The following is a 57,671-nucleotide window of genomic DNA, read 5'->3' as shown; positions in this document are numbered from 1 at the left end:
CAGTTTTTCCTAAAAATAACATGATTTTCACCTACGAATCTCCAACATTGGATAAGATCATCTATTGGTTTTTAAGAAAGAGCATCAATCTTTACGGTGAAACATTAATCAAAACTTTAGGCAAAGAGAAAAAAGGAAATCCTAATTTTAAAAGCGGTGTAGCGTTCCTGAAAGAATTCTGGAAGTCGAAAGGAATTAATCCCAATATGATTAATTTTGCTGATGGAAGCGGACTTTCCCCACAGAATTACGTAGCCGCAAGAGCCGAAGTACAGGCACTGATTTATGCTAAAAAACAGCCCTGGTTCGAATCTTATTATGATGGTTTCCCGACTCAGGATAACGGAATGAAAATGAAAAGCGGAACCATGAGAGACACTAAATCTTTTGCAGGATTTCATACTTCGAAAGAAGGAAAAAAATATGTGTTTTCAATTATCATCAATAATTATCAGGGAAGCGGAAGCACAGAGCTGCAGAAAATCCTGAGTGTTTTAAAATAATCTGCTTTGAGAAAATCAATATTTGCCAGACTGAATAACTGGATCATTTTTGTCCTGATGACGATCGTTGTTCTGACCATTGTGATCGCCTCCACCATTCTCATCAATTTTCTCCGTAAGGAAGAGATTAAAAGGGTTGATATTTTGGTAACTGCACTTAAATTTCAGCAGGAAATTAGTCCTAGTTTAGATTTACAGGAGCTTATTCTTACAATTAATGCTTCTAATAATACAATTCCATTTATTGTAACTGACAAAAATAAAGAGCCAATATTAGAATTAGGTTTCTATCGAAATATTCCTGAAGATATAATAAAAAATCCCAAAGATTTAAGAAGTTTAATGGCAAGTATGGAAAAAAAATATAAACCTATTGAACTCAAGATTGCAAATGGAAATAAACAATTTGTTTATTATGATAATTCAAAATTGTTAAATTATCTTCAGTATTCACCTTATTTGCTGGGCTTATTTCTTTTAAGTTATTTCCTGTTTTCGTTTTGGTTTTTCAGGACCATCAAGAAAACAGATGAAGGTTATCTATGGGCGGGACTTGCCAAAGAAACGGCACACCAGATCGGAACACCTTTATCTTCCATGATCGGATGGATGGAAATCATGAAGCTGGATGATCCCGAATCTGAAGGCATTCATGAAATAGAAAAGGATATTGACCGTTTAAAAACCATTTCAGAAAGGTTTTCGAAGATCGGTTCGGTTCCTGAGTTAAATGACAAGGATTTTAATGCTACCATTCAGGAGAATTATGATTATCTGAAAACAAGGATTTCCAGGAAAATTAATTTCGGACTGCATCTGCCGAACTATACGATTTCTGTACCCCACAATAAGATCCTGATGAGCTGGGTGATTGAAAATCTGGTGAAAAATGCTGTTGACGCGATGAAAGGAGAAGGTTCGCTTTCCATTTCGGTAATCGAAAGAAATAAAAATATTATCGTGGAGGTTCAGGATACCGGAAGCGGCATGATGAAACAGCAGGCTCTGAATGCCTTCAAACCCGGCTATTCTACCAAAAAACGCGGATGGGGATTAGGGTTGTCTCTTGCAAGAAGAGTTGTACAGGAATATCATAATGGTGATATCAGGATTGCCCAGACAGAAGTCGGGAAGGGAACGACTTTTAGGATTACAATTAAAAAATAATAGAGAAAATCTTTGTATAAGATTGTATTGTCAAATCAAAATTATTTTTACAATAAATAAGGCTGTACTAATAATACAGCCTGGAAGTTCTCTTAAAGATAACAAGATTCAATCATCTGGCCTAAAATATTAAATGTTTCAAATGAGCCATCAGAATAAATTCTTTGTATAAATCTGCCTGGTCTGCATGGATTTCCTGCGTATCCATCAAAAGCCGTTGTTCTTACTAAAGTTCTCTTTCCTGCACCTTCGGTTAATCCGCCTTTAATTTCTTGCATTTGATTTTTTAAAATTTTTTTCATTATTGTTAGATTTTTTAATTAACGTTCAAATATAATTTTTTTCACTAACACATAAAAAATTTTATAATAATTTATAATTTGCTATTAATTTACTGTAATTATGTTAATATTATTAATTTTATTTATATTGAATTTTCTATTTCATGATTTTATTAATGCTAACTAAATTATAAGGTAATATTTTTAATTTATTATATATTTTTTCTCCGCTTTTCTTGAAAAGCGGAGAAAAAATCCCCGCTTTAATTATTTGATTTTACTGATATTACTTCTTTCCCGTAAGCCACTGATCCTGAAGTTTCTTTTCTTCCGGCGTCGGGTTAGCTTTAAACTGTAAATTTTCTATGGTCATTTTATCAAGAACCGCTTTACCTTTAAGATCAATCTTTTCAGATTTCCCGCCGTTGTCCCTAAGAACCGTTACCGTTACATTCTGGCCTTCTTTAATCGTTTTGGAATAATTAATGAAATCCTGAACGTTTTGAATGTTGATGGTTTTTCCATCCAAAGCCAGGATCTTATCGGTAATTTTGAAGCCAATGCTTTTTGCAAAAGGTGAAAGTGCAGAGCTTTCATCAAACACGAAAGTATTTGTTTTTTCGTCATATCCTGTCTGGTTCGGATCTTTAATAAACCAGAAAATCGGCGGCGTTTCCTGCTTCTTCAGTTCAACACCCACCATATTAAGGTATTGTGCATAAGGTGTCGGCTGGCTTCCTGCAATATATTTATTATAAAAATCTCTTACCTGAGGATATCCTGTTACGGCAACCAGTTCATCAATAAGCTTATCATCTTTGAATGGCTTATTTTCACCGAATCGTTGAGACAGTTTCCTGATCATATCCCTGTATCCCATTTCACCGTTAGAAAGTTTTCTGAGCTCGATATCCAGACACATGGCAAGAAGTGCTCCTTTTTCATAAACATTTCTGTACTGGTCCTTGTATTCGTCCAGAAGAACATTTTTACTCATCAACGTGAAAGGCATGGTGTCGTTGTAGTTCTTTGAGTTGGTGATTTTTTCATTCATTCTCTGAAGGAATTCATCTCTGGTAATAAGCCCTTCCTGGATCTGGAAAAGGTTGGCGAAATATTCCGTTCCGCCTTCATACATCCAGAGATGCTGAGACATTTTCGGATCTGCGTAATCAAAGTAATGGATTTCTTCAGAATGCGTTTTCAATGGATTTACGGTATGAAAAAACTCATGCGAAACGACGTCGGTAATGGTTTTGTCGATTGCTTCTTTCGGCATCATTTCAGGAAGCACAACACTGGTCGATTCATGATGTTCCAGCGCACCGAATCCTTTGATCTGAGGTCCGTCTCCACCCGCAAGATACAGCATGATTGCGTATTTTTTATTGGTATTCATGTCACCCAGGAATTTCTTTTGGGCAACCACCATTTTTTCAAGATTATCTTTAAAATCTGCAGCTTTATATTTTCCGGAAGGGGAGTACACTCCCAATACCAGATCCATACCTCCTGCATTGAAGGTGATATAATCAGGTTTGGTGTACATTAATGGTGAATCGGTAACTTTTGCATAATTGGCCAGCGTAAAGGTATCTGTAGCATCCGATTGGTCCTGGTCTACCAAAGCCGTTGTCCCATAAAAATCTGCAGGCTTCTGAATCACCAGCTGATAAGGAACATCCTGCATATTGTCGATGTATCCGACAAATCCGTGGGTGTTGATGAGGTAAATCTTCCCTGCTTCAATGTCCGTTCCGGATGGCGAAAAAACAGCCTTGTGCTTTGAAGTATCCATTTCATCATCGAAACTATCGTTTACAAGATAGGTGACTTTGGATAGATTCTGTGCATTCTTTAGAGCATAGGTATTGTCATTGACTTTTGTAAATGCAATTTCTTTTCCTTTGTTGTCTAAAAATTTAATGCCTTCCACAAATCTTCCGTAATCATCTACAGAATAGGTTCCGGGCACCGTTTTTGGAAAGTGAAACTTCACATCTCTGGATTTCATCTTCGGAAATTCCATGGTTACGGCTACTTTATCGTCTTTTACGTTCACTAGATCGATTGTAGTTTTAATCGACTGGGCATTCACCAGAAACGTAGTTAAAACGCCTAAGCTAAGTGCTATTTTTTTCATTGAGTTTAAAATTATAGTTAAATAGTTGTTGAAAATCTGTATTTGTTACACCGCGTCTGTTAAATTTTTTATAAAAAAAAGACAAATTCTTTATTAAAAGATTTGTCCTTTGCTGTGTTTTATTATTGTACTTTTTTATACCTGATATAATAATTTTTATTGAATTGTACCGGATTTCCTTTCTTCATTTTTATGGTTTGCCATTGTTCCGTAGGATTAATGGTAATATCACTGTCGATTCTTATAGGCAAACTGAAATTTTTAACCACATTAGTATACCTGAACTTCAGCTCTTCTCCTTTTTGTTCATATTCAAGAACAGGAACTTTTACAGACCTCAGATATTGGTTGAATACGCTTGAAAAATCAATTCCCGATTTTTTTGAAATATAATTTTCAATCTGTTGTGTGGTTACCGTCTGATGATAAAAATCTTTGTTGATTCCTCTTAAAATCTCCCTGAACTTTTCATCATTATTGATTACCTGGCGAATGGTGTGAAGCATACTTGCTCCTTTAGAATACATGTCGCCGCTTCCCTCATTCCTAACGCCGTATTTTCCAATGATTGGCGTATCATTGCTGATGGTTTTATGGATTCCCTGCATGTACAGGTCCGCCGATTTTTTATCCATAAACTTTTCTGTGAAGAGAACCTCGGAATACATGGTAAACCCTTCGTGTACCCACATGTCTGCCTGATCTTTTGCCGTGATATTGTTGGCAAACCACTCATGGCCGCTTTCGTGGATAATGATGTAATCCCAGTTTAGCCCGACACCGGTTCCTGAAAGATCATTTCCGAGATATCCGTTTGTATATCCGTTTCCGTAGGCTACATTACTCTGGTGCTCCATACCGAGATAAGGCGACTCTACAAGTTTGTAAGAATCCTCATAAAAAGGATACGGACCAAACCAGTATTCAAACGCAGAAAGCATCGGTTTTACCTGCTGAAACTGTTTTTTAGCTTTATCAAGATTATAATCGATTACCCAGTAATCAAGATCCAGCTTGCCTTTTTCTCCATTGAAAGTATCTTTAAAATTGACATATTTTCCGATGTTGGGAATAATGGAATACGCATTGATCGGATTTTTAACTTCCCATGTATAAGCGGTTTTATCACCTTCCTGTTTTTTACTGATGAGCCTTCCGTTTCCAACACCAACCAGATCTTTCGGCGTAATGATTTTCATAACAATCCCGTTTTCGGGTTCATCACTCCAGATATCTTTGGTAGGAAGCCATATTGAAGCTCCGATGCCTTCATCGGCAACACTCATCCACGGATTTCCTTTTTCGTCTTTGGTAAATATCCATCCTCCGTCCCACGGCGCATTTCTCGCGATTCTCGGATTTCCTGAATAGGTAATATCAACCGTATATTTTTCTCCCTTTTTAAATGCTTTATCAGATTTAATCCAGATAAAATCGCCTTCCTGTTTATACTCTGCCATGGGAAAGCTTGCTTGCACTTTATCAGCTTTCATCGGCTGCTGAAGATCTATCTGAAACGTAGGATTTTTAATATCTTTAGTGATTTCAAAGCTGATTTTATTATAGCCCTTTATGCTTTTCGCTTCAAAATCCGGTTCCACGGAAAGGTCGTACTTCTTTACATCCCAGAAATTTCTGAATGCCGTATCTGAACCTTTCAAAGTGTCCTGTTTCGTAAAAGTTTTACCTGTCTCGAAAAACTGGCCGAAAACCAATCCTGAAGCAAATAAAAGCGTATATGAAAGTTTTTTCATCTAAATTAAATTAATAAGACTAAAATAAAGAATAAATTAATTCTGGCATCTGTTTCAATAGCAAATCTGTTAATATGACGGAAAAAATTAAGTTTTGTTACATTCTTTATAAGTGTCATTTTGTAATCAATTACCCTATCGTGAGATTCCCCTCCTTTGGAGGGGTGGCAAAAATTCAAAAATTTTTGACGGGTGTCAAAAAACATTAATCTAAAAAAGGCTTGTGATCAATATTTTTAAAACTAATTCTATTCCCGACAAAAATCCTAGCCGTGATTGCAGCGAAAATCCTTTTTGAAAAAAAGATTGCAGCGGAAAGCGCGAAAAAGCTCCTAAAAAAATCTAATAAAAAAATCCCGCAGAAAGCTCCGCGGGAATATGTTTTAATGTCTTTAAAATTAATTCTTAACAGCCGGCAGATTACCTGCCGCTTTCTGTACCTTTTTGTAGGTATAGGCACACATCACAATACTGAATTCGTAAAGCAGTAACAATGGCAATGCTGCCATCATCATACTTAAAACATCTGCCGGAGTGATAATCGCGGCTACTACCATGATCAGGACAATGGCATGGCGACGGTATGTTTTCATAAAAACCGGGGTTAATATTCCTATGGTTGTAAGGAAATAAATAAGAATCGGGAAAAGGAAAATAACTCCCATTCCGAGAACAACCTGTAAAAATAAAGTTGTATAGTCACTTAAATCGTAAAGCGGAATAATGATATCTGAAATTTTAAAAATAACTCCGAAATTAACGGCAAACGGAAGAATCAGGAAATATCCGCATAATACTCCCGTCATAAACAAAATCCATACGGAATTGATGATGAAAATAGAGTTTTTTCTTTCATTAGGATGAAGGGCCGGGCTGATAAACCTCCACAGTTCCCAAACAATGTATGGAAAAGCCAGAACAATACCGCCAAATATGGATACCGCCATCATAACATTAAACTGCTGGTATAATTTGCTGGCACGTACCGGGAAATCTTTAGGAAGGTGAATGCTGTCTTCACCCAAAATCATTCTTGAGAAGTGATTGACCATTTCAAAGGTGGCAAAATCGTTTCTGGTGGGACCGAAAAAAATATGATCCATGATCCAGTTGATGTTAAATCCGATAATGACTGCCGCAATGATGATGGCAAGAATCGAACGGATGAGGTGACCTCTTAATTCTCCAATATGTCCAAGGAAAGACATGTCTTTTTCACTCACAGGATGCTATTTTTAAGGTTTCAAATGTATGAAAAAAGTTTCGGTATTATATAACGTTAAATCTTTCAGCTTAATTAATTCCTTCGTCCAGCAGCTTATGAAGATCAATAATCCCGAAATACTTTCCGTTTTCCGTCACAACAAGCTGTCCGATATTGTTTTCTTTTAAAATTTTCATGGCTTCTTTTGCCAAAGCTGTTCTTTCAATGGTTTTCGGCTTGGCAGACATAATATCTTTGGCCAGTACTTTTGAAATATCATCGCCTTTCAAAAGCATTCTTCTCAAATCTCCGTCGGTAATTACTCCGATAATCTCATCGTTATTGGTAACAACAGTAATTCCGTGACGGGAACCGCTGATGGAGATAATAACGTCTTTTACGGTATCATGTTCCGTTACCTGCGGTTTTTGCGAAGACAAAAAATCATCCACTTTCGAGATCAGGTTTTTCCCAAGGCTTCCGCCGGGATGAAATTTAGCAAAATCATTAGCCTTAAAATCATTCATTTCCATTAAAGCAATGGCCAGAGCGTCTCCCAAAGCCATCTGTAAAGTGGTGGAACTTGTCGGGGCCAGTTTATTGGGACAGGCTTCCATATCGACATGCGTGTCCAGTATAATTTCTGAAAACTCTGCAAGCTTGCTTGTTTTATTTCCGGTCATCCCGATCAGTGCCGAAGAATATTCTTTAAGATAAGGAACGAGGTTTACAATTTCAGGAGAATTTCCGGAGTTGGAAATGCACAACACCACATCCTGTTTCTGGATCACTCCAAGATCTCCGTGGATGGCTTCTGAAGCGTGCAAAAACTGGGAAGGTGTTCCCGTGGAATTCAGGGTTGCAACGATTTTGTTGCCTACATGGGCAGATTTCCCGATTCCTACCACGATTAATTTACCTTTGGCAGAATGGACAATCTCCACAGCACGGGCAAAATCATCATTTAATCGGTGGCGGAGCTTTTCAAGTTCTGAAATTTCTATTTCTAAAGTGCTTTTCGCTATTGAGATAATGTCGGATCTTTCCATTTTACGTATATGAAGCATATAAAAATCAATTAAAAAAGCGTTATTTCTAAAAGAATTTTTATTATAAATATAATTTTTTATAAATTCGTTCGCTTTTATTTTAAGCGAAAAATTCATAACTTTGGATTAGATGCAAATTTAGCAATAAAATTAGATGAGCGCAAAAAAAGCCAATTTATCAGGCGAATTGAAAAAATATTTCGGATTTTCTACTTTTAAAGGGCAGCAGGAACAAATTATTGAAAACCTTCTGAACGGAAAAGATATATTTGTTTTAATGCCTACCGGAGGTGGAAAATCCTTATGCTACCAGCTTCCGGCACTTATTTCCGAAGGTACGGCCATTGTGGTGTCACCTTTGATAGCATTAATGAAAAATCAGGTGGATGCTGTGAACGGACTTTCATCTGATAGCGGAGTAGCCCATGTTTTGAATTCATCTTTAAACAAAACACAGACCAAACAGGTTTTTGACGATATAAAAAACGGAAAAACAAAACTTCTTTATGTGGCGCCGGAATCTCTTATCAAAGAAGATTATCTGGATTTTCTGAAGGAAGTGAAAATATCATTTTTCGCCATAGATGAGGCTCACTGTATTTCAGAATGGGGTCACGATTTCAGACCCGAATACAGAAATCTCAAATCCATTATCGATAAAATTGCCGATGTCCCGGTAATAGCCCTTACGGCAACTGCCACCCCAAAAGTTCAGGATGACATCCAGAAAACACTGGGAATGACGAATGCTCTGGTCTTTAAAGAGAGTTTCAACAGACCGAACCTCTATTATGAAGTACGTCCGAAAGTAAATGTAGATAAGGAAATTGTAAAATTTATCAATCAGAATAAAGGAAAGTCGGGAATCGTTTATTGCCTTAGCAGAAGAAAAGTGGAAGAGTTTGCCCAGCTTCTTCAGGTAAATGGTATCAACGCCTTACCGTATCACGCAGGTCTTGACCAGAAAGTGCGGGTAGCCAATCAGGACAAGTTTCTGATGGAAGAGGTTGATGTGATTGTCGCTACCATTGCATTCGGGATGGGAATTGATAAACCGGATGTACGTTTTGTCATTCATTATGATTTCCCGAAATCGCTGGAAAGCTATTATCAGGAAACGGGAAGGGCAGGACGTGACGGCGGAGAAGGCTACTGTCTTGCGTTTTACGATCCGAAAGACATTGAAAAACTTGAAAAATTCCTGGCTCAGAAACCTGTGTCGGAAAGAGAAATCGGGTTACAGCTTCTTAATGAAGTAGTAGGCTATGCCGAAACGTCCATGAGCAGGAGACAATATATTTTATACTATTTCGGGGAAAATTTTGATCCGGTAAATGGAGATGGCGCTAAAATGTGTGATAATTCCTCAAACCCTCCAAAATTGAAAGATGCTACAAATGATCTTAAAAGAGTCCTGCAGCTGATAAAAGATACGGGTGAGAAGTTTAAAGCAAAAGATCTGATTTCCATTATTGCCGGCAAGGAAACGGCTGTTACAAAATCCTATAAGCTGGAACAAAGCTCTTATTTCGGTTTTGGAAAAGAGGAAAAAGATAATCACTGGAAAACAATTTTAAGACAGGCAACGGTTCAGAATTTTTTACAGAAAGATATTGAAACTTATGGTGTTTTAAAGATTGCTGAAAAGGGTAAACTGGTTTTAGACGGAAAGCTGGAACATTCTTTCCTTATCGCCGAAGACAGGGAGTTTGACCTTACGCAGACAAAAGCCGAAAGTGATCAGGTTCAGATGCAGTCTGCCGGAGGATTGGACCAGAATTTATTCAATCAGTTAAAAGAACTAAGGAAAAAAGTTGCCAAAAAGCACGGAATTCCGCCGTATACAGTTTTTATGGACCCGAGTCTGGAAGATATGACGGTGCAATATCCCATAACGGTTGAAGAGATTGCCAAAATCTACGGTGTTGGTGAAGGAAAAGCTAAAAAATACGGTAAAGAATTTGCGGATTTTATCAGTAAATATGTAGAGGATAATAACATCGAACGTACTCAGGATATGGTGCTCAAACAGGTGGCTAATAAATCCAGCCATAAAGTTTTTATCATTCAGAGTACTGATAAAAAGATTGATCTTGAAGACATTGCAAGAGCCAAAAATCTTTCGATGGACGAATTGCTGAAGGAAATGGAACGCATCGTTTATCAGGGAACCAAACTTAATATCGATTATTATATTGAAGATAATTTTGATGAAGATATTGTAGACGGTTTCATGGAGTTCATGAACGAATCTGAAAGCGACAGCATGAAAGTGCTGCTGGATGAATTCGGGGATGAACTTTCGGATGAAGAGGTGAGAATGTTGAGAATAAAATTCATCAGCGATGTTGCCAACTAAATGAAAGATGTATTAAAATATCTTTTGTATATTATAATTTTCTTGATGGGATGTTATTTACTTTTACTTCTTTTTGGAGTATTTATAGACTGGTATCTTCAAGGAAAAAAATAAAAAAGAAACTCTTCACATGAGGAGTTTCTTTTTTTTAGAGACAAGTATTAATATAAAATTAAAATCTTTTTTTACATTAAAATCATTAATTATAGATTAGGATCAAGGGTTAAGAAAACTTTTTACTAATTTTACAGTGATGAAAAAGATTTCTGTCATATTTATTCTGCCGGATCTTGAAACCGGAGGCGCAGAAAGGATTGTTACCACAATTGCGAATCATCTTTCCAGAGATCGTTTCGAGCCTAAGATTTTGCTGTTACGCAAACAGGGAGGATATCTGAAATTTCTCAATAGAGATGTAGAAATCATTGACATTAATACTGAAAAAATCAGGCATTCATTAAAACCTATTCTGCGGGAAATATACCGCAGAAAACCCGATATTGTCTTTTCCGGATTTGGAGAGGTAAATGCGTATTTATCATTGTTTATCAAGCTTTTTCCGAAAACGAAATTTATCGCAAGGGAAACGAATGTGGTCACCCGGCACGTCACCAGAAAGGAAATCAAATTCTTCTATAATTTCTATAATAATTACGATAAGATTATTGCGCAGAGTGATGATATGATGCGGGATCTTATTAGAAATTTCAGCATAAAATCGAGCAAGATTGTTAAAATCAATAATCCTGTAGATTTTGATTTTATTGAATCAAAGCTTGCTTCCGCACAAAAGCCTGAGAGCTTTAAATTAAACTACAAAAACGTAGTAGCTATCGGGAATTTATCGGCAAGAAAAGGTTTTGATAATCTGCTGAAAGTTTTTTCCAGGCTGAAAAATGAAAATATTCTGCTTCACATTCTGGGAGACGGAAAAGACCGCGAAATGTTGCATCAGATGAAGGATTTCCTTGGCCTTGAACACGTCATCTTCCACGGCAGACAAGAAAATCCATATGAATTCCTGAAATATGCGGACCTTTTTATTCTCTCTTCGCGCTACGAAGGATTTCCTAACGTTTTGCTTGAAGCAGGGGCTTGCGGAACCTATTCGCTGGCCAATAATTGTCCGGGTGGCATTAACGAAATCATACAAAACGAAACTAATGGTGAAGTTTCCGATATAGAAAATTATGAAGATTTTTCACAGAAAATTTTAAAAATTCTTCATGAAAATCATGATGAAGATCTGATTAAAAGCTCTATCAAATCCAGGTTTTCTAAAAATATTATTCTGGATGCCTATGAAAAGGTACTGTTGAGCATGGTGAAATGATTCTGTTGTATTGTTCTTATGCAGTTTATTTTATACTTTTGATGCCTTTAATTTTATCCAAACTATAATAATTCCTCATGAATAAAATCCAGAGAATAGGATGCGCCTGCGAAAAACCCACATCAAATTATACGGAATACAGAAGTTCGGAATTAGGAATTGACCATACGAACGGAAGACATGCGGAAGTAAGCATTCAGCAGTGTAAGCTTTGCCAGAGAATATGGATTCATTACCTGGTTGAATTTGAACATTACTCCAAATCAGGAAGATGGTACAGGGGAATTGTTTCTAAAAAAAACAGGCCACAGATTACCCCCGAAAATGCTGTAGAATATCTGGAAAGTCTTGAATGGTATGTGTATGGAGGTTCTTATTTTGATTCCACAGGAGAATTTGGACAGGGAAAATTGAGCGTCGATTTATAATATCCTTAGATACTTATGAATTTATATGAATAAGTTTGAAGAGCTGAAACGTTACAGATTTATTAAAAAATTGCGATCAAACGCTATTGCTATCATAACAAATCAAATTGAGATTCATTCCGGATATTTTAAAATGCATTATCTTATTGGAAGAATAAATGATATCCAACCATTAGATATTGATTTAAATATTTTTGAGAAGTTCTATAACGAAATTCAATTTTATCCTGTCGGTGAAGAAAGAAAACTTTACAATATGGAATATCTTAAGAAACTTGATTCAAAATTAGAATTAGTAGATACAAAATATAAAAATTTGCTTGATGAAAAATGTAAAGAAATCATTGAGAAATTTAAAGATATTAAAGATTTTTGCTGAAAAGGTTTTTAACTTCGCTTTCTTCCAGAAAATTTGACAAATCTCACTTTCCCACCTGATAATTAATCGTTAAATTTGTAAGCATAAGAAAGTTAATAATAAACAAATTCATAAAATAACATGAGTCAATTCGATGTTACCGTAATCGGTTCCGGTCCTGGTGGTTATGTTGCTGCAATCCGTGCTGCACAATTAGGTTTCACAACAGCAATTATTGAAAAATACCCTACTTTGGGAGGAACTTGTCTTAACGTGGGTTGTATTCCGTCGAAAGCGCTTTTAGACAGCTCAGAGCATTTTGAGAATGCAAAACACAATTTTGCCGGCCACGGAATCATTATCAACGAACCTCAGGCTGATATCGCAAGAATGATCGAGCGTAAAAATGAGGTCATCAAACAAAATACAGACGGAATCAGCTATCTGATGAATAAAAACAAAATCACTGTTTTTGAAGGAGTCGGAAGCTTCGAATCTGCAACCCAGATCAAAGTAACGAAGAATGACGGTTCTACAGAAATGATCGAATCTAAATATACCATTATTGCTACAGGTTCCAAGCCATCTTCTTTGCCTTTCATCACGATTGATAAAGAAAGAGTAATTACTTCCACGGAAGCGTTAAACCTTAAAGAAATTCCTAAACATCTTGTGGTAATCGGAGGTGGAGTAATTGGTCTTGAATTAGGTTCGGTTTATTTGAGATTGGGCGCCCAGGTTACTGTTGTTGAATTTATGGATAAAATCATTCCAGGAATGGACGGCGCTTTAAGCAAGGAATTGACGAAAGTTCTTAAAAAGCAGGGAATGAAATTCATGCTTTCTACAGCAGTTTCTGCAGTGGAAAGAAATGGAGATACGGTAAAAATCACAGCCAAAGATAAAAAAGGAGAAGAAGTAACAGTTGAAGGAGATTATTGTCTGGTTTCTGTAGGAAGAAGACCGTATACAGACGGACTCGGACTGGAAAAAGCAGGTGTTGAGCTTGACGAAAGAGGAAGAGTGAAAGTAAACGACCATCTACAGACAAATGTTGCCAACATTTACGCGATCGGAGACGTTATAAAAGGAGCGATGCTTGCTCACAAGGCTGAAGAGGAGGGAGTTTTTGTAGCTGAAACATTAGCAGGACAAAAGCCTCACATTAATTATAACTTAATTCCGGGAGTGGTTTATACATGGCCGGAAGTTGCAGGAGTCGGTAAAACTGAAGAGCAGCTTAAAGAAGAAGGTGTTGCTTATAAAGTTGGATCTTTCCCGATGAGAGCTTTAGGAAGAAGCCGCGCAAGTGGTGATGTTGATGGTCTGGTTAAGATCATTGCAGACGAAAAAACGGATGAAGTTTTAGGAATGCATATCGTAGGAGCGAGAGCTGCCGATCTTATCGCAGAGGGTGTTATTGCAATGGAATTCCGGGCAAGCGCTGAAGATATCGCCAGAAGTTCTCACGCACACCCTACCTATGCAGAGGCCATTAAAGAAGCGGCATTGGATGCTACGGCAAAAAGACCGATTCACATGTAATGTTGAATTAAAAAAAATTCAATCATTTAAAAATATTTGTAAATTAGGAGAGGCATAAGCCTCTTCTTTTTTTATGAAAAGGTATTTTTAAATACAAGTGTTATGAAAAGTATATGTATAAGTGTTTTGCTTCTCTTCGCAGTCACTTCATTGGCGCAGGAAGCAGGAAAAGCAGGTGAGCTCCTGAAGAATGAAGCTTCCAAAACTGAAATTGGATCTGTAAATAATAAAAAATCCGGTGTAAACGGCAAAAATAATCCAGGTTTCAGAAACCAGGGAAATAGTGGTTTCAGAACAAATAGTCCGCAATACCGCTGGAATCAGGAATATGGGTACTCCGAAGTTTTTCTCAGAATTCCCGAACAGGGATTTTTCAGTGTGGAAATAGGCGATCAGTTTATCTCCAATAATTCAGGGAAATTCCGGTTTTTTGATCTGCCGGCAGGAAGAATTCCCATTTCAATCTATGAAAGCGGCTATTTATTGTACAGAACTACGCTGAATGTAAGAAACAACAGCAGACTGGTTCTTGATTTTTTTACCAATGAAGGTTTATTTTTGCTGGATTCTTATCCTGTTCAGTCTTACGGCTTCAACAGCTGGAATGATATCTGGAACAATCCGTACGGAAACAGCGGAAATATAAACTATCCTAATGTGATGGACAATCAGACATTTCAGCAGTTTATGGATACAATGAAGGATAGAGCCTGGTTTGATGATAAAAAACTGGCATTTATCAATCAGCAGGGCAGACATGCGATGTTTACCTCGGAGCAAATCAGTATGTTGGTAAAAGATCTTAGTTTTGATAAAAATAAACTGGCTTTGGCCAAATCATTATTTCCGAAATGTGTGAATAAGCAAAAGTATTTTATTGTTGGAGAAGCATTGGATTTTGAAAGCAGCAGAAAGGAACTGATGGATTATATTTCTAAATTATAAAACATTTGATTCAAATATCAGTTCAACTAAAAGAGGGAAGTTTTTCCTCTTTTTTTTGTCCATTTTTCATTTTTGCAAGTTCGGCTTATATTTCCGTACCTTTACCCACTAATTTTATGATCAATGCAACTCGGAAAAACTCAGGCTTTAAAAATTTCAGATAAAAATAATTCAGGATGGATCTTAACGGATGAATCTGGCGAAAAGGCTTTTTTGCCGAAGATTTTCATTCAGGAAGATAAAGAAATAGATGATGAAATTGAAGTCTTTGTATATCAGGATGACAACAAACTGAAGGCAACTACGGAAATTCCATTGGCGGAAGTGGGAGAGTTTGCCGTAATGAGCTGTGTTCAGAGCCTTCCGAGTGGTGCTTTTATGGATTGGGGGATTATCAAAGATCTTTTTATTCCATACAAACAGCAGAAAACAAAAATTGTAGAAGGTAAAAGATATCTTGTACACATATATGTTGATGAAGACCTGGAACTCATCACCGGAACCACAAAATTTAAAAGAAATCCGCAATATCAGGAGCTGCCATTCAAAAAAGGAGATAAAGTAGATCTTATCATGATGAATGAAAGCGAGTTGGGCTGGAATGTGGTTATCAATAAAAAATACATAGGTCTTATTTACGGTTCTGATGTTTTCAAAAAACTGTATCCTTTATCCGAAGAAACCGGTTATATCAAAGCCATACGTGAAGACGGTAAGATCGATGTTTCACTCCAGCCGGAAGGTTTTGAAAATATTGATGAGTTTAAAAAGAAAATTCTGGATAAACTGGAAGAAAATTACGGTCTCCTATACGTTTCCGATCAGTCGTCTCCTGAAGAGATCAAAGATGAGCTCCAGATGAGTAAGAAGAATTTTAAAAAAGCCATTGGCGGACTTTATAAAGATAAAGTTATTGATATCCTTGACGATAAAATCAAATTATTATAAAACAAAAAAGAGCAGAATTTTCTGCTCTTTTTTGTTACTCTCTATTCTTCACCATCAGCCAGCCGGTATAGACTCTGCCGTCGGAAACTTTAATTGTGTACCAGTAATTTCCTGTAGAAATCGGGCTTCCGTTGAGCTTGCCATCCCATTCCAGAGGTTTTTTAAGGATCACTTCCCTGAAAACCGGTAATCCTCTTCTGTCATACACGCTTACCTCAGTTCCCGGATAATTTTCCAGTCCTGCGACCTTCCATTTATCATTGTATCCATCACCATTCGGAGTAAAAGCATTCGGAATATTGAAAATCGAAAAAGGTTTTTGTCCAATAAAACAGCCTTCTTTGGTTCGCACATAAACAATATATTCGCCGATATTTAAATTGGTGAAAATATTTGAAGTCTGCCACGTAAAATTATCCAGGGAATATTCAAAATTACCGGCAGCAGAAAGCGTAACTGTTGCGGATCCATTATTAACCGTTACAGCCGTAATTTCCGGCAATGTAATATAATTCACCTGAATCTGGTCGGAACTCTGGCATCCGAAGTTATTGCTTACCGTAACCGAATAATTTCCGGCAGCAGAAACCGTAATGGTTTGGGTAGTGTCTCCGGTATTCCATAAATAGGTGGCAAATCCGTTTCCTGCATCCAGTGTTACGGTTTTGCCTTTACAGAACTCAATTTTTTCAGGAAGCTCCAGTACGGGTTTTGGGTTTAAGGTAAGGCTTAGTCTTACTACGGCAAAACATCCGTCTGCTGTGGTAACTTTTACATGAATTACTGTAGAACCTACATTCAGAAGATAATTGGTTGGATTGATAATAGGATTTCCAATATTATCGGTATAAGTAAAAGTATATATTCCGGGATTGGCTATAATATTAGACTGATACGAAGTAAGGTCTACCATCATTGAATTTGCCGTTGAACTGTTGCACGCTGTTGCAGAATAATCATTGGCAGGAACATTATTGGTTGAGAGTGTTACCGAAACTCCAAATTTCTCAGATTCACAATTATTTAAAGTCTGTGTTACAAAATACGTCACACCGTGAACCAAAGGAGTCGTTACAGGTAATACATTTCCTGCGGCATCGTAAAATATTAACGAAGTACCGGAAACAATTAAATTAGATAATTTTGGATTTGAAGAAGCACAGAAGTCCTGAGCCGGGTTTCCTGTTGGCTTGGGAGTTTCGTTAATGGTTACCAGAACAGCTGTCTTATTACTTTCGCAGCCGTTGACAGTTTGTGAAGCGTAGTATGTTTGTCCGTTTACAAGTGCTGTGGTGGTGGTTAAGATATTTCCTGCTGCATCATACCATTTGATATTCTGTCCTGTAATCTGGATATTTGAAAGTGCAGGATGATTGCTTGCACAGAAAGTTTGCTGCGGATTTGCAGTAGTTGGCAAGGCTGGTGCAGTTACGATTACATCTTGATTTTGTGATGAAATATTTCCGTTTCCATCATCATAATTCCAGTGAATTACATATGTTCCGGGAAGGGAGTAGGAAAGTGGATCTGTTGTTGTGGCAGTAATGATTCCGGCGCAATTGTCTGTTGCCGTAGGAATTGCTGAAATTACCGTATGGCAGTCTCCTGTGATGGTTGGAAGCGCTGAAGCATTTGGGACCGGCGATGTTGGGTCGCCTACAATTACGTTTACGGTGAAAATTCCATCACAAGCTCCGGAACCGGTAATCTCACAAGTATACGTTCCTGAATTAATCGCTGTCGCACTTGGTATTGTAGGATTTTGTAGTGTTGATGTAAATCCGTTTGGCCCTGACCATTGATAAGTTGTCCCGCCCATTGCATTTAGTTGGACGGCAGAATTCATGCAGACCGGAGAGTTGGAAGTCACTATACCAGAGGATGTACAATCCTGAAACTTTGCAATAAATATATCATTTGAAGGATGTCCTCCCTGTTGCTGAAATGTTCCGGGGGTAGCAATTCCTGTAGTGTTATTACTTGACATTCCTGTAAAATAAATATAACCCTCGTTATCTTTTGTAACAGTTCCTAGCTGTGTTCCTCCGTTTCCTCCATAAAAAGTTCCCCATTGCTTTACATTATTGGAATCATATTTTACCATAAAAGTTTTTAGGGAAGGTCCCGTATCTTCCATATACGCATTAGGTGTAGCGATTCCTGCCTGGTGAATATGATCAGATAATCCCGAGAAAAATACATTTCCCGTAGTATCAATGTGGGCTGTTAATTGAACTGAATATAAAATAGGCAGATTAATTTTTACAATAGTATTTGTATTCAGATCTACTCTCCATATTCCGGCCGGCCCGTAAACCGGACCGCTAAAATTAGGAAACTCACCTGCTAATATTAGAGTATTGTTTACAATTCTTGCTTCCCAAACATATTCCTGAATTGAATTTCCAAAATAGCTGGATCGTAGCAAAGTGCCTGCGCTTTTCGAAAACTTTAGATATAATCCGTCAGTTACACCCCCGAATGTAGTTTGAAAAGCGTTGATCATAGGAATATTAGGAGAACGGGTTGCCCCAATAACTTCAAGCTCGCTTCCTGTAGAAGAAAATATATTATAAATAGAAGTAGAGTGGTCGGTTGCACCGAAGAATGTAGATCGGAGTGTATTACCGGTTGACGCATCCAGGGTAATAATGTAACCGTCAGTATATCCATTTGGGCTAAGTTTTGTTGGCTGTGGAGCGTTTAAAGTTGGAAAATCAGGACTCATTGTCTGCCCCCCAAGAAAAACCTGATTATTATTGTATGAAATAGTATACATTTCATCAACAGAGTTTCCAATAAAATTTTTTTGATAAATCAGCGCGCCATTAGCATTAAATTTAGTTATTACAACATCTTGATTGCTTGCTAGCCTGTAAACTGTACCTGCCGCATAAATATTATAATTTTCATCGAATGCAACATCGTTAAACGAATCATCTTTTATAGTTCCATAATAAGTACTCCATAATCTTTGTCCGGTTTTTGTAATTTTCATTAAGAAAGCATCAAACGCAGCAAGAATATTTTGTTGATAAGCTCCTGAAGTTGAAATATTAGTAGGGCTTGCTGTTGTTCCGTAAAGATATCCTGTATTTTGAGAATCTGTTTTAATTCTTCCGTAATCTTCACCAAAGCCACCTGCATAGCTTCCCCAGATTCTCGTAGGAACTGGATCAATGACGATAGTTTTATCTGAAATATCAAAAGGACTGTTAAAACCGAAAGTCTGATCTCCAAAATCCTTAAAGGAAACATCAATATTTTCTTTTTCATTCCCCGAAATCCAGCTGCTTGGAATGTTTTCGTACATTTCTCCAAAACGGACTTTCATTAATAGTTTACTATCTTTAATAGATGTTGAAGCACCTGTAAATTTCATTTTAATATCGGAAATTTTTCCTCCCGGATTTATGATGAAATTATATTCAACAGGTTTTAAAGTATCATTTGGCTTAAAAAAAACTAAATCAATATTCGGATAAATATTTTTATATAAAACTTTTTTAAAGCAATGAACATTTGTTACGCCTTTTGGTTGATTGGGAATATTGTAATAATTGTTATAATCAGAGGACTTTCCTTCTGCAATAATTTTTACATTCTTATTTGAATTTACCAATTCAATATCTACCCGATGAAATTGATTTTCATATAAGAACTCATCACTAAAATATTTTTTTGCACCAAGTGACTGGTCTTTGTCAAATTTTGAAGAATTTGGATTTGTAGTCTTTATCGTTTCATATACATCGTACGAAAATCCGTTGGATCGCAGCTGTACATTCAGTCCCGCAGAATGAAAAAGGTATTTTACATTGGGATTTGCATTTCCATCCTGGTCAACAATCTGACCCTTGTTTTCATAAAAGAAATAATCTTGGTTTTGATAATTTTTCTTCTGAGAGAAAAAGAGCGTACAATAGAGAAAAGCAATAAGAAACGGTATTCTTTGCATTGGTTACTAATTTTCCGGCAAATATAATAAAATCAATACCTCTTAAAGATTAAAAATGTTTAATACGATTCTATTATGTTAAAACCTGATGCATATCATAATTATTTTCTTTAATTATTTTGTTTAACAATTTTGTCAAAACATTTGATTGATTTATATTTGCACAAATTTGTTTAACAAAAATGTCAAATCAAACAAAAAAAGACCAAACACAGGAATTAATCAAAGAAACTGCAAAGAATTTATTTTTTGTGAAAGGGAAGTTTGATGCCACCACACAGGAGATTGCTGATGAGGCCGGGGTCAACAGAACGCTGATCAATTATTATTTTCGATCAAGAGATAATCTGATCCAGATCATTTTTGATGAAGCGCAGAAAGTAGAACACGAAAAATCTGAAATCATTATGAATTCTGATTTACCGTTTAAGGAAAAGATTGGCCAGTTCATCGAAGGAAGTTTGTCTACCAGTCTTCAGTATCCATATTTGGAAACCTATATCGTTTCACAAATCAACAAAGGAAACTGCCATAAAAAAGATATTGAAGAAGATGAATTAAAAAAACTGTATCAGGAAGTAGAAGCAGAAATGGAGCTGGGAAATATTGAAAAAATGGCACCCATTCAGTTTGTCTTGAATATGATTTCCCTATTGGTTTTTCCAAGTGCCGTAAGACCTTTATTAATGGAAAATCTAATGATAGATGAAGTGACATTCGATAAAATTATTTCAGAACGGAAAGACATCATTTTAAATATATTATTTAAAAATTAAAAATGTTAAAGTATTTTAAAAAATGAATCGTCTTTTAGAAATAAAAACTACAGCAACAGCAATTACATTAAAAAAATAAACGAAGTATAAAATTATGAAAAGAAAACGAATAACTGCACTAAAGCTTAAAATAGGAATAGCGGCTGCATTTATGATTTTCGGCTTTTCATCACTATCTGCACAGCAGCAGGTTTCCCTTCAGGAGGCCATTAAACAGGCGCTCCAAAATAAGACGGAAGCTAAAAAAGCTGCTTTACAGGTGAAAAAAGCTGAATACAAAATTGATGAGGCCAGAGCCGGAGCCCTTCCGCAGATCAGTGCCAACATCAGTAATACTTTTAATCCGATTCTTCAGAAATCTGTGCTTCCCGGAGAAATTATCGGGATGCCCGGACAGCTTGTTCCCGTTACTTTCGGAACAAAATGGCAGTCGGTAAATTCAGTGTCGCTGTATCAGAATATATTTGATCAAAGGGTTTTTACAGGGTTAAAAGCGGCTAAATCTACCAGAGAATTTTATCTGCTTAATTCTGAACTTACCAATGAACAGATTATCGAAAATGTAGCGACTGCCTATTACCAGGTATTTGTTCAGGAAGAAAACCTTAAAACCGTAGAAGCCAGCTATGCCAATACGGAAAGAGTGAGAAATGTTATTAAAAGTCTGGTAGATAACGGACTGGCAAAATCCATTGATCTTGACCGTACCAACGTTCAGCTTACGAATATCGGTTCAAACAGACAACAGCTTGTAAATGCTGTTGAAGTTTCAAAAAATGCACTGAAATTCTATATGGGAATCCCGATCAGTACACCTATTGAACTGGAAGAAAAAACCATCGAGCCGAATACTGCATTATTAGATACCGCTGCCAATTTGGAAACCCGTTCAGAGATTAAAGTATTGAACAAACAGAAAGAACTTTTACAATACAACAAAAAAGCTACTGAAGCTTTACTGTATCCAACGGTTGGCCTGCAGGCAAACTACGGATGGCAGGGACTGGGTAATAAGTTTCCGTATTTTACGGGAAGCGCCCAGGGAACAAACTGGAGTGATTATGCGTCTATAGGTTTAGCGATTAAAATCCCGATTTTCTCAGGCGGATCGACAAGAGCGCAGATTCAGCAGGCTGAAATTGATATTCAGGATCTTGATCAGGATATTAACAATACCAGAGAAAGTCTCGACCTTGATTATAAAAATGCCATCAGTAATATGGAAAATGCGATCATTAATATCGAAAGCATGAAGGATAACGTTGGTCTTGCCGAAAGAGTTCAGAAAGATACACAATCCAATTATCAATATGGTCTTGCCACACTTACCGAAGTGCTGGATGCTGAAAATGCCCTTACTCAGGCTAAGCAGAATTATGCAAATGCTTTATTGGATTATAAACAGGCTGAAATTAAATTAATCAAAGCAAAAGGACAATTAAACACATTACAAAACCCATAATAAACTACAATGAAAAAAACTCTAATATATATTATCGTGGCAGCTGTACTGGTCGGTCTAGCGGCGTACAAAATTGCAGGAAATAAAGAAAAGCAGACTCAGGAAGTAAAAGAAGTAGCCAAGCAGGTAGACAAAATCAATGTGAATGTGGTTACGGTTTCCAGAGAAAATATAGATACGGATTATTCTGCCAACGGAACATTCATTCCAAAGCAGGAATCCAACCAGTCTTCTGAAATCTCCGGAAGAATTGTAAGTGTTCTGGTTAAAGAAGGGTCAAGAGTAGGTGCCGGCCAGGTTTTGGCGACTATTAAAAAAGATGCCATCGAAGTAGACGTTACCCAGGCTCAGAACAACTTGCAGAATGCTATTATTGATAATCAGCGTTACGAAAATGCTTTCAAAACAGGAGGGGTGACAAAGCAGCAGCTTGACAATTCAAGATTACAGCTTAAAAATGCGCAGGCGGCAGTTCGTGCGCAGGGGGTAAAAATAAACGATACCAGCGTTCGCGCAGGAATCAGCGGTACCATCAACAAGAAAATGGTGGAACCGGGAATGGTAGTCGCACCGGGAACTGCTTTATTTGAAATTGTGAATATCAATTCATTAAAGCTTTCAGTTTTAGTTGACGAAAGCCAGATCGGGAAAATTCAGATCGGGCAGGAGGTTCCTATTAAAGTAAATGTTCTTCCTGAAGATTCTTTTGTGGGAAGAATTACATTCATTGCTCCCAAAAGTGATGCTTCTTTAAATTTCCCTGTTGAAATTGAAGTTCAGAACAAAGGAAACCTGAAAGCCGGGATGTATGCTACAGCAACATTTAAAACCAACCATGGCGCGGAAACTCAGAACATGCTTACGGTTCCTGCAGAAGCTTTTGTAAATGGTGTAAGTTCAGGACAGTTATTTGTTGTTCAAAATGGTGTTGCAAAATTGATTAAAGTAACCGTTGGGAAAGTGTACGGAGATAAAGTTCAGGTGCTAAGTGGACTGAATGGAGGCGAACAGGTGGTAACCAGCGGACAGATCAATCTGGATAACGGGTCTAAAGTAAATATCGTAAAGTAGAAGATCTATGAAGTTAGCAGAAATATCGATTAAAAGACCATCGTTGGTGATCGTATTATTTACGATCCTTACGTTGGGTGGTATCCTGAGTTATACACTCATGGGATACGAATTGATTCCGAAGTTTGAAACCAATATGGTAACAATTTCTACGGTATATCCGGGGGCTTCACCCGCAGAGGTGGAAACATCGGTTACCCGAAAGATCGAAGACGCCGTTGGTTCTTTGGAAAACGTGAAAAAAGTAGAGTCTTCTTCCTATGAAAGCTTATCCGTAATCATGGTACAGCTGAATGACGGAGCAGATGTGGATTATGCTTTAAATGATGCTCAGAGAAAAGTAAATGCGATCTTGGCAGACCTTCCGGATGATGTGGATGCCCCGTCCCTGAATAAATTCTCACTCGATGATTTACCGATCATCACGATGAGTATTTCATCAGATAAATTAAACAGCAAAGATCTGTACGACCTTTTAGATAAAAAAATAGAACCGATTTTCTCCCGTGTAAACGGCGTGGCACAGGTAGATCTTGTAGGGGGACAGGAAAGAGAAATTCAGGTGAATCTTGATGAGAAGAAGCTGCAGGGGTATGGGCTGTCAATTGGCGATGTTCAGCAGGCAATTTTATCTTCAAACCTTGATTTTCCTACAGGGAGTCTGAAAACAAGAACCTCAAAATCTACCATCAGGTTATCAGGAAAATATAAATCGGTAGAAGAAATGAACAATCTTGTGGTTTCCAATAAAAATGGAGCACAGGTTCGTTTATCTGATATTGCAACGGTTTTTGACTCCCAGAAAGATGTTGAAAAAGTAGCAAGGTTCAATCAGTTTCCTACTATTTTGATGCAGGTGAAAAAACAGTCGGATGCAAATGCGGTTTCCGTTTCGGAAAGTGTTCAGAAAACTATTGAAACCGTACAGGAAGCATACAAAGCTCAGGGAATTAAAGTAAAAGTTGTAAATGATACAACAGATTTTACCCTGGAATCTGCCAACCACGTTATCTTCGACTTGTTCCTTGCGATTATCCTTGTGGCTATTGTGATGTTATTATTCCTTCACAGTATCAGAAATGCATTTATCGTAATGGTATCAATCCCGGCTTCCCTTATAGCAACGTTCATTGGAATGAATCTTATGGGTTATACACTGAACTTAATGAGTTTATTAGGGCTCTCGCTCGTAGTAGGTATTCTTGTGGATGACGCGATTGTTGTACTGGAAAATATTTACCGTCACATGGAGATGGGGAAAAGTAAAATCCGTGCAGCATACGACGGAGCTTCGGAGATTGGATTTACGGTTGCGGCAATTACCTTGGTAATCGTGGTAGTATTCCTTCCGATTGCGATGAGCTCCGGTTTGGTGGCCAATATTCTGGCACAGTTCTGTGTTACGGTAGTAATTGCGACATTGTTGTCATTGCTGGCTTCGTTTACCATTATTCCTTGGCTTTCTTCAAGATTCGGTAAGCTGGAACATTTAACCGGAAAAAACTGGTTTGAAAAATTCATCCTTTGGTTTGAAGGAATGATCGACCGATTTACCCACTGGATCACAGGAATTCTGGAATGGTGTCTGAAAACAACCCTGAGAAGAATTTCTACAGTTGTAATAACATTCGTTGTTTTAATTGCTTCTTTCATGTTGGTGGCATTCGGATTTATCGGAGGTGAATTCTTCCCGCCGATCGACAGAGGACAGTTCCTTGTTCAGATGGAATTATCAAAAGATGCAACTGTTGAAAAAACAAATCAGCTGACATTGGATGTTGAAAAGTTTTTAAGAAATGACAAAGACGTTGTAGACCTTATCACCACGGTAGGGCAGCAGTCAACCGGTTTCGGTGGGGCTCAGGCTACAACTTACCAGTCTGAGGTTCAGGTAAACTTGACCGACAAGTCTGAACGTTCTGAAAGCACAAATATCAAAGCGGCAAAAATAAAAAGAGCGTTAGAAGAGAGATTTACCGGAGTTGAATTTAAAACCGCTCCAATCGGAATCATGGGTGCTGAAAATGCGCCGATCGAAATGGTGGTAACCGCACCGGATAACGCAACCGCTGTAAAGGAAGCAACAAGAATCCTGGAATTACTGAAAAAAGTTCCCGGGGCTGTAGATGCTGAATTATCTACCGATACAGGAAACCCTGAAGTACAGGTAAATATAGACAGAGATAAAATGGCTTCTTTAGGATTAAATCTTTCCAGTGTAGGACAAACGATGCAGACTGCATTCAACGGAAATACAGATGGGAAATTCAGAGCCGGAGAATATGAATATGATATTAACATTCGTTTCGGAGATGCCAACAGACAATCTATTGATGATGTTAAAAACTTAATGTTTACCAATCCGCAGGGACAGCAGATTCGTTTAAGTCAGTTTGCTGAAGTTAAAATGGGTTCAGGACCAAGCTTGCTGGAACGTAGAGATAAGGCACCTTCTGTAAAAGTAAGAGCCAAAGCTGTAGGTAGACCGGTAGGAGATGTGGCCAATGAATGGGCTAAACAATTCATGGATGGCAAAAACAAACCTGTAGGTGTAGATTATATCTGGAGCGGAGACATGGAAAACCAGCAGGAAGGTTTCGGTACTTTAGGAATTGCTTTACTGGCAGCTATCGTATTGGTGTACCTGGTGATGGTTTCTTTATATGACAGTTTCGTGTATCCGTTTGTGGTATTATTCTCCATTCCTTTGGCAATGATCGGAGTAATGGTGATTCTTGCACTTACTGCCAATTCATTAAACATCTTTACCATGTTGGGGATGATCATGTTGATTGGTTTGGTTGCAAAGAATGCGATCCTGATCGTCGACTTTACCAATGCGAGAAAAGCTGCAGGAGCCAACACCCATGATGCTTTGGTACAGGCTAATCACGCCCGTCTTCGTCCGATTTTGATGACAACAATTGCGATGATCTTCGGGATGTTACCGATCGCATTGGCTACAGGAGCCGGAGCAGAGATGAACAAAGGTCTTGCCTGGGTAGTTATCGGTGGTTTAACATCATCTCTATTCCTTACCTTGATTATTGTACCGGTGGTTTACTCTTTATTTGATTCCATCCTGAGAAGAATGGGCAAACATGAAAAAGTGGATTATGAAGCTGAAATGAAAGCCGATTATGATCACAGAGAACTGAGTGAAGACGGTTATACCCCGAAACATTTAGACTAATATAACAACAACCTTAATTAACCTTAAAAGTGCATCAGAAATGGTGCGCTTTTTTTCATTGCGATGAGCAAGAAGCAATTTTAAATGATAACATCAATGCTCAATTGCTGAGTATAAACTGAAAGTTTACGAACATAGTTCAGCCTTTGCGGACAAAAATATTTTTGATAATTTTAAAAAACTTTGCAATTCTTTGCGTTAAGATTAATCCAACAAAAAAGCTTCCGGGAATCCCGAAAGCTTTATATTTATATTAAATCGTAAGATTTAATCTGCCATTACTTCACCTGCCTTTCGGTACACGAAGCTGCCATAGATATGTCTTCTTGCGAAACGGCTTGGCGAATCTGCGTTCACCATTTTAATGTAGGTATTTCTAGGAACACCCAGGTATTCATAAATATTACCGTTAAGATGCTGAATGGTTAGTATGGATTTTTCCAGATAGAAATCCTGAATATTGGAAGTCGTGGTAGTCTCCGTATATTCTTCCTTGTATTTTTCCTGAGTTTCCGGATTAATGCTCACCAGGAAATGATAGGCTTCAATCACCGATTTACTTTTTTCTTCCGCCTCCAGTTTACCGGCTTCATCATTGATGAATTTGTCAGGATGTGTATCCTTCATCGTATTCCTGTAAATGGTTTTCAGTTCTCTCAGTGTCACATTTTTATCAACTTCAAGAAGCTTTCTGTATTCGCCTAATTTTTTCATTATGGTTGGATCCTTTTTTCGGGATGCAAAATTAAACTATTTAATTGGAATATAACTTATTCATTATTAATTTGTTTTAATAAAATAATATTAAATTTTTATTAATTTAAAATGCAGTTATTTACCAGATTACTTCAAACATTCAGCAATGCCAACGACACCTTGATTGACTCGTGAATATGTTTGTCCAATATTTCTGAATTATTTAATGGATAATAAAATTCTTTCGGATTAACAAAAACATTATTGTATTTGGTCCTTTGGCTCCCTCCGTCTACATCAATAGACAATAATCCGTGGCCATTTTTACGCTGTACAGTCGTTAAGCCTTTAGAGGTTACTTTAGATTCCACACAGCCGATCAGGGCACCTCTTCCTAGCACATCAAAGCAGAGGGCAGTATAAATTCCATTACGAACCAGCTGTCCGGGAGGAAGAATACATGCATAAAGAACATTGGGAAGATTCACAATGCCCCGGGAAACTTTTATGGTAAGCGGAATATTATTGATTTCCTGATATTGCTGTTGTAAATGTATTTTTAATCTATTCAGAGCATCTCCGATTGAAATCATTTCAGGATCATTGGTTCTTAAAAGCATATTTTTCTGCACAGGATGCAGCTGTCTGAATTCGCAGATAGCATTAAAGTAATTGGTCAGTTCTGTAGAATACATTATTCCTCAATTACTCCGTTTTCTGGAAAATATGTGTCACTTTAGAATCCTTAATGAAATCCTGTAACGGCATATCCTTCACTGCATTTTTATTGGTGAGTTCAACATAATATACCATTGTATTGGGAAACTTGGGATCTTTACACAGTATTTTGAAACGTTTTACCTTTTCATCATTACTTAAGAAAACAAGCTCGGAAGCATTATAGAACCTTATATTGTTTACATCAAAAGCATCTTTCCAGTTTTTCTGTAGCCTGGCGAATCTCTTCTGGGTTCTGTCGCTGTCTTCATTTTCAAACTTATCAACCTGGAAATCGGTTAAAAGTTGAGGGTAAACCAGTCCTTCCTGAAGAATGGCTTTCGTAATTTTATCAGATTTATCGTAAAAAATAACCTTATTATCAAACTGTACCTGATTATCTTTCATCACAAGGTTTCCCGAAAACTTTTTGTAATTTTTCTTTTTATAATCGTTTTTAAAATGTTCGATAGCAGTCTTATCTTTTGGTCCTGGCTTTTCTGTTTTCTGGGCAAAAACAAATGCTGATAAAAGTAAGGTGAGGCTGACTGTGTATAATAATTTCATGATGTTTTACTAATTTTTAGTTAAGATTTAAAGAATATTTTTAAGTCTTAGATATTGCAGCAGCATAATGGTTTTGGCATCTTTAATCGCTCCGGTATCAATCATTTGCAAAGCTTCCTCAAAAGAAAGTTCCAGCACTTCAATATCTTCACCTTCATCATCAAGTCCGCCGCCATCATTTATTTTCATATCCTTCGAATATTCGGCGATAAAAAAGTGAAGAATTTCTGTGACGGCACCCGGTGACATATACGTTTCGAAAATCTTCTCAACGTGAGAAATTTTGTAGCCGGTTTCTTCTTCGGTTTCCCTTTTAATACAATCTTCCGGATTATCATCGTCCAGAAGTCCGGCACAGACTTCAATCATCATTCCTGTTTCATTTCCGTTTAGAAAGGAAGGCAATCTGAACTGTTGGGTGAGGATTACATTTTCCGTGCTTTTGTCATACAATAAAATGGCTGCACCATTTCCCCGATCATAGGCTTCACGGCTTTGCTGCTGAAAGCTGCCGTCTTTTTTCTGAATGCTGAATGTTACCTTCTTTAAGGTGTACCAGTTGTCTGATAATATTTCCGTCTTTTCTATCTGAACGTTTGTATTGTGCATAGATTGTATAATCTTGTTAATTATTTTTTAATAAATGTTCCAATGCTTTTTTTAAATCGGGGAACTTAAATTGAAAACCTGCATTCTGAATCTTCTCCGCGGAAGCTCTTGAGCCTTCCAGCAGCGCATCTGCAAGTTCGCCAAAAATCAGTTTTAAAACAAATCCGGGAATATTAGGCATGAAAAGCGGTTTCTTTAAAACCTCAGCAATTTTTTTGGTTAAATTCTCATTAGTGGTATGCTGCGGTGAAACGGCATTAAAAGCTCCATCCATGGTGTCATTTTTCAGTGCAAATTCATAAATGGCACAAATGTCTTCAATATGAATCCAGGGCATATATTGCTTCCCGGTTCCGAGAGGAGCGCCGATTCCCATTCGGATAGGAGGTAGCATTTTCTTCAAAGCACCATCTTTTTCAGAGAGCACAACTGCAGTGCGGATTTTCACCACCCTTTCGGCAAGATTCTGTTCTTTAAACTGATCGGCAGCACGTTCCCATAAGACTACGACTTCACTTAAAAAATCATTTCCGGGCTGGTTATTTTCAGTAAAAATTACATCGGTAGTTTTTGTCCCGTAATAATTGATTCCAGAAGCAGAAATAAAAGATTTCAGCTTGATTTTTTTCTCCTGAAGCGTTTTCAAAATCAGATCGGCAGAATCAACCCTGCTGGAAATCAGTTCTTTTTTTCGTTCGTCGGTCCATCGTTTTTCAGAAATATTGGCTCCTGCCAGATGAATGATGTGCGAAACTCCTTCAAATGCCGCAACATCAATCGTTTTATTTTTAATATTCCATTCGAATTCATTACTGTGCTTTTTCTTTCTTGTTAAAAAGCGAACGGTAAAATCTTTTTCAAGTTTTTTGGAAAGTTCATGGGCAATAAGTCCGCCGGCCCCGGTAATGAGAATAATATCTTTCATGAATAACTGCGTTTACTGTTATGATTGGTTTTTAACGATTAAAACAAAATCATCATCCAGAAGTTTATAGCCATAATCATATATAAATTTGTACTCTGATCCATTTTTATAGACCTTCAGATTAGTAAAATAATCAAAATCAAAACCCAAGCCATCCAATTTTGAACGGGTGACTTTTGTTTTCCCGTCCGTATTCACCTCAGCAAGGATTCTGTAATTTTTGCGAAGTTTATTATTAACATTACGCATGAGATTGTTGGAATCCTTATTCTGCTTGTTGTTGTAGGCGTTTCGACAGGCGTCATTGCAAAATTTTTTGTCGGATCTTCCGATGATTTTTTCGTCACATTCAAGACAATTCATAATTTTTATTTTTTCAATTTGTGTGGATGTGCATGTTTTTTCTTTAATAGTTTCTTAAACCTGCTGTGTGCTGGATAGCTTCTGTTGGATGTTATATTATTGAAAAAAAGTGCCATAAGTAATAAAATAATACACCCGGAAAGAACCGGTGATAACACATACCAGAATCCCAGTTCAGGGATTTTTCCTGTGGAGCTTACTGCAATCAGTGCGGTAGCGCCACCGGGAGGGTGAAGGGTTTTGGTATATTGCATTAAAACAATTGAAAAAGCAACGGCAAGGGGAGCTGAAAGCCAGATAATATCAGGAACAATCTTATAAACAGTAACGCCAACCAAAGCTGAAATCACATGTCCTCCTACCAAATTCCTCGGTTGCGCCAGCGGACTCTGAATTGCGCCGTAAATCAAAACACTTGAAGCACCGAAAGATCCGATCAGAAAAATATTCTCTGTAGCGGATACTGAATGCGACTGGATAAAAGCAATAATCCCGATTCCGAAAAATGCGCCCAGAAAAGACCAGAAATGTTCTTTATAATCAACAAGTGTTTCCCTGTAAATCACGTATTTTGATACTCTGAATGTCCTTTTAATTGCTTTTTTCATATATACTCAAAGGTATGGAAATTATCCGTTTTCAAACGGATAAAAAGAATGATATTTTACATTATTCGTTTTCAAACGACTACAAACGAATTTAAATAGTTTTGTACCGGTTTGAGTTTCAGCTTTCCCTAATCTTTGCAACAGAGATCTGAGAAAACAGTGAACGTCTCGGATCTGAATATTAATCTAAAATAAACAACAAAATTATGTCACTAAGAAACAAAGTAACATTGATTGGTTACACAGGAAAGGAAGTAGAAATGGTAAACTTCGAAAACGGAAACAGCAAAGCCGTTGTATCTCTTGCAACAAGTGATTATTACACGAATGCGAAAGGCGAAAAAGTAGAAGAAACACAATGGCACAATCTCATTGCTTTTGGTAAAACCGCTGAAATTTTCCAGAAATATGTTACGAAAGGAAAAGAAATTGCCATAGAAGGAAAACTTACCTACAGATCATATGATGATAAGGACGGCGTAAAACGCTATATCACGGAAGTTAGGGTAGATGAGATTCTGCTTCTGGGAGGTAAATAACAGTAAAAAACACAGGCGATGAAAGTAAAAGTTTTTAAAGTCCGGCTGGATCAGGAGTTTTTACATCATGATCAGCACATGCTGGATGAATTTCTCGGAAAACATCAAATTGTAAAAGTGGAGACGGCTTTTGTAAACGATGAAAATTACTGGTCAGTACTCTTATATTTTGAAGCATTGAAGATGGCTGTAACTACCGTAAAAGAATCAAAAAGTGCCAAGTATACAGCCGAAAATGAAGCGCTTAGCTCAGACGAGGAAAAAATTCTCTATGCCCTGAAAGAATGGAGATCCGATAAAGCAAAAGAGCAAAATCTGCCGGGCTATTTTATTGCAACCAACAAAGAACTTATATCCGTTGCCAAATATAAGCCGGCCCGCAAAGAAGAGCTGCTGGATATTAAGGGATTCGGAAAGCATAAAATAGAGAATTACGGCGAGGAAATCCTTGAAATTTTAGATAGTATCTGATATAACACAAGAACACAAATGATGAAGATATTCAAGGCTGAAGAAGATTGTTTCTTCAGCTTTGGATTTTAGTTTTAAAGTCAGTTCAATTCCTTATTTTTGCAACACTTATACATTAATCATCATTTATCAATTATAGAATGAAACCAGGTTTAGCAAAAGGGACGAGAGATTTTACAGCATTGGAAGTTGCCAGAAGAAGATACATCATTAATATTTTACAGAAAAACTTCGAATTATTCGGGTTCCAGCCATTGGAAACCCCAAGCTTTGAAAATCTTTCAACATTAACAGGAAAATACGGAGAAGAAGGAGACCGCCTGATCTTTAAAATTTTAAATTCAGGAGATTATACTTCAAAAGTAAATCAACAGGACTGGGAAGACAAAAATCATCAGAAATTAACTTCGCAGATTTCAGACAAAGCTTTACGCTATGATCTTACCGTACCTTTTGCAAGATTTGTAGCAATGAACCATAATCAGCTCACTTTTCCATTCAAACGTTACCAGATTCAGCCGGTGTGGAGGGCAGACCGACCTCAAAAGGGAAGGTTTAGAGAGTTTTACCAGTGTGATGCCGATGTGGTGGGAAGTGAAAGCCTTCTGCAGGAAGTAGATCTTGTTCAGTTATATTTAAAATCATTTGCAGAATTAGGTCTTTCTGTAACCATTCATATTAATAACCGAAAAATTCTTTCAGGCCTTGCGGAATTTGCAGGAATTGCAGATAAATTAATAGATTTTACAGTTGCTCTTGACAAACTGGACAAAATAGGGAAAGAAGGTGTTGTAAAGGAACTTCTTGAAAGAGGGATTGCTCAGGAATCTATCGATAAGCTGGATTTTCTTTTTGAACAGTCAGATGATGCGTTGGAAAATCTTTTACAGCTAAAAGAGAAATTTGCCGGAAATGAAACCGGTTTAAAAGGTGTTGAAGAACTGGAGTTCGTAATCACACAGTCATTAAATCTGGGAGTAGATATTCAGAATCTGGTATTCGACATTACGCTTGCAAGAGGTTTGGATTACTATACCGGAGCCATTTTTGAAGTAAAAGCGGACGAAGTCCAGATGGGATCTATCGGTGGTGGCGGAAGATATGATAACCTTACGGAAGTTTTCGGGGTTAAAAATATTCCGGGAATCGGAATTTCTTTCGGTTTAGACAGGATTTATCTTGTTATAGAAGAACTTGGGTTGTTCCCTGAAGAGGCAACCTCAAAAGTAGAATACCTGTTTGCTAATTTTGGAGGTAACGAAACCCTGGAAGCCCTGAAATTAATAAAACAGCTGAGAGAAAAAGGAATCTCTGCCGAACTCTATCCTGAATCTGCCAAGATTGGAAAACAGTTTACGTATGCAGAGAAGAAAGGAATTAAAAATCTTGTTTTCTTGGGTGAAGAAGAAATTAAGGACGGAAATGTTACCTATAAAGATCTTGAAGCCGGAGAGCAGAAGACGGTTTCCTTAGAGGAATTTTTACAATCTTAGAGCGATGAAGAATATCTTATTTTTAGCATTTCTCATATCTTCTGTTGTTACTCAGGCACAGGTAAGGATGCCGGATCCTCCTAAACAGGACCTCAGCAAAGAAAGCGACAGAGTTTTGCTTCGGGAAATCACTTCTTTTCCGGAACATATTTTTTCATGGAATATTAAATATCTTACGGTAAGTGAATCAGATCAGTTGACAAGCTTACCTGAGAAAATTTCCAGACTAAAGAATCTTGAGTCTTTTATGCTTACGGGAGGTCATAAAATTAAAGATTTTCCTAAAGAATTTTCTTCTTTAAATCAACTGAAAAAATTGGCTTTGCATAATATGCTTACTGAAAAGATGTCTCCTGTGATTTTTAATCTTAAATCATTGGAAGATTTAGAATATTATCAGTTCAGCTATTTTGATTTTTCGCAGGATATTGGGAAGCTAAAAACACTGAAAAGGTTGGCATTATCAAGAGGATTTGATATCAGAAGCTTACAAAATGTTGAAGGAAAACCGGGAAGGAATCTTCCGCCTTCCATAAAGAATCTGAAAAATTTGGAAACTTTGTCATTGGGCAGAAATCTAATGTCTGAGCTGCCCGAAGAAATAGGATATTTAAATATGGTTAATGATATTTGGCTTTCAGATAACGTGTTGACAACCTTGCCAAATGGATTTTCTAAGCTTCAAAATTTAAAAACGCTGAACCTTAGCAATAATGCATTTAAAGTTTTTCCTAAGGAATTATATAAAATCTCAAATCTCAAAAGACTGGATATCTACAAAAATCAGATTAGCCAGATTCCGGCCGGAATCGGCAGTATGACTGGACTTACCGGGCTTTTTATTGATAAGAATAAACTTACCAACGAATGTTTAACTGAATTTTATAATCTAGAAAATCTAGAAGTTCTGGATATCCGGGAAAATAAAATTACAGCTTTTCCTCCCGGATTGGAAAAAATGAAAAAACTGAAAGTAGTATATATTGCAGGGAATAATATACCGTATCAGGAAATTTCCCGTGCACAGGCTTTGTTGCCAAGAACAAAGTTTGTTACTCAGGAAATGCCATGAAAAATACAGAAAATCTAAAAGATATAGCCAGACTTTTTCTCAAGCTGGGAATAATTGGTTTCGGAGGACCGGCTGCACATATATCAATGATGCAGAATGAAGTTGTCACCAAAAGGAAATGGATTTCACAGCAGCATTTTCTGGATCTGATAGGAGCTACCAACTTAATTCCAGGACCCAACAGTACGGAAATGGCCATCCACATCGGAAGAGAAAAAGCAGGCTGGAAAGGCTTAATTACTGCAGGAGTATGTTTTATACTTCCTGCAGTTTTTATTACCGGGATATTCGCGTGGCTGTATAAAAAGTATGGTGCTCTGCCTGAAATTCAGCCATTTGTTTACGGGATCAAGCCGGCGATTATTGCAGTGATTTTATCGGCCATCTTTCCGTTAGCTGAAAAATCTTTTAAGTCGATAGGTCTTATTATTTTAGTATTACTTGTTTTAACGGGATCTTTATTAGGTTACAATGAAATTTTTCTTCTTTTCGGAGCCGGTATTCTTTATGTATTGATCACTTTTCTACGTCCCGGAAGATCCGGAGATGTGAAAAATCTTATTCCTATCGTTTATTTACAGAGTAGTGAATATAATTTGATAACATCTTTAAACTTTAAACTTTTTCTTATTTTCCTGAAAGTAGGTTCCATTCTTTACGGAAGTGGTTATGTACTGTTTGCCTTTCTGGATGCAGAACTCGTTGCCAGCGGAATGATGAACCGGCAACAGCTTATTGACGCTATTGCAGTAGGACAGTTTACTCCCGGACCGGTTTTTTCTTCGGTTACATTTATCGGGTACCAGATTAACGGATGGGTTGGGGCTGCTGTTTCAACCCTTGGGATTTTCTTACCCTCATTCCTATTTGTCGCTCTGCTGAATCCGTTGGTAAAGAAAATGAGAAACTCGAAAATTTTTTCAGTATTTCTGGATGCGGTAAATGCGGCTTCTGTTGCCATTATTGTTTCTGTTTGCATCAGTATGGGAATAGAAACTGTTACCGACTGGCGCACAATTCTTATCGCTGTTGTATGCCTTTATATAAGTTTTCGATACAGGAAAATCAACAGTGCGCTCATCGTTGTATCAGGTTCCATAATGGGATATTTACTGAACTTATTATAAATGGCGATTATATATCAAAGAATCGAATAACCTTTAGAAAAATGTACAACTACAAGGTTAAAATGTTACTTTACCTCGCAAAAAAGTAACTTTACTATATAAAAAAGTAACCTTATTTTTCAAGAAAGTAAATTTACATCGTGCCAATGTAGAATTGCAATGGTAAAATGTAACTTTACTACGCAAGAAAGTAACATTACCTTGCTAAAATGTAGATTAACCTCACGAAAATATACTTTTACATCGAAACAAATTAAAAAATTCTGACTTTTTAGTTGACTTGCTTTTAAATAAGCCTGTAATTATAGTTACATTTATTTTTATACTTTTAAACATAAAATATTAATCATGGAAAACTATTTAGAAATCAACAGAAAGTCGTGGAATGCCAAAGTAGATCCCCATTTGAAATCAGATTTTTATTTTTTGGACGAATTTTTAAAAGGCAGAAGCTCACTGAACCCTATTGAATTGGAACTCTTAGGGAATCTGGAAGATAAATCTGTTCTGCATCTGCAATGCCATTTTGGTCAGGATTCCATCTCCTTGTCAAGACTTGGCGGCAAAGTAACAGGCATAGATCTATCAGACAAAGCAATTGCCGAAGCAAAGCAACTTGCACAAAAATGTGAAACAGACACGAAATTTATATGTACAGATCTATACAATCTACCCAATGTTCTTGATGAAAAATTTGATATCGTTTTTACCAGTTACGGAACGATAGGCTGGCTTCCGGACCTAAACCAATGGGCAAAAGTGATTTCTCATTTCTTAAAACCGGATGGGAAATTTATAATGGCAGAATTTCATCCTGTTATTTGGATGTTTGATGATGATTTTGAAGACGTGAAATACAATTATTTTAATGAAAAGCCTATAATCGAAACATACGAAGGAACTTATGCAGACCCTTCTGCGGATATCGTTCAGGAGTATGTGATGTGGAACCATTCTTTAGCAGAAGTATTACAAAGTCTGATTGATAATCATTTGATGATACATCAGTTTAAAGAATTCGACTGGTCGCCGTATTCATGTTTCAGACATGTTGAAGAATCTGAAAAAGGTAAATGGAGAATATCAAAATTTGGAAATAAAGTCCCTCTGGTTTTCGCCATTGATGCGCAAAAAAAGTCATCGTAATAAATACTACGATGACTTTTCTGAATATATGAATGTTAAATAACTATTCTTAACTTACAGTTTCCTGTGCTTTATTTACAGTATCCTGTGCTTGGCTTTTAAATTCATCCGCTTTTTCCTGAACCTGGGAAGCAACATTGTTGGCTCTGTCCTTAATATCATTCCCCCATTTGTTTAGGTTGTCCTTTGCATTGTTGAATTTATCTTTTACCATTTGTTGTTGTTCAGGACTTGAGTTTTTATACTTCCAGTATGCTAAAGCTCCAAGTCCAACCAGTGCCAATAAACCTTTTGTTTTATTTCCCATGATTTCTATTTTTTAAATGTTAATATTAAAATTTTGTTATTAGTAATCATGTAAAATACGTGCCAAAAAAAATATCAGAACTATAAAATAATGTTAAAATTAATTGAAGGTTTCTAAATTTTCACCGTCAAAACTTGCAAAAACCATAGTCGGGTGAGAATCTCTGTGGGCGAGATTTCCATCTTTATCAATTGCAATAGCGCCTGCAAATCCGTCTATTGTTTTCAGTTCGTCAAAGGTTTTGTCAAAAGCTTCGCTAAGGGACATTCCATCAGTTACTCTTGTAACAATTTTCGCTGCTGTTGCATTACTTACAATATCTTCTCCCACTCCCGTACAGCTTACAGCACAGAAAGAATTGGCATAATTTCCGGCTACAGTTGCAGAATCCGAAATTCTCCCGGGGATTTCAAATCCTTTTCCTCCGGTGGAGGTAGCAACGGCTAATTTTCCGCTTTTATCAATTACCACACAACCAACGGTTCCTTTTCCGCCGTTGCTTAATTTTTCCTCATATTCCTGTCTTCTTTTTGGGATTTCAGTTGAAAAATTTTCAAAACCATGGGCTGCAGCATACTTTTTAGCACCACTACCTCCCAGAACCCTGTCGTCTTCTTTCATCAGTTCCTTCGCTACAAAAACAGGATTTTTTACATCCTGAATATTGATCACACCGCTCATTTTCTGGGTTTCGCCATTCATAATTGCAGCACTCATCCTGATAATTCCGTCACTTTGAATCTGGGAACCGATACCAGCGTTGTACAGTTCGTCATTTTCCAGTAAAGAAACAGCAAAAGCAGCGGTGTCAAAAGCAGAATGGGTTTGTAAAAAATCAAAAGCCTGTTTTGCAATATTTTTCAGAGACTCCTGTTTGGCAGTTTTTACCTCATGACTCTGATCGCTTTCTGAAAAGAATCCACCGTGAATGATTACCTTCATTGTATATTGTTATTTAGAAGACAAGATAGCCAAATTTTTCAAAACCGGTTATGATTTTGCGAATGATAATTAATATTCGTTGAAAAATATGATTTGCTATTTTTCCTGCGGAATAGGATTAAATTGTGAATTTTCTATTGTCAGCACCTTTGTTGTAAGGTCATAATGATCATTCATGGACATCACGTGCACCGTGAGGTTATCAATAGAAATCGGTTCTCCAAGGTTAATATTCGTAAGATTGGTATCTTTAATGAATCTTCCGTCAACCAGAATTACCAGTCCGGAACCTACGGCCGTCATTACATCATTATAAATAAACAGACCGGTATCTTCTCCAAGCCCGATTCCCAGTGTTCTCGGATTATTTACCACAGCCTGGAACAGTCTTCCGATTCTTCCTCTCTGTACAAAATGCGTATCAATAATGACATTGTCGATCAGTCCTAGTCCCTGTGTGGTTTTAATTTCGCCTTTGAGCAATGCTTCAGAACTGCTTCCCTGATAAATCATGTTTTCAGACGCAGCAGCAGCACCGGCAGAAGTTCCGGAATAAATGAAATCCTGTTCCTGATACTTCAGTAAAATGGTATCGTGAAATCTTGTTCCGCCCAGAATAGATGTAAGACGAAGCTGATCTCCGCCCGTAAACATCACCACGTCGGCCGCATTTGCTCTTGCGACAATTGCATCAGAATTGGCTTCTTCACGGTTATGAATATCCAGAATATTTACATTTTTTGCCCCTAAAAATTCAAAGGCTTTTTTATATTCGGAGCCAACAATCTGAGGAATCTGCGACGCTGTCGTAATAATTTCAATTACAGAGTTTTCCTTATGCTTAGACTCGTTGATGATTTTTCTAAGTATTCCTCGCTCAAAAAAATTCAGGTTTTTTTCTATATTCTGATCAAAATCGGTTTCTGCAAAACTTCCTTTGTTTACTGCACCACCAATTACAATTAATTTTCCAACAGGTTTCGTCATAGGCTGCAAATTTAAAAAAATATTAACAGCTGAAAAAATTTCAGGGTACATAAAATTGATTTTGAGGATTTTAGAATGAATACTAAAGAATGATTATTTTTAATAAATATTCAAACGTGGTATAGTTTTGTTTAGGGTTTTGCATTATCTTTGATTTTAAATGCAGTTATTGTTAACTATTAAAAATGCAAATAGACTATGAAAATTGAAAAAATACAGGCATTGCGCGGCCCGAACATTTGGAGTATCAGACGAAAGAAGCTGATACAGATGAGGTTGGATCTGGAAGAGATGGAAAATTTTCCTACTAATAAAATCGAAGGATTTAGAGAAAGAATAGAAAAGTTATTGCCTTCTTTATTTACTCACAGATGTTCCGAAGGAGTGGAAGGAGGTTTTTTTCATCGCGTTGAGACGGGAACATGGATGGGCCACGTTATTGAACACATCGCCCTGGAAATCCAGACTCTTGCCGGAATGGAAGTTGGCTTTGGAAGAACGCGGGAGACTAAAACACCCGGGGTTTATAATGTCGTATTTAATTATATTGAAGAAAATGCCGGAATTTTTGCAGGGGAAGAATCTGTAAAAATTGCAGAAGCTTTGATTAAAGGGGAGGAGTATGATCTTAACGCCTGTATCCAGAAGCTTAAAGAAATCCGTGAAAGGGTTCGTTTAGGACCTTCTACCGGAAGCATTGTAGAAGAAGCGGTTTCCAGAAAAATCCCCTGGATCCGTTTAGGGACAAACTCTTTGGTACAGCTTGGATATGGGGTGAACCAGCAGAGATTCCAGGCAACCATTACCGGAAAAACAAGCTCTATTGCCGTAGATATCGCCTGCAATAAAGAACTTACCAAAAGAATGCTGCATGATGCTGCGATTCCTGTGCCTATGGGAGATCTTATTATGGATGAAGAAGGACTTGACAGCGTTGTACGAAAAATTGGATATCCCGTGGTTATTAAACCTCTGGATGGAAATCACGGAAAGGGATCTTCTATAAATGTCAATGATTGGGAATCTGCCAAAATCGGACTGGAACATGCCCAGAAATATTCCAAAAAAGTAATTGTAGAAAAGTATATTACAGGATATGATTTCAGGGTGCTGGTCATTAATAATAAAATGGTGGCTGCTGCCAGAAGAGTTCCCGCCCATGTTGTCGGCGACGGGGAATTGAATCTTCAGCAACTGATAGAAAAAGAAAATAAAGATCCGAGAAGAGGGTACGGACACGAAAATGTTTTAACGGAAATCGAGGTTGATAAAGATACCACCGAGCTTTTGGAAAAACTGAACTACACCCTGGAAACGGTTCCCCAGAAAGGGGAGGTCGTTTATCTGAAATCTACCGCCAATCTTTCAACCGGAGGTACGTCGATTGATGTAACAGATATGATACATCCTGAAAACATTACCATGGCTGAAAGAATTTCCAAAATTATCGGTCTTGATGTCTGTGGAATTGATATTATGGCTGAAAACCTTACCCAGCCTTTAAAAGAAAGTGGAGGTGCCATCATTGAGGTTAATGCCGCACCGGGATTCAGAATGCATCTGGCGCCAAGCGAAGGATTGCCGAGAAACGTTGCCGCACCAGTAGTAGATATGCTGTATCCTCCGGGAAAACCTTTTACCATTCCGATTATTGCGGTTACGGGAACCAACGGTAAGACTACCACCACAAGACTTATTTCACACATCGTAAAAAGTAACGGCTACAGAGTTGGCTTTACGACTTCAGACGGAATTTATATTCAGAATACCATGCTGTCGAAAGGCGATACTACAGGACCGCTTTCTGCAGAGTTTATTCTAAAAGACCCTACCGTAGAGTTTGCGGTGCTTGAGACTGCGCGTGGCGGAATTTTACGTTCCGGGCTCGGATTTTCTCAATGTGATATTGGGGTTTTAACCAATATTGAAGAGGATCATCTCGGCATGAATGATATTCATAACCTTAAAGATCTTACCCGTGTAAAAAGAGTAGTGCTCGATAGTGTAAAGAAAAACGGGTGGAGTATTCTGAATGCAGATAATGAATATTCCATGAAAATTGTTAATGACCTGGATAGCCATGTTGCCATTTTCAGTATGAATGAAAATAATCCGCACATCCAGAAATTCGCGAAAGAAGGACGTATTACCTGTATTTATGAGGAAGGTTTTGTTACAATCAAGAAAGGAGACTGGAAAATAAGAATCGGCAAGGCAAAGGATTTTCCGATTACCATGGAAGGTAAGGCTAAATTCATGATTGAAAATGTACTGGCTGCGAGTCTTGCCTGTTATTTATATGGATTCGGGATTGAAGATATTTCCAATTCTTTACGGACTTTTATTCCAAGTGCACAGCTTACTCCGGGACGTTTGAATGTATTTAAGTTTAAAAATTTCAAGGTGCTGATTGATTTCGCACACAATCCATCGGGTTATGAAGCAATTGAAGATTATCTCAAAAATATTGAAGCAACGAAAAAAATCGGGATTATTTCAGGGGTAGGAGACAGAAGGGATAGTGATATTAAAGAGTGTGGAAAGATCGCAGGAAGAATGTTTGACCATATCATCATTCGAAATGAGAAGCATCTCCGCGGACGTACGGAAGATGAAATTAACGGACTTATTATAGAAGGTATGCAGTCTTCGGGCAAAGATGTAAGCTATGAAATTATTCCTAAAGAAATTGAAGCCCTGAAACATGCAATGGGAATGGCTGAAGAAGGTACTTTTATCACTGCCTTAAGCGACGTTATATCTAATGCAATTGATCTGGTTCAGGATTATCAGACCAGGGAATTAATGGAAGACGATAAAATGCTATAATTATATTTCTAAAGTTTTGGATTTCTATAAATTTCGGCGGCATCGAAGATGCCGAAATTTTTCTAACTTTTATTATAGTTTAGTAAACTATTCCTTCGCAAAAAAAGCATTCGAGCTTCCGATCCAGATGGCATCTTTTTTATTGAAATCGACGTTTACCATCGCTGCCTTAGTCATTCTTGCTAAATTCTCCATCAGAATCGGGCTTTCATTATTTTCAGGCCAGATATATAATAAACGAATCTCTGCTTTCGAATAATCTCCGTTGATATCCTCAAAAATAGGAGCATAGTCTACTTTTCTCTGCAGGATGTAGTTTTGTTTATCTTCAATGGCATCTGTAATTTCTTTCGTAGGATTTAGATTCACCCCGCTTCCGGCAAAAGAAAACAACGGCTTTAAAACAAAATTTTTCAAATCCTCTGTTTCGGGAAATTCATGCAGGAAATAACTTTTCGGAACAAATTGATGTTGTAAAAGAGGCAGTAAAAATTTTGAAATTTTGAAAAACCAGTTGGGATGGGTAATCCATTTTACATCAACATCTTCCCGGAAATCGAATTCAGTTTTCAGGTCCGGAATCCGATCTAATTCATCAAAGATAACACGGTTATAAATCCTTTTAATTTCGGTTAATTTTCCATTATTCTCATAATAAAGTTTTTTTCCGTTCTTTTTTACTTTGGTAAGGCAAACCGTTTTTATTCCAAGTAATTGTTCTGTCAGGACAAAATCGATGGCTGTTTTCTGCTTTTCAGGATAAATTTCCAGAAGGATAACATTTTCCGGATTTTCGTCTCCAATAATAAGATCTTTGAAATGGTTTTTAAAATTGTCAGGAGACATTGTATTTTTCAATTCAGAAAGGAAAGGATAAATTTCGCAGAAGGCATCTTCAAAAACTTTTTGAAAAGCGTATAAAGAAGGGAAAGCTTGAAGCTCAATTAATTGCGGTTCCACTTCTCCCGTTTCATTTTTACAGATTCCGAAGTCGATGGTGAAAAAATGCGGTTTTTCCGTATCATTTGGAACTCTGCAATTATCAGGAACAGCTTTTTGTAAAATATCCGGGGATAAAGCTTTTATCTGATTAATAATACTTTTGCTCGCATTGATCAGTTTAGCTTCAAAATCTTTGGTAAGGAATAAAGGACTTTCAGAAATTCTGAATGCCGGTTCCAGTCCGCTTTTTTGCTTTAGATATTCTTTAAGCTGAGCATATTTTTCCTGCGAAAATTCCTGATTAAACTTTTTTCTGTATTCTGAAATCATAATCTTTTTTCGTTGTAATTTAAAAAAATCGGACGATCGCCCGATTATGTTACTAACTATATTTTGCTAAATCAGAACATTTACTCTGTTGATAATATTTTGCTTTGCAAAATCTAAAAATCTCGGTAAAATCTGGGACTGCGTAAGGGTAATTTTATCTTCATCATCAATTCTTTCGATGGTTTCAAGATACTTTTCCATTCCGAAATTTTCAATCATAGCCAATTTGTTTTTTTCATCTTTCAGGTTTTCAATCATTCCTTCAGGATTCGCTTCAGGATGAAACTGTGTACCGAAGATTTCCTCAGAAAACCGCACAGCCATTACCGCTCTTTCCAGATCAATATGAGGACGGAATTTTTCAATCGCAGTAATTTTCATTCCCAGCTCTTCAAACCGCTCATGGTCCGGTTCTATAAACTGATAGGCACGGGAATCCACCGCGTAGAAAGGATCCGGGAGATTTTTAAATAAAAATTCTTCTTCGCCCTCCTCTGTTTTATGAATGGGCATTACACCGAATGAATAGGATTTTCTTTTACAGATATTTCCCAGCTTCCAGTGAATGCTTGCCAGCTGAAAAGAATGGCAGATTAAAAAAAGGTATTTCTTCTTCTGGCTGATCCGGTTGTGATTGTGAATTGAATCTAAAAAAGCACTGAATCTATCTTCCCATTCAAACCCTTCACGGTGCGGATTTCCGGGACCTCCGGAAGAAATAAATATGTCGAAATCTTCAATATCGGGAATTTCATTTTTAAACCTCACATCAAATGTCGTGATGCTTACATTTTCCCCGGTACAGCTTTGCCTGAAGGTTTCAGAAATTTCTTTAATATTTTTAAATCCCTGGTTGATCTGATTATTATTCATATCCAGCAAAGCAATTCGAATATCCTTCATCTTATCTCAAATTTTATACAAATGTATCAAATATTATGAATGTAAAACTTCTCCATGAGTAATGCCGTATTCTGTTTCAGAGATCATATAATCAACAACTTTTGTAAGATCGCCGGTTTCATTAAATATTCTGAGCTGGCGGTCTGCACCCGTTCCGTTTTCAAGAATGGTCCATGCATATTCTACTTCTTTCCTGCATCCCAATTCGTCTACCACATCATCAATAAATTCAAGGAGTTCCTTCAGAAGATCCGGATACGGTACGGATTCTTCTTTCCCGAAATCGATAAGATGCGCTTCTATTCCGCTTTTGGATGCTCTCCATTTATTTTCGTTCAGCAATAACCTTCTATAGCTCCTGAAACTTAAATTCTGCTGATGAAGTTTATAAATTTTTGCTACAAGAGACTGCATAATTGCAGCTAAGCAAACGGTTTCATCTATTCTTAAAGGCATATCGCAAATCCTGAATTCAATGGTAGGGTAAAACGGATGAACCCGAAGATCCCACCATATCTTCTTGGCATTGTCTATGGTTCCTGTTTTCACCAGAAGATCCACATAGCTATCGAACTCAGCCAGGGAATTAAAAAAGCTTGGAATCCCGGTTCTTGGGAATTTTACGAAAATTTCCTGTCTGTAAGACTTGAAACCGGTATTTCTTCCGATCCAGAATGGTGAATTGGTAGACAGCGCATAAACGTGCGGAAGAAAATATCGCATCACATTCTGTATTCTCACTCCTTCTTCACGGTTTGGAATTCCGATATGAACGTGCAGCCCGAAAATAAGATTTCCACGTGCCACATCGCCCATGTCATCAACGATTTTGATATATCGTTCGCCGTTGGTAATGGTGTTGTGTTCCCAGTTTGAAAAAGGATGTGTTCCCCCGCCGGAAACGCGAAGTCCCTGTTCATGGGCTGTTTTGATAAGATGTCTTCTCAGGTTGGTTAATTCCGTTTTGGCTTCCTGGATATTCTGGCAGATTCCCGTTTCCATTTCGATCATGGATTCGTGCATTTCGTGCTTTAAGTTTTCGCTTAAAACGGCTTTTCCGCCTTCGATAATTTTCGAAACATGAGAGACCAGGTCACGGCTCTCAACATCAATGATTTGATACTCTTCTTCGATTCCAATAGTAAATTGATGCATTTTTTTTCGTGTTTATTTAATGTTTTTTTATTGTACAGAATCTTTTACGAAAGTTCCCCAGGAGATATTCGGTTTTCCCGGAACGTATTCTTTTGCTTTTTCCAGAGCAAGTTTTGCGGCATGCTCAACAATCCATGCAAAGTTTTCTTCACCTACAGAATTCCTGTCTGCATCCGGGGCAGGATTGCAGAAGTCGATGGCGTAAGGAATTCCGTCCCGCACGGCAAATTCTACCGTATTGAAATCATAGCCTAAGGCTTCATTCATTGTAATGGTATAATCATGAATGGTTTTTAATAATTTTTCCAGCTCTTCACCCTGGGTTTTATGCGTTGTTGCATATCGTAGATGGTGTACGTTTCGGGGTTCATAGGGCATAATGTGAACATATTTTTTACCCAGACAATATACTCTGTAATAATCATCAAAAATTATTTCTTCCTGTACCATCATCACCAGCTGTTCTGTTTCCGAATGCTTTGCCCAAAGATCTTCAGGACTTTCTACGCGGTATACATTTCTCCATCCTCCGCCATCGTGAGGTTTCATGTAAGCTGGAAAACCTACGTAATTAAAAATATAATCCCAGTCGTGAGGAAATTTTAAATTTCTGAAAGATGTTTCCGAAGTGTTCTCCGGTCTTTCATAAGAAGGAAGCAGTACGGTTTTAGGTAATGGGATCCCAAGTTTTGTCATCAGAGCATTATTGAAAAACTTTTCATCGGCACTCCACCAAAACGGGTTATTGATGACATAGGTACCATTTAATGCAGCATTTTTAAGATAAGCTCTGTAAAACGGAACATCCTGGGAAATTCTGTCAATAATTACGGCATATCCGTAATCTGCGCCTTGTTCAAGTTTATCAATACTTACCGGTTCTGCAATAATTTCGCCTTTACCGAGTTCATTTACCTTATCAATAAATGCCCAGGGAAAAGTATCTTCCATTCCGAATAGTATTCCAACTTTTTTAACCATAATCTATTTTTTAATATTTGTTAATCGTATTTTTAAATTTAAGAGAAAAATGCTCCGATAAATGTTGGGAAAACCATTCTCCACAGTGGCCAGTCGTGGTTAATCCATTTTCTTTCATCATACCAGAAGTCAATTCCTTTGGAACGCAGGATTTCCGCCATTTCAATGTTTTTATCCCTGCAGATGTCCTGGTCGGAAGTACTTAGTACAATATGCATATGCTTGTATTTCCAGGCTTCATCATTCTTTACAAATTCTCTCGGACAATTAAAATACACGAGATCATCGGAATATCCTTCCATGAAATTTCTGATACTGAAAGCGCCCGAAAGGCAGAACAGATGCGAGACAACATCCGGAAACCTGAAAGCAAAATTAGCCGCATGATAGCCCCCGAAACTTGCTCCTGCAACCGCAACGCGATGAGTTTTATGAATTTTTTGAATATAGGGTACAAATTCCTGAATCAGAAACTGGACGTATCTTTCATAGTTTTTAATTCTATGGTGAGGCGGAATATTATCATCATAAAAGCTCCAGCTGTCGATAGTCTGGATATTATAAAGTTTAACCTTTCCCTGCTCCACAAACCAGTTGATACTTCCGTTCAGTTGAAAATCGTGGTTTTGTGTATAAAGCCCCTGTGAGGTAGGAAACATAATAATTGGGTAGCCGTAATGTCCGGTAACTTCCACTTTGATGCTTGTTCCCAAAATATGTGAATAATAATCTGTATGTTCTATATGTGGCATATTGTATTGTGAATGATAATCAATTATTTTCGCTAACTTCTCAGCTTGTCGGTTTACTTTTAGGAGGAAGAATATTCAGCATTTCGGCAAGGATTTTCTCTGCAGCGCTGTCAAGCCTTTCCTGAATAATGATAGGATCATTGGATTTGTAAACAATTCCTACATGATGTTCAATGGGTAAGAATTTTACAGTTTCCGGACTTTCAAATTCTTCATAATCAGGATTTTTGTTTTTGATCAAAGCAATAATTAATCCCGAATAGTATCCTGTAGGTTTTGAAACTTCGTAGTGTTTCCCCTTTAACAAAGCGTCCTCAATTCTGGCCCATTCTCTCCATATATTGATGCTGCTTGATGCTTCTACCAGATCAGGAATATGGGCGCCTCCCACACGTGAAGAAGTTTCAAGAAAATAATATTTGTCGTCTTCGTTACTTTTGATGAACTCTGTGTGGGTTGCACCGTGCATCAGTCCAAAGCTGGAAAGGACTTTTATATTGGCAGCCTCAAGAGCTTTAAATTCATCGGAATATCTTCCCAGGGTTTTTGTCCTGAAAACACCGCCTTCATGAGAAACCTGCATGGGTGGTGCTAAATATTTTGAAGCGGAAGTGAAAGTCGTTTCTTTATTAAAAGTCAGACTGTCAACATGATATACATCGCCGGGCTTAAAGCTTTCCAGCAGAAATAAATGCCGTTCTTCACCAAGTTTATTGAGTTCTTCCCAAAGGTCTTCTTTGGATGCCAGTTTTTTGATGCCGGATGCAGAGGCTTCGGAGCGGGGTTTCAGTACCCATGGAGGAGATACTTTATCAACAAAAAGGTTTACTTCATCATTATTGAAAACAGCTGTAAATTCGGGAACATTGATTCCAGAATCCTTTGCTTTCTGCCTCATCGCCAATTTATCTCTGAAATATCGGTGCGTGGTCTGGCCCATCCCGGGAATACGGAATGTTTCACGGATCAGAGCTGCTTTTTCTACATCATAATCATCAAGGGCAACCACAGCATCCACTTTTCTCGTCTGCATGAGGTGGGAAAAGCCCTGGATAAGATGATCAAGATTCCAAACGGAAGGTTTTAGCTCGGGCATATAGAAAACCTCATCGATAGCATGCCATGGCCAGTTTTTTTCCTTCAGGTTTTCGGAAGTCACCAAAATTACCTTGTTGTCGAGGTTTTTCATTTCATCCATGAAGTCATACCCCTTATAATAGCACGAAATACATACTATTGTTTTCTTCTCCATATAATGTTTTTTAGTTTTTGATGAATTTTCAAAAATAAAAGTTGTTTTTATTTGTTTATTTAGTGTTAAAATTTAAAATAAAATACAATTTTGAAAATACTGTTTCAATTATACAGAGAATTTTTGTAATAAACTAATTTTTAGTGATAATTTTCAATTAAATCTGCCAGTAACTGCACTCCAAAGCCAGTAGCTGCTTTTTCTTTGGCATATCCTACATTTCCGAAAGCCACTCCGGCAATATCAAGATGTGCCCATCTTGGATGGTTTTCAATGAATTGCTCCAAAAATTTGGCGGCAACAATACAGTCTCCAATAGGTTTCATGGATACGTTTTTAAGATCGGCAACATCAGAACGGATATCATCTTTCCAGATATCCCAAAGTGGCATATTCCAAAGACGCTGGTTGGTTTTGTCACCGGTTTTTATAAGAAGATTTTTCAGCTCTTCATTATTGGAAAACATCGCTCCGCAGGTATCACCGAACATTCTTACCGAACTGCCTGTTAAGGTAGCCAGATCAATAAGAATATCTGTTTTGTAGTTTCTTGATAAGTAAGAAAGTCCGTCTGCAAGAATCATTCTCCCTTCTGCGTCTGTATTCAGGACTTCGATGGTTTTCCCGTTGTAGGCTGTAATGACGTCGCTTGGCAGGAAAGCATTCTGAGAAATCGCGTTGTCTGTAACTGGAAGAATTGCAATGATATTCACAGGAAGCTGCATTTCTGCTGCATATATTAAGGCTCCTAAAACGGCTGTCGCCCCACCCATATCCGACTTCATATAATGCATATTATCCGGATTTTTCAGGGAAATTCCGCCCGTGTCGAAAAGAACACATTTTCCTACAAGCCCGAATGTTTTGGAATTTTTAACCTCAGTTTTATATTCAATAATTGTAAAAGCAGCATCATAAGCACTTCCCTGGTTTACCGAAAGGTAAGCTCCTAAGCCCAGTTCTTCACATTTTTTCCTGTTGAATGAAGTATATTTAAAATTATATTTTTTAGCTATTGTTTTTAGATAAAGACTGAAAGTTTCAGGTCTTTTAAGATTTGCAGGTTTATTGAGCCATTCCTGACACGCAGTCTGTCCGTTGCTCAGCGCTTCAGACTTTCGACTGATCATATCCAGTTTTTTTTGGCTTAAATTTTCAAAATGAAGTTCGAATTTTGGATTCCAGAAGGCGTGGGTTTTCTCAAAAGGATAACGATATGTTCCCAGGAGAAGACCTTTTGTGAATTCCTCAAACTGCTTTTCCGTCATAAAATCTCCAACAACCAATGTTGGAACTGCCATCAGCTTTTCTTTTTGCGTCTGAGAGAATTTAACAGCAATCTGCTGAATTTCAAAAACCGGTGAATCTTCTTTCCCTAAGCCAATGAAGTAGGCAACTCCTTCATCCTGCACATTAATAAACACTTCGTGTTTTTTACCCGTGAAAAAAGCAGTAATATTTTTATTGAAATTTTTAGAAGCTCTGTTCCATTCTTCTTCTGTAAAAAGATGGAATATCTGGGTGTAATTTTTTATTTTTTTATTGAATAATTTCATAATTTAATTTTTATTGATTTTTTGCCGGGATTTTACTTCTACAGGATTTTCTTTACTATTATAATAGAGCCATTCGATAGCTCTTGGAAACTCCTGAGACCAGTAAAATTCACTGTGTGTGCCTTCCGGATTTATACTTGTCCTGAATTCGAAATCGAAAAGGTTTTTCTTTTCCCATTGTTTCAGGTATTCTTCGAAAATATGAATTCTTTTTACCATTTTAGAGCCTTCTTTACCTCCGCCATATAAATAAATTTTCATGTCAAAAGGAACCCTGAAATTCATCATTGGGAAATTATTGTTAGGCTCAACCCACAACGAAGGTGAAAAAATAAGCAGTTTAGAGTATACTTCAGGATATAGAAAACCGCTGTAAATACTAATCAGTGCTCCCAGAGAGCTTCCGCCGATTCCGGTATTGTCCCGGTCTTTTTTGGTACGGTAGTTTTCGTCAACAAAAGGTTTAAGCGTATCGGTGATGAAACGGATGTATTTCTTGCCTTCAGAGCCGTTTGCTATATGATCGTTATCAAAAATGTATTCTTTTATCCGGTCTTCGCTTCCGTGTTCAATAGCGATGATGATGATATCACCACGTCCGTATTCCGTCAGCAGAGATAACTTTTTGTCGATCTCCCAGTTTCCGTAGTCACTTCCTTCATTAAAAAGATTCTGGGCATCCTGAAGATAAAGAACCGGATAGCTCTTGCCTGATACATAATAATCATAGGGGAGAAGGGCCCAGATTTTACGGTGACGCTCGAGCTGGGGAATATAAAATGCTTCGGAAATAACTTCTGCAATAGGAAAAAACTCTTTTTTAAAAGGTCCCCAATTGAGTCTCCATTTTTTTACCACATCTGAAGTTTCAGCTTCGGATTTATTGATCTTTCTGTTGGGTGTAATATTTCCGTATTGGTCGAGCTCCACATTTTCCCAGCCGCCTTTGGTGAATTTATATTCAATTAATTCAGGCAGAAACTCATCTTTAATTTCGATGGAATAGTTTTCGGGATCCAGCTGATCAAGTCTATATTGTTCTTCTTTCGGATTCCAGCTGTTGAAATTTCCGGTAAGGTAGATATTTCTTTCATCATGTTCTTCGGTACGGAGTTTAAATCTCATCCAGGTGTGTTTAACAATTCAAAGATAAATTTATAATAAAATCTTTTTATGGCAAATTATTTTTAAAATGATCTTATACTCCTCAAAAAGCTCTATATTTGATAGAAACTAGTGATAACGGGTAATTAAACATAATAATTTCTTCAATAATAATTAACCTTTCTTTCTGATTTTTTTAGTACTTTCAGGAAAATAATAAAATTTAAACTAAAACCGTGATGAATTCGGTTAAAACATATACACTTTTTACGGATCAAGATATTTATCTTTTCAGAGAAGGTAAACATTATAAGCTGTATGATAAATTCGGGGCACATTCTGCTGAAAAAGAAGGAATACCGGGTGTTTACTTTTCGGTCTGGGCTCCTAATGCCAAAAAAGTTTCAGTAATCGGAAATTTCAACAACTGGAATTCCAAAGATCATATTCTTTTTCCCAGATGGGACGGCTCAGGAATCTGGGAGGGTTTCATTGCCGGTCTTACTTGGGGAACCTTGTATAAATATGCCATAGAAACTGCCGGAGGAGAAATTCTTGAAAAAAGTGATCCTTATGCATTAAGCTGGGAACAGAATATTCAGGCAGCATCTTTGTTTTCAACAACATGGTATGAATGGAATGACAAAGAATGGATGGACCGCCGCTGGAAAAAAAACAGCCTTACAGCTCCGCTTTCCGTATATGAGCTTCATATTGCTTCCTGGATGAGAAATGAGGAAGATCCTGAAAAATTTTTAAATTATCGCGATATAGCGGAAAGGCTCGTACCTTATATCAAAGAAATGGAATTCACGCACGTTGAATTTATGCCTGTTATGGAGTATCCGTATGACCCGAGCTGGGGATATCAGATTACCGGTTTTTTTGCGGCCACTTCACGTTTCGGATCGCCTCAGGATCTGATGTTTTTAATTGATGAGCTTCACCGCAACAATATCGGAGTGATTCTGGACTGGGTTCCGTCCCATTTTCCTGGTGATGCCAACGGATTACACAGATTCGACGGTTCTTACCTGTATGAACATGAAGATCCGAGAAAAGGTTTTCATCCCGACTGGAAATCCTATATTTTCAATTACGGAAGAAATGAAGTAAAATCTTTTTTAATTTCAAATGCTATGTTTTGGCTGGAACGTTATCATGCAGACGGACTGCGTGTGGATGCGGTTACTTCCATGCTCCATCTCGACTATTCCAGAAATGAGGGCGAATGGGAACCCAATATCTATGGGGGAAATGTAAATCTGGAAGCAAAAACGTTCTTACAGGAATTTAATACGGCAGTGTATAAAGAGTTTGGTGATTCCATTATTACCATCGCTGAAGAGAGTTCGGATTTTCCAATGCTTACTAAACCTGTTCACAATGGAGGTGTAGGTTTTGGTATGAAATGGATGATGGGCTGGATGCACGATACACTGGATTATTTTAAAAAAGATCCTATTGACAGAAAATTTTATCATCATAAATTGACTTTTGCTTCCATGTACATGTATAATGAAAATTATATGATGCCTTTATCTCATGATGAGGTCGTACATGGTAAATCAAGCCTGATTTACAAGATGTTTGGTGACGAATGGCAGAAATTTGCCAATCTCCGGGCACTGTATGTGTATATGTTTACGCATCCTGGAGCCAAACTTTTATTCATGGGCGATGAGTTCGGGCAGACCAATGAATGGAATTTCAAAAAAAGTCTGGACTGGCATTTGCTTGTATATCCCGTTCATAAAGGATTGCAGAAACTGGTAAAAGATCTTAATCATATCTACAGGAATGAAACTGCTTTTTACGAAAATCAGTTTTCGCCGGAAGGCTTTGAATGGATACAGGCAGATGATGTGGATAACTCTGTCTACATCTACTTGAGAAAGGGAAAGCGAAAAGATGATTCATACATGGTAATTCTTAACCTGACTCCAAGAGTTATTGATTACAAAATTGGTGTAGCTGCAGGAACCCATTGGGAAGTAATTCTAAATTCCGATGATGAGCAGTATGCAGGAAGCGGCGTGAAAGCCGATATTTTTAATGAACAGTATGAGGAGTATATGGGACATCAGAAATCTATAAGCCTTAATCTTCCTCCGATGGCAGGGATTATTTTAAAAAGAAAAGACAAGCAATACAAGCAAAATAGAATTAAACACCACAAAAGATAAGATAGAAAATGGTAATTTATCATCTAAGCACGGAATGTTATCCGGTGGCAAAAGTAGGAGGCTTGGCCGATGTAGTGGGCGCTTTGCCGAAATATCAGAATAAAATTAAAGATATTGAAGCGAAGGTTGTTATGCCCTGGTACAACAAATCTTTTGTCTACGATCATGAGTTTGACATAGTTTTTGATGGCTTTATTCACCAGGGAGGAAATATGCTTCAGGTGCAGGTTTTAAAGGAGAAATCAAATGTTTTGGGCTTCGAACTGTACATGGTAAAAATCCCGGGACTTTTAGACAGAGACAATCCTTACGGCTACCAGGACGAAAATTTTCAGTTTTTAGGTTTTCAGCATGGCGTTCTTCACTGGTTAAGTGCGATGAATATCCGTCCGGATGTTTTACACTGCCATGATTATCATACAGGATTGGTTCCTTTTATGATTGAATATTGTCCTGAATTTTCTTCCCTTAAAGGAGTGAAAACTATAGCAACAATCCACAACGGCGAATATCAGGGAATGATGAGCTGGGAAATGGCTAGGTTTCTTCCATCCTTCGATCAGTATAAATGGGGATTAATGGATTGGAACGGACTGATCAATCCTCTCGCAAGCATGATCAAATGTGCCCATGCTTTTACAACCGTTTCTCAGGGCTATCTTGAAGAGCTGTATGTAAGCTTCCGCGGTCTTGAAAGTCTTGTAAGGGACGAATTTGGTAAGGCATACGGAATTATCAACGGAATTGATACCGAAGTTTGGAACCCGGAAACCGACCCGATGCTGGATTTTAATTTTAACAGTAAAAATGCTGTTGAGCAGAAAAGGAAAGGCAAAGAAAAACTTTGTAAAGAATATGGATTGAAGCCTGAGCTTCCTTTGTTTGCCTTTATCGGAAGATTTGCCACAGAAAAAGGCGCCGATCTTCTTCCTGATATTGTCTGGAAAAGCATTAAACAAAGCTACGGTGCACTCAATATCATGGTTTTAGGATCCGGTAACAGTTATATTGAAAATAAGCTTAAAGAATACGATTATACGTATACCAATTTTGCTTTGGATTTAGGATATAAGGAACATCTTTCCCATAAAATATACGCTTCGGCGGATTTTTTGCTGATGCCTTCAAGGGTAGAGCCTTGTGGTCTCAATCAGATGTACTCCATGAGATACGGAACGGTACCGATTGTACGCTACACCGGAGGTCTGAGAGATACAGTAGCTGATATTTCCACGGGTGGAGCAGGGATTAATTTTAGCTATCCCGGAATAGATGATGTAATCCATGCCATGAACAGGGCATTAATGCTTTACAATCAAAAGGATGTAATGGAAAATCTGATTCATGCCAATATGAATTTTGATTTTTCATGGGAAAAGTCAGCAGAAAAATATATAGCTTTATATAAAAATTAATTTTGAGAATTGTCTGAAATTAAATTTCTGAAGTAAATATATAGACACCAAAAACAGAACAGTAAACTTAATAAAATAAAACGCAAAATAATTTATGAATCGCAATGTCATTTCCATTGTTTTAGGAGGAGGTAGAGGAACAAGGTTGTTCCCATTAACGTTCACAAGATCTAAACCGGCAGTTCCCATCGCCGGAAAATACAGGTTGGTAGATATTCCTATTTCCAACTGTTTAAATTCAGGAATGAACAAAATCCTGGTTTTAACGCAATTTAATTCTGCCTCTTTAAACTCACACATTAAAAACTCTTACCATTTTGATATTTTCAGCAAAGGTTTTGTAGATATTCTTGCCGCAGAACAGAACGTTGAAAATGAAAACTGGTATCAGGGAACGGCTGACGCAGTACGCCAGTCAATGAAACATTTAGAAAAATATGATTATGATTATATCTTGATTCTTTCGGGAGACCAGCTTTACCAGATGGATTTCAAAGAAATGCTGGATTTCCATATCGAAAAAGGAGGCGACGTTACTATTGCAACCATTCCGGTAAACGCCAAGGATGCTACAGGTTTTGGAATTTTGAGTTCTGATGACGAAGGCAACATCACCTCTTTTGTTGAAAAACCGGGATATGATATCTTAGATGGTTTAAAATCTGAAGTTTCGGAAGAAAACAAACATGCGGGAAAAGAATATCTGGCTTCAATGGGGATTTATATCTTCACCAAAAGCATTTTGAAAAAAATGTTTGATGAAGGAGCCGGAGACGATTTCGGAAAAGACATTATCCCTAATTCCATCGGGAAATATACTACGTTAAGCTATCAGTATGAAGGCTACTGGACAGACATCGGAACCATAGAATCTTTCTACGAAGCAAACCTGGATCTTTGCCAGGACTTTCCTCAGTTTAATCTTTTCTCTTCATCACCAATCTATACGAGAGCTAGAATGCTTCCGCCATCCAAAATTAACGGTTCTTACGTAAGTAAGGCGGTTTTCGGTGACGGATGTATTATTATGGCAGATAAAATCGAAAATTCCGTAATCGGAAACAGAACAAGAATCGATAAGGGAAGTACCATCGTAAATTCTTACGTTATGGGCGCTGATTTTTATCAGGATCCTGCAGAAATTATCAACAATGACAGAAATGGGCAGCCTAATATGGGAATTGGAAAATACTGCTATATTGAAAAAGCAATTTTAGATAAAAACTGCCACATTGGCGACAATGTACGCATCATTGGAGGAAAACATATCAGTGACGGCGACTACGGTACATACTCCGTTCAGGACGGTATTATTGTAGTGAAAAAGGGTGCGGTACTTACACCGGGAACTCATATCGGATAAGGAGATTAAAAAATTTAAACTTAGTTTAACTTTATCAAAAATAAATTAAAACAGAGTGATCATCATATTGGTCACTTTTGTTATTTTCAATACATTTGTACGATGCGTTTCTTTAAAATCATAGCAGCTATTATTTTATTACTGATCGGGGCTTATGCGGCTTCCATGTATTATTTTGTGGATGAAAGCAAAGATTTTACAATCGAAAAAGAAATCAATTATCCGGTAGAAAAAGTTTTTAACCAGTTTAATAATCTTCAGAATTTTACAAGGTGGAATAATTTCTTCACCAGTTCAAGTTCCGTTGATATTGATTATTATACACCCTATGAAGGGCAGGGAAGTTCCATAAGCTATACAGACCCGAAAAATGATACGAACGGGGAAATGTTCCTCCGCTACGAAAATCCAAACAGAACCTTACGCTATCAGCTCTTTGAAGACAACAATGAAAGTCCTACTGTGGTTGATGTGAAATTTAAGGCCGTAGCTGCAGAAAAAACAAAAATCACCTGGATTGTACATACTCCTAAACTGTCTGTTTTAAGACGCGTTGAAAACTTCTGGACAGAAGACCGTTTTGCTGAAAATATTAATAAAAGCATGATTAATCTCAACAATGTTTTAGGCAATAAAGTTGAAAAAGACAATCAGATGGCAGCTATAAAATACGATAGCCTTATGGTTGAAAATGAGGAAGAAAAGCTTCTCCTGGGAATTAACGTAAGCACTTCCAACAAAAAAGATGCGCTCTACAGAAATATTGTGATGAATTATAACAAAATTTATAATTACACCACGATGGATCTGGGCAAAAAAGAGGATGAATTTGGTTTTCCGGTAATGATCACGGATGCCGACAATTATAAAGATAAGGAAGTTTCTTATTTTCTTGGAATTCCTTTGTCTAAAAAATTCGGGCTTACGGATAACAATTTCAGTTTCAGGACTCAATCTCCTACGCAAAACTATATCATGTATTACAAAGGGACTTATGACGGGAGAATAAAAGCAATTCAGCAGCTTATTCAGAAAGCCAAAAAAGATGAGATGCGTTTTGGTGATATCCGGCAGACGTTTTTGGAACGCCCGGTAGAGGATGGAGATGTGAATATGAAACTCTCATTATCAGTATTTAAGTAAATTCATTAAATTTATTTCTTTTATAGTTTTTTTAATAGTTACAGGCTGTTCCAAGTCGGTTTTTTTTATTAAATTTGACGTTTAATTCTACAAACAAATTTTAATAACAGATAAACTGTAATAATGGACAGATTTTCATTCCTAAACGCAGCTCATTCTCAGTTAATTGAGGATTTATACCAACAGTATTTAAAATTTCCCGATTCTTTAGAACCATCATGGAAGGCCTTTTTTCAAGGTTTCGATTTTGCTTTGGAGAATTACGGGGAAGACGATTATAGTCAGTACACACAGGCCCCGGCTGCTTCTGCTCCGGTAGTACAGCAGGCAGCACAGGCTGCATCAAACGGTGAGGTTCCTGAGCATATCAAAAAAGAATTTAAGGTGGTAAACCTTATCGAAGCGTACAGAACGAGAGGACATCTGTTTACGAAAACAAACCCTGTTAGAGAAAGAAGACATTATACTCCGACTTTAGATATCGAAAACTTCGGCCTTGATAAGTCGGATTTAAATACAAAATTCAATTGTGCAGTTGAAACAGGGATGAAGGGTCCTGCAACGTTACAAGAGCTTATCACACACCTTGAGAATATCTATTGTGATTCTATCGGGGTAGAGTATATGCACATCAACAACGTTGAAGAAAAAGATTTTATTAAAAAATGGATCCAGGTTAACGAAAACCATCCAGGTCTTTCAGCAAATGAAAAA

Annotated in this window: 49 protein-coding genes (2 of these 49 only partly in view); 25 read left to right on the top strand and 24 right to left on the bottom strand. The window is 37.4% G+C overall.

Annotation, left to right across the window (positions count from 1 at the left end; translation table 11 throughout):
- Together dacB and M0D58_RS03945 are read left to right on the top strand one after the other, a co-directional pair.
- Positions 1-503 carry the 3' portion of a D-alanyl-D-alanine carboxypeptidase/D-alanyl-D-alanine endopeptidase gene (gene dacB / locus M0D58_RS03950; RefSeq protein WP_248393704.1) on the top strand. It extends 868 nt beyond the left edge of the window, so 503 of the gene's 1,371 nt are visible here — the last part of the coding sequence; the start codon falls outside the window, past its left edge; it ends in the stop codon at positions 501-503.
- A gap of 6 nt (positions 504-509) precedes the next feature.
- A complete protein-coding gene (locus M0D58_RS03945; protein ID WP_409515141.1) occupies positions 510-1,670 on the top strand; it encodes a sensor histidine kinase in 1,161 nt (386 codons plus the stop codon).
- Positions 1,671-1,762: 92 nt separating this feature from the next.
- Here M0D58_RS03945 and M0D58_RS03940 read toward each other — a convergent pair whose 3' ends face one another.
- The 5 genes from M0D58_RS03940 to M0D58_RS03920 form a co-directional block, all read right to left on the bottom strand.
- A complete protein-coding gene (locus M0D58_RS03940) occupies positions 1,763-1,972 on the bottom strand; it encodes a hypothetical protein (protein ID WP_248393703.1) in 210 nt (69 codons plus the stop codon).
- Between the two features lie 265 nt (positions 1,973-2,237).
- On the bottom strand, positions 2,238-4,094 hold the full coding sequence (locus M0D58_RS03935) for a M61 family metallopeptidase (protein WP_248393702.1): 1,857 nt from the start codon (positions 4,092-4,094) through the stop codon (positions 2,238-2,240).
- A 122-nt stretch (positions 4,095-4,216) separates the two neighbouring features.
- Positions 4,217-5,848: a M1 family metallopeptidase gene (locus tag M0D58_RS03930; RefSeq protein WP_248393701.1), complete on the bottom strand. Its 1,632-nt coding sequence runs from the start codon at positions 5,846-5,848 to the stop codon at positions 4,217-4,219.
- A gap of 398 nt (positions 5,849-6,246) precedes the next feature.
- Positions 6,247-7,071 (bottom strand): twin-arginine translocase subunit TatC, encoded by an 825-nt coding sequence (tatC, locus tag M0D58_RS03925; protein ID WP_248393700.1) that lies wholly within the window; start codon positions 7,069-7,071, stop codon positions 6,247-6,249.
- Between the two features lie 70 nt (positions 7,072-7,141).
- On the bottom strand, positions 7,142-8,101 hold the full coding sequence (locus tag M0D58_RS03920) for a KpsF/GutQ family sugar-phosphate isomerase (protein ID WP_248393699.1): 960 nt from the start codon (positions 8,099-8,101) through the stop codon (positions 7,142-7,144).
- A 154-nt stretch (positions 8,102-8,255) separates the two neighbouring features.
- Between M0D58_RS03920 and recQ the strand changes: the two genes are divergently transcribed.
- The 7 genes from recQ to M0D58_RS03885 all read left to right on the top strand — a co-directional run bounded on the left by recQ (position 8,256) and on the right by M0D58_RS03885 (position 16,017).
- On the top strand, positions 8,256-10,460 hold the full coding sequence (gene recQ, locus M0D58_RS03915) for a DNA helicase RecQ (protein ID WP_248393698.1): 2,205 nt from the start codon (positions 8,256-8,258) through the stop codon (positions 10,458-10,460).
- Positions 10,461-10,713: 253 nt separating this feature from the next.
- Positions 10,714-11,793, top strand: coding sequence for a glycosyltransferase (locus tag M0D58_RS03910; RefSeq protein WP_248393697.1), 1,080 nt, complete (start codon positions 10,714-10,716; stop codon positions 11,791-11,793).
- 77 nt (positions 11,794-11,870) lie between these two features.
- The gene (locus tag M0D58_RS03905) at positions 11,871-12,221 is read left to right on the top strand and encodes a hypothetical protein (protein ID WP_248393696.1); all 351 of its coding nucleotides are present in this window, start codon (positions 11,871-11,873) and stop codon (positions 12,219-12,221) included.
- A 25-nt stretch (positions 12,222-12,246) separates the two neighbouring features.
- Positions 12,247-12,600 (top strand): DUF2489 domain-containing protein, encoded by a 354-nt coding sequence (locus tag M0D58_RS03900; protein WP_248393695.1) that lies wholly within the window; start codon positions 12,247-12,249, stop codon positions 12,598-12,600.
- 120 nt (positions 12,601-12,720) lie between these two features.
- On the top strand, positions 12,721-14,124 hold the full coding sequence (gene lpdA, locus M0D58_RS03895) for a dihydrolipoyl dehydrogenase (protein WP_248393694.1): 1,404 nt from the start codon (positions 12,721-12,723) through the stop codon (positions 14,122-14,124).
- A gap of 102 nt (positions 14,125-14,226) precedes the next feature.
- Positions 14,227-15,069: a proline and serine-rich protein 1 family protein gene (locus tag M0D58_RS03890; protein ID WP_248393693.1), complete on the top strand. Its 843-nt coding sequence runs from the start codon at positions 14,227-14,229 to the stop codon at positions 15,067-15,069.
- A gap of 123 nt (positions 15,070-15,192) precedes the next feature.
- The gene (locus M0D58_RS03885) at positions 15,193-16,017 is read left to right on the top strand and encodes a CvfB family protein (RefSeq protein ID WP_248393692.1); all 825 of its coding nucleotides are present in this window, start codon (positions 15,193-15,195) and stop codon (positions 16,015-16,017) included.
- A gap of 34 nt (positions 16,018-16,051) precedes the next feature.
- Here the strand turns inward: M0D58_RS03885 and M0D58_RS03880 are convergent, their stop codons facing one another.
- Positions 16,052-19,975 carry a DUF7948 domain-containing protein gene (locus M0D58_RS03880; RefSeq protein ID WP_248393691.1) on the bottom strand — a complete coding sequence of 1,308 codons (3,924 nt, stop codon included), beginning with the start codon at positions 19,973-19,975 and terminating at the stop codon, positions 16,052-16,054.
- A gap of 182 nt (positions 19,976-20,157) precedes the next feature.
- Here M0D58_RS03880 and M0D58_RS03875 point away from each other — a divergent pair, with 182 nt between their 5' ends.
- The 4 genes from M0D58_RS03875 (at position 20,158) to M0D58_RS03860 (ending at position 26,477) form a co-directional block, all read left to right on the top strand.
- Complete coding sequence (locus tag M0D58_RS03875; protein WP_248393690.1) at positions 20,158-20,751, top strand: TetR/AcrR family transcriptional regulator; 594 nt, start codon at positions 20,158-20,160, stop codon at positions 20,749-20,751.
- Positions 20,752-20,845: 94 nt separating this feature from the next.
- Complete coding sequence (locus tag M0D58_RS03870; RefSeq protein WP_248393689.1) at positions 20,846-22,213, top strand: TolC family protein; 1,368 nt, start codon at positions 20,846-20,848, stop codon at positions 22,211-22,213.
- A gap of 9 nt (positions 22,214-22,222) precedes the next feature.
- Positions 22,223-23,284 carry an efflux RND transporter periplasmic adaptor subunit gene (locus M0D58_RS03865; RefSeq protein ID WP_248393688.1) on the top strand — a complete coding sequence of 354 codons (1,062 nt, stop codon included), beginning with the start codon at positions 22,223-22,225 and terminating at the stop codon, positions 23,282-23,284.
- 7 nt (positions 23,285-23,291) lie between these two features.
- Positions 23,292-26,477: an efflux RND transporter permease subunit gene (locus tag M0D58_RS03860; protein ID WP_248393687.1), complete on the top strand. Its 3,186-nt coding sequence runs from the start codon at positions 23,292-23,294 to the stop codon at positions 26,475-26,477.
- 267 nt (positions 26,478-26,744) lie between these two features.
- On the opposite strand, the gene M0D58_RS03855 is transcribed toward M0D58_RS03860, so the two are convergent.
- From M0D58_RS03855 to M0D58_RS03825, 7 genes are all read right to left on the bottom strand, one after another.
- Entirely contained in the window at positions 26,745-27,191 is a 447-nt protein-coding gene (locus M0D58_RS03855; protein WP_248393686.1) for a KTSC domain-containing protein, read from the bottom strand.
- A gap of 134 nt (positions 27,192-27,325) precedes the next feature.
- Complete coding sequence (locus tag M0D58_RS03850; protein ID WP_248393685.1) at positions 27,326-27,868, bottom strand: hypothetical protein; 543 nt, start codon at positions 27,866-27,868, stop codon at positions 27,326-27,328.
- 10 nt (positions 27,869-27,878) lie between these two features.
- Positions 27,879-28,457 carry a hypothetical protein gene (locus M0D58_RS03845; protein WP_248393684.1) on the bottom strand — a complete coding sequence of 193 codons (579 nt, stop codon included), beginning with the start codon at positions 28,455-28,457 and terminating at the stop codon, positions 27,879-27,881.
- 27 nt (positions 28,458-28,484) lie between these two features.
- Positions 28,485-29,066 carry a GDP-mannose pyrophosphatase NudK gene (nudK, locus tag M0D58_RS03840; RefSeq protein ID WP_248393683.1) on the bottom strand — a complete coding sequence of 194 codons (582 nt, stop codon included), beginning with the start codon at positions 29,064-29,066 and terminating at the stop codon, positions 28,485-28,487.
- Positions 29,067-29,082: 16 nt separating this feature from the next.
- A complete protein-coding gene (locus M0D58_RS03835) occupies positions 29,083-29,991 on the bottom strand; it encodes a TIGR01777 family oxidoreductase (protein WP_248393682.1) in 909 nt (302 codons plus the stop codon).
- An 18-nt stretch (positions 29,992-30,009) separates the two neighbouring features.
- The gene (locus tag M0D58_RS03830; RefSeq protein WP_248393681.1) at positions 30,010-30,354 is read right to left on the bottom strand and encodes a hypothetical protein; all 345 of its coding nucleotides are present in this window, start codon (positions 30,352-30,354) and stop codon (positions 30,010-30,012) included.
- Positions 30,355-30,359: 5 nt separating this feature from the next.
- Complete coding sequence (locus M0D58_RS03825) at positions 30,360-30,962, bottom strand: HPP family protein (protein ID WP_248393680.1); 603 nt, start codon at positions 30,960-30,962, stop codon at positions 30,360-30,362.
- A gap of 206 nt (positions 30,963-31,168) precedes the next feature.
- On the opposite strand from M0D58_RS03825, the gene M0D58_RS03820 reads away from it, so the two are divergent.
- The 6 genes from M0D58_RS03820 to M0D58_RS03795 all read left to right on the top strand — a co-directional run bounded on the left by M0D58_RS03820 (position 31,169) and on the right by M0D58_RS03795 (position 36,810).
- A complete protein-coding gene (locus M0D58_RS03820) occupies positions 31,169-31,501 on the top strand; it encodes a single-stranded DNA-binding protein (protein WP_072885668.1) in 333 nt (110 codons plus the stop codon).
- A gap of 18 nt (positions 31,502-31,519) precedes the next feature.
- Positions 31,520-31,972, top strand: coding sequence for an HRDC domain-containing protein (locus M0D58_RS03815; protein ID WP_248393679.1), 453 nt, complete (start codon positions 31,520-31,522; stop codon positions 31,970-31,972).
- Positions 31,973-32,112: 140 nt separating this feature from the next.
- Positions 32,113-33,465: a histidine--tRNA ligase gene (gene hisS, locus M0D58_RS03810; RefSeq protein ID WP_248393678.1), complete on the top strand. Its 1,353-nt coding sequence runs from the start codon at positions 32,113-32,115 to the stop codon at positions 33,463-33,465.
- A gap of 4 nt (positions 33,466-33,469) precedes the next feature.
- Entirely contained in the window at positions 33,470-34,537 is a 1,068-nt protein-coding gene (locus tag M0D58_RS03805) for a leucine-rich repeat domain-containing protein (protein ID WP_248393677.1), read from the top strand.
- Complete coding sequence (gene chrA / locus M0D58_RS03800) at positions 34,534-35,664, top strand: chromate efflux transporter (protein WP_248393676.1); 1,131 nt, start codon at positions 34,534-34,536, stop codon at positions 35,662-35,664. Before M0D58_RS03805 ends, chrA begins: the two co-directional genes overlap by 4 nt.
- A 348-nt stretch (positions 35,665-36,012) precedes the next feature.
- Positions 36,013-36,810: a class I SAM-dependent methyltransferase gene (locus tag M0D58_RS03795; protein WP_248393675.1), complete on the top strand. Its 798-nt coding sequence runs from the start codon at positions 36,013-36,015 to the stop codon at positions 36,808-36,810.
- A gap of 49 nt (positions 36,811-36,859) precedes the next feature.
- Here M0D58_RS03795 and M0D58_RS03790 read toward each other — a convergent pair whose 3' ends face one another.
- The 3 genes from M0D58_RS03790 to M0D58_RS03780 form a co-directional block, all read right to left on the bottom strand.
- Complete coding sequence (locus M0D58_RS03790) at positions 36,860-37,117, bottom strand: YtxH domain-containing protein (protein WP_248393674.1); 258 nt, start codon at positions 37,115-37,117, stop codon at positions 36,860-36,862.
- Between the two features lie 99 nt (positions 37,118-37,216).
- Positions 37,217-38,059 (bottom strand): isoaspartyl peptidase/L-asparaginase, encoded by an 843-nt coding sequence (locus M0D58_RS03785; protein WP_248393673.1) that lies wholly within the window; start codon positions 38,057-38,059, stop codon positions 37,217-37,219.
- 96 nt (positions 38,060-38,155) lie between these two features.
- Positions 38,156-39,046, bottom strand: coding sequence for a cyanophycinase (locus M0D58_RS03780; RefSeq protein WP_072885670.1), 891 nt, complete (start codon positions 39,044-39,046; stop codon positions 38,156-38,158).
- 198 nt (positions 39,047-39,244) lie between these two features.
- Between M0D58_RS03780 and cphA the strand changes: the two genes are divergently transcribed.
- Positions 39,245-41,875, top strand: a complete 2,631-nt coding sequence (cphA, locus tag M0D58_RS03775) for a cyanophycin synthetase (protein ID WP_248393672.1) — start codon at positions 39,245-39,247, stop codon at positions 41,873-41,875.
- Between the two features lie 87 nt (positions 41,876-41,962).
- Here cphA and M0D58_RS03770 read toward each other — a convergent pair whose 3' ends face one another.
- From M0D58_RS03770 to M0D58_RS03735, 8 genes are all read right to left on the bottom strand, one after another.
- Positions 41,963-43,147, bottom strand: coding sequence for a hypothetical protein (locus M0D58_RS03770; RefSeq protein ID WP_248393671.1), 1,185 nt, complete (start codon positions 43,145-43,147; stop codon positions 41,963-41,965).
- A gap of 66 nt (positions 43,148-43,213) precedes the next feature.
- Entirely contained in the window at positions 43,214-44,050 is an 837-nt protein-coding gene (locus M0D58_RS03765; RefSeq protein ID WP_248393670.1) for a type 1 glutamine amidotransferase, read from the bottom strand.
- A gap of 33 nt (positions 44,051-44,083) precedes the next feature.
- On the bottom strand, positions 44,084-45,205 hold the full coding sequence (locus M0D58_RS03760) for a carboxylate-amine ligase (RefSeq protein ID WP_248393669.1): 1,122 nt from the start codon (positions 45,203-45,205) through the stop codon (positions 44,084-44,086).
- Positions 45,206-45,232: 27 nt separating this feature from the next.
- Positions 45,233-46,186: an ATP-grasp domain-containing protein gene (locus M0D58_RS03755; RefSeq protein ID WP_248393668.1), complete on the bottom strand. Its 954-nt coding sequence runs from the start codon at positions 46,184-46,186 to the stop codon at positions 45,233-45,235.
- A gap of 38 nt (positions 46,187-46,224) precedes the next feature.
- Positions 46,225-46,938: an alpha/beta hydrolase-fold protein gene (locus tag M0D58_RS03750; protein ID WP_248393667.1), complete on the bottom strand. Its 714-nt coding sequence runs from the start codon at positions 46,936-46,938 to the stop codon at positions 46,225-46,227.
- 40 nt (positions 46,939-46,978) lie between these two features.
- A complete protein-coding gene (locus tag M0D58_RS03745; protein ID WP_248393666.1) occupies positions 46,979-48,190 on the bottom strand; it encodes an ATP-grasp domain-containing protein in 1,212 nt (403 codons plus the stop codon).
- 140 nt (positions 48,191-48,330) lie between these two features.
- Positions 48,331-49,746 carry a leucyl aminopeptidase family protein gene (locus M0D58_RS03740; RefSeq protein WP_248393665.1) on the bottom strand — a complete coding sequence of 472 codons (1,416 nt, stop codon included), beginning with the start codon at positions 49,744-49,746 and terminating at the stop codon, positions 48,331-48,333.
- A 3-nt stretch (positions 49,747-49,749) separates the two neighbouring features.
- Positions 49,750-50,871: an alpha/beta hydrolase-fold protein gene (locus M0D58_RS03735; protein ID WP_248393664.1), complete on the bottom strand. Its 1,122-nt coding sequence runs from the start codon at positions 50,869-50,871 to the stop codon at positions 49,750-49,752.
- Positions 50,872-51,089: 218 nt separating this feature from the next.
- On the opposite strand from M0D58_RS03735, the gene glgB reads away from it, so the two are divergent.
- The 5 genes from glgB to M0D58_RS03710 form a co-directional block, all read left to right on the top strand.
- Positions 51,090-53,036, top strand: coding sequence for a 1,4-alpha-glucan branching protein GlgB (gene glgB / locus M0D58_RS03730; protein ID WP_248393663.1), 1,947 nt, complete (start codon positions 51,090-51,092; stop codon positions 53,034-53,036).
- Positions 53,037-53,044: 8 nt separating this feature from the next.
- Entirely contained in the window at positions 53,045-54,451 is a 1,407-nt protein-coding gene (locus tag M0D58_RS03725) for a glycogen synthase (protein ID WP_248393662.1), read from the top strand.
- A 94-nt stretch (positions 54,452-54,545) separates the two neighbouring features.
- Complete coding sequence (locus M0D58_RS03720) at positions 54,546-55,814, top strand: glucose-1-phosphate adenylyltransferase (protein ID WP_248393661.1); 1,269 nt, start codon at positions 54,546-54,548, stop codon at positions 55,812-55,814.
- A 102-nt stretch (positions 55,815-55,916) separates the two neighbouring features.
- Entirely contained in the window at positions 55,917-56,957 is a 1,041-nt protein-coding gene (locus M0D58_RS03715) for an SRPBCC domain-containing protein (protein ID WP_248393660.1), read from the top strand.
- 123 nt (positions 56,958-57,080) lie between these two features.
- On the top strand, positions 57,081-57,671 hold the start of the coding sequence (locus M0D58_RS03710; protein WP_248393659.1) for a 2-oxoglutarate dehydrogenase E1 component. Its footprint extends 2,226 nt past the window's final position; 591 of the gene's 2,817 nt are visible here — the first part of the coding sequence; the start codon lies at positions 57,081-57,083; the stop codon falls past the right edge of the window.

It is taken from the genome of Chryseobacterium nepalense (assembly GCF_023195755.1).
Taxonomy (GTDB): Bacteria; Bacteroidota; Bacteroidia; order Flavobacteriales; family Weeksellaceae; genus Chryseobacterium; species Chryseobacterium nepalense.
This window is presented reverse-complemented; position numbering and strand designations above follow the sequence as displayed.

Excerpts from the sequence above, each read along its gene's own strand:
- M0D58_RS03940 (WP_248393703.1), bottom strand. The coding sequence starts at position 1,972 with ATGAAAAAAATTTTAAAAAATCAAATGCAAGAAATTAAAGGCGGATTA.
- M0D58_RS03935 (WP_248393702.1), bottom strand. The coding sequence starts at position 4,094 with ATGAAAAAAATAGCACTTAGCTTAGGCGTTTTAACTACGTTTCTGGTG.
- M0D58_RS03930 (WP_248393701.1), bottom strand. The coding sequence starts at position 5,848 with ATGAAAAAACTTTCATATACGCTTTTATTTGCTTCAGGATTGGTTTTC.
- M0D58_RS03920 (WP_248393699.1), bottom strand. The coding sequence starts at position 8,101 with ATGGAAAGATCCGACATTATCTCAATAGCGAAAAGCACTTTAGAAATA.
- recQ (WP_248393698.1), top strand. The coding sequence starts at position 8,256 with ATGAGCGCAAAAAAAGCCAATTTATCAGGCGAATTGAAAAAATATTTC.
- M0D58_RS03910 (WP_248393697.1), top strand. The coding sequence starts at position 10,714 with ATGAAAAAGATTTCTGTCATATTTATTCTGCCGGATCTTGAAACCGGA.
- M0D58_RS03905 (WP_248393696.1), top strand. The coding sequence starts at position 11,871 with ATGAATAAAATCCAGAGAATAGGATGCGCCTGCGAAAAACCCACATCA.
- M0D58_RS03900 (WP_248393695.1), top strand. The coding sequence starts at position 12,247 with ATGAATAAGTTTGAAGAGCTGAAACGTTACAGATTTATTAAAAAATTG.
- lpdA (WP_248393694.1), top strand. The coding sequence starts at position 12,721 with ATGAGTCAATTCGATGTTACCGTAATCGGTTCCGGTCCTGGTGGTTAT.
- M0D58_RS03890 (WP_248393693.1), top strand. The coding sequence starts at position 14,227 with ATGAAAAGTATATGTATAAGTGTTTTGCTTCTCTTCGCAGTCACTTCA.
- M0D58_RS03885 (WP_248393692.1), top strand. The coding sequence starts at position 15,193 with ATGCAACTCGGAAAAACTCAGGCTTTAAAAATTTCAGATAAAAATAAT.
- M0D58_RS03880 (WP_248393691.1), bottom strand. The coding sequence starts at position 19,975 with ATGCAAAGAATACCGTTTCTTATTGCTTTTCTCTATTGTACGCTCTTT.
- M0D58_RS03875 (WP_248393690.1), top strand. The coding sequence starts at position 20,158 with ATGTCAAATCAAACAAAAAAAGACCAAACACAGGAATTAATCAAAGAA.
- M0D58_RS03870 (WP_248393689.1), top strand. The coding sequence starts at position 20,846 with ATGAAAAGAAAACGAATAACTGCACTAAAGCTTAAAATAGGAATAGCG.
- M0D58_RS03865 (WP_248393688.1), top strand. The coding sequence starts at position 22,223 with ATGAAAAAAACTCTAATATATATTATCGTGGCAGCTGTACTGGTCGGT.
- M0D58_RS03860 (WP_248393687.1), top strand. The coding sequence starts at position 23,292 with ATGAAGTTAGCAGAAATATCGATTAAAAGACCATCGTTGGTGATCGTA.
- M0D58_RS03855 (WP_248393686.1), bottom strand. The coding sequence starts at position 27,191 with ATGAAAAAATTAGGCGAATACAGAAAGCTTCTTGAAGTTGATAAAAAT.
- M0D58_RS03850 (WP_248393685.1), bottom strand. The coding sequence starts at position 27,868 with ATGTATTCTACAGAACTGACCAATTACTTTAATGCTATCTGCGAATTC.
- M0D58_RS03845 (WP_248393684.1), bottom strand. The coding sequence starts at position 28,457 with ATGAAATTATTATACACAGTCAGCCTCACCTTACTTTTATCAGCATTT.
- nudK (WP_248393683.1), bottom strand. The coding sequence starts at position 29,066 with ATGCACAATACAAACGTTCAGATAGAAAAGACGGAAATATTATCAGAC.
- M0D58_RS03835 (WP_248393682.1), bottom strand. The coding sequence starts at position 29,991 with ATGAAAGATATTATTCTCATTACCGGGGCCGGCGGACTTATTGCCCAT.
- M0D58_RS03830 (WP_248393681.1), bottom strand. The coding sequence starts at position 30,354 with ATGAATTGTCTTGAATGTGACGAAAAAATCATCGGAAGATCCGACAAA.
- M0D58_RS03825 (WP_248393680.1), bottom strand. The coding sequence starts at position 30,962 with ATGAAAAAAGCAATTAAAAGGACATTCAGAGTATCAAAATACGTGATT.
- M0D58_RS03820 (WP_072885668.1), top strand. The coding sequence starts at position 31,169 with ATGTCACTAAGAAACAAAGTAACATTGATTGGTTACACAGGAAAGGAA.
- M0D58_RS03815 (WP_248393679.1), top strand. The coding sequence starts at position 31,520 with ATGAAAGTAAAAGTTTTTAAAGTCCGGCTGGATCAGGAGTTTTTACAT.
- hisS (WP_248393678.1), top strand. The coding sequence starts at position 32,113 with ATGAAACCAGGTTTAGCAAAAGGGACGAGAGATTTTACAGCATTGGAA.
- M0D58_RS03805 (WP_248393677.1), top strand. The coding sequence starts at position 33,470 with ATGAAGAATATCTTATTTTTAGCATTTCTCATATCTTCTGTTGTTACT.
- chrA (WP_248393676.1), top strand. The coding sequence starts at position 34,534 with ATGAAAAATACAGAAAATCTAAAAGATATAGCCAGACTTTTTCTCAAG.
- M0D58_RS03795 (WP_248393675.1), top strand. The coding sequence starts at position 36,013 with ATGGAAAACTATTTAGAAATCAACAGAAAGTCGTGGAATGCCAAAGTA.
- M0D58_RS03790 (WP_248393674.1), bottom strand. The coding sequence starts at position 37,117 with ATGGGAAATAAAACAAAAGGTTTATTGGCACTGGTTGGACTTGGAGCT.
- M0D58_RS03785 (WP_248393673.1), bottom strand. The coding sequence starts at position 38,059 with ATGAAGGTAATCATTCACGGTGGATTCTTTTCAGAAAGCGATCAGAGT.
- M0D58_RS03780 (WP_072885670.1), bottom strand. The coding sequence starts at position 39,046 with ATGACGAAACCTGTTGGAAAATTAATTGTAATTGGTGGTGCAGTAAAC.
- cphA (WP_248393672.1), top strand. The coding sequence starts at position 39,245 with ATGAAAATTGAAAAAATACAGGCATTGCGCGGCCCGAACATTTGGAGT.
- M0D58_RS03770 (WP_248393671.1), bottom strand. The coding sequence starts at position 43,147 with ATGATTTCAGAATACAGAAAAAAGTTTAATCAGGAATTTTCGCAGGAA.
- M0D58_RS03765 (WP_248393670.1), bottom strand. The coding sequence starts at position 44,050 with ATGAAGGATATTCGAATTGCTTTGCTGGATATGAATAATAATCAGATC.
- M0D58_RS03760 (WP_248393669.1), bottom strand. The coding sequence starts at position 45,205 with ATGCATCAATTTACTATTGGAATCGAAGAAGAGTATCAAATCATTGAT.
- M0D58_RS03755 (WP_248393668.1), bottom strand. The coding sequence starts at position 46,186 with ATGGTTAAAAAAGTTGGAATACTATTCGGAATGGAAGATACTTTTCCC.
- M0D58_RS03750 (WP_248393667.1), bottom strand. The coding sequence starts at position 46,938 with ATGCCACATATAGAACATACAGATTATTATTCACATATTTTGGGAACA.
- M0D58_RS03745 (WP_248393666.1), bottom strand. The coding sequence starts at position 48,190 with ATGGAGAAGAAAACAATAGTATGTATTTCGTGCTATTATAAGGGGTAT.
- M0D58_RS03740 (WP_248393665.1), bottom strand. The coding sequence starts at position 49,746 with ATGAAATTATTCAATAAAAAAATAAAAAATTACACCCAGATATTCCAT.
- M0D58_RS03735 (WP_248393664.1), bottom strand. The coding sequence starts at position 50,871 with ATGAGATTTAAACTCCGTACCGAAGAACATGATGAAAGAAATATCTAC.
- glgB (WP_248393663.1), top strand. The coding sequence starts at position 51,090 with ATGAATTCGGTTAAAACATATACACTTTTTACGGATCAAGATATTTAT.
- M0D58_RS03725 (WP_248393662.1), top strand. The coding sequence starts at position 53,045 with ATGGTAATTTATCATCTAAGCACGGAATGTTATCCGGTGGCAAAAGTA.
- M0D58_RS03720 (WP_248393661.1), top strand. The coding sequence starts at position 54,546 with ATGAATCGCAATGTCATTTCCATTGTTTTAGGAGGAGGTAGAGGAACA.
- M0D58_RS03715 (WP_248393660.1), top strand. The coding sequence starts at position 55,917 with ATGCGTTTCTTTAAAATCATAGCAGCTATTATTTTATTACTGATCGGG.